Source organism: Streptomyces sp. NPDC085460, assembly GCF_044541975.1.
Lineage (GTDB): Bacteria > Actinomycetota > Actinomycetes > Streptomycetales > Streptomycetaceae > Streptomyces.
The window spans coordinates 794,021-849,799 of the sequence record NZ_JBITTO010000001.1 but is presented as its reverse complement, the minus strand read 5'-3'; the positions used below and the strand labels follow the sequence as shown (position 1 = coordinate 849,799).

At 74.4% G+C, this 55,779-nt stretch carries 50 protein-coding genes (2 of these 50 only partly in view); 22 read left to right on the top strand and 28 right to left on the bottom strand.

Annotation, left to right across the window (positions count from 1 at the left end; translation table 11 throughout):
• From ACIGHB_RS03635 to ACIGHB_RS03625, 3 genes are all read left to right on the top strand, one after another.
• Positions 1-81 carry the end of a tetratricopeptide repeat protein gene (locus ACIGHB_RS03635; protein WP_399909195.1) on the top strand. Its footprint begins 264 nt before the window's first position, so the window shows 81 of its 345 coding nt (coding positions 265-345); its start codon lies off the left edge, out of view; the stop codon is at positions 79-81.
• Between the two features lie 201 nt (positions 82-282).
• On the top strand, positions 283-756 hold the full coding sequence (locus tag ACIGHB_RS03630) for a DUF6153 family protein (RefSeq protein ID WP_399909193.1): 474 nt from the start codon (positions 283-285) through the stop codon (positions 754-756).
• Positions 757-848: 92 nt separating this feature from the next.
• Positions 849-1,490, top strand: coding sequence for a DUF305 domain-containing protein (locus ACIGHB_RS03625; RefSeq protein WP_399909191.1), 642 nt, complete (start codon positions 849-851; stop codon positions 1,488-1,490).
• 131 nt (positions 1,491-1,621) lie between these two features.
• Here the strand turns inward: ACIGHB_RS03625 and ACIGHB_RS03620 are convergent, their stop codons facing one another.
• Together ACIGHB_RS03620 and ACIGHB_RS03615 are read right to left on the bottom strand one after the other, a co-directional pair.
• A complete protein-coding gene (locus ACIGHB_RS03620) occupies positions 1,622-3,286 on the bottom strand; it encodes an amidohydrolase (protein ID WP_399909189.1) in 1,665 nt (554 codons plus the stop codon).
• 67 nt (positions 3,287-3,353) lie between these two features.
• Positions 3,354-4,757: a purine-cytosine permease family protein gene (locus tag ACIGHB_RS03615; RefSeq protein WP_399909187.1), complete on the bottom strand. Its 1,404-nt coding sequence runs from the start codon at positions 4,755-4,757 to the stop codon at positions 3,354-3,356.
• A 174-nt stretch (positions 4,758-4,931) separates the two neighbouring features.
• On the opposite strand from ACIGHB_RS03615, the gene ACIGHB_RS03610 reads away from it, so the two are divergent.
• Positions 4,932-5,537, top strand: a complete 606-nt coding sequence (locus tag ACIGHB_RS03610; RefSeq protein WP_399909185.1) for a TetR/AcrR family transcriptional regulator — start codon at positions 4,932-4,934, stop codon at positions 5,535-5,537.
• Positions 5,538-5,583: 46 nt separating this feature from the next.
• Here the strand turns inward: ACIGHB_RS03610 and ACIGHB_RS03605 are convergent, their stop codons facing one another.
• Positions 5,584-6,537, bottom strand: coding sequence for a hypothetical protein (locus ACIGHB_RS03605; protein ID WP_399909183.1), 954 nt, complete (start codon positions 6,535-6,537; stop codon positions 5,584-5,586).
• Positions 6,534-7,991 (bottom strand): dihydrolipoyl dehydrogenase family protein, encoded by a 1,458-nt coding sequence (locus ACIGHB_RS03600; RefSeq protein ID WP_399909181.1) that lies wholly within the window; start codon positions 7,989-7,991, stop codon positions 6,534-6,536. The genes ACIGHB_RS03605 and ACIGHB_RS03600 overlap by 4 nt, the downstream gene beginning before the upstream one ends.
• Positions 7,992-8,102: 111 nt before the next feature.
• Here ACIGHB_RS03600 and trxA point away from each other — a divergent pair, with 111 nt between their 5' ends.
• Positions 8,103-8,474 carry a thioredoxin gene (gene trxA, locus ACIGHB_RS03595; RefSeq protein ID WP_360316116.1) on the top strand — a complete coding sequence of 124 codons (372 nt, stop codon included), beginning with the start codon at positions 8,103-8,105 and terminating at the stop codon, positions 8,472-8,474.
• Between the two features lie 69 nt (positions 8,475-8,543).
• Here trxA and ACIGHB_RS03590 read toward each other — a convergent pair whose 3' ends face one another.
• From ACIGHB_RS03590 to ACIGHB_RS03580, 3 genes are all read right to left on the bottom strand, one after another.
• Complete coding sequence (locus ACIGHB_RS03590) at positions 8,544-9,731, bottom strand: thiolase family protein (RefSeq protein WP_399909179.1); 1,188 nt, start codon at positions 9,729-9,731, stop codon at positions 8,544-8,546.
• Between the two features lie 270 nt (positions 9,732-10,001).
• Positions 10,002-10,268 (bottom strand): hypothetical protein, encoded by a 267-nt coding sequence (locus tag ACIGHB_RS03585; RefSeq protein WP_360320820.1) that lies wholly within the window; start codon positions 10,266-10,268, stop codon positions 10,002-10,004.
• 52 nt (positions 10,269-10,320) lie between these two features.
• Positions 10,321-11,367 (bottom strand): LacI family DNA-binding transcriptional regulator, encoded by a 1,047-nt coding sequence (locus ACIGHB_RS03580; RefSeq protein WP_399909177.1) that lies wholly within the window; start codon positions 11,365-11,367, stop codon positions 10,321-10,323.
• 156 nt (positions 11,368-11,523) lie between these two features.
• Here ACIGHB_RS03580 and ACIGHB_RS03575 point away from each other — a divergent pair, with 156 nt between their 5' ends.
• The 3 genes from ACIGHB_RS03575 (at position 11,524) to ACIGHB_RS03565 (ending at position 14,616) form a co-directional block, all read left to right on the top strand.
• Positions 11,524-12,813, top strand: coding sequence for an MFS transporter (locus tag ACIGHB_RS03575; protein ID WP_399909175.1), 1,290 nt, complete (start codon positions 11,524-11,526; stop codon positions 12,811-12,813).
• Between the two features lie 80 nt (positions 12,814-12,893).
• Positions 12,894-13,097 (top strand): hypothetical protein, encoded by a 204-nt coding sequence (locus ACIGHB_RS03570; RefSeq protein ID WP_399909368.1) that lies wholly within the window; start codon positions 12,894-12,896, stop codon positions 13,095-13,097.
• A 94-nt stretch (positions 13,098-13,191) separates the two neighbouring features.
• The gene (locus ACIGHB_RS03565; RefSeq protein ID WP_360320832.1) at positions 13,192-14,616 is read left to right on the top strand and encodes an SPFH domain-containing protein; all 1,425 of its coding nucleotides are present in this window, start codon (positions 13,192-13,194) and stop codon (positions 14,614-14,616) included.
• Positions 14,617-14,762: 146 nt separating this feature from the next.
• On the opposite strand, the gene ACIGHB_RS03560 is transcribed toward ACIGHB_RS03565, so the two are convergent.
• Both ACIGHB_RS03560 and ACIGHB_RS03555 read right to left on the bottom strand, forming a co-directional pair.
• The gene (locus ACIGHB_RS03560) at positions 14,763-14,933 is read right to left on the bottom strand and encodes a hypothetical protein (RefSeq protein ID WP_360320835.1); all 171 of its coding nucleotides are present in this window, start codon (positions 14,931-14,933) and stop codon (positions 14,763-14,765) included.
• Between the two features lie 74 nt (positions 14,934-15,007).
• Entirely contained in the window at positions 15,008-15,850 is an 843-nt protein-coding gene (locus tag ACIGHB_RS03555; RefSeq protein WP_399909172.1) for a TIGR02452 family protein, read from the bottom strand.
• A 378-nt stretch (positions 15,851-16,228) separates the two neighbouring features.
• Between ACIGHB_RS03555 and egtA the strand changes: the two genes are divergently transcribed.
• From egtA to egtD, 4 genes are read left to right on the top strand one after another with little or no spacing between them, the layout of a single operon-like run.
• The gene (gene egtA, locus ACIGHB_RS03550; protein WP_360320841.1) at positions 16,229-17,488 is read left to right on the top strand and encodes an ergothioneine biosynthesis glutamate--cysteine ligase EgtA; all 1,260 of its coding nucleotides are present in this window, start codon (positions 16,229-16,231) and stop codon (positions 17,486-17,488) included.
• Positions 17,485-18,828 (top strand): ergothioneine biosynthesis protein EgtB, encoded by a 1,344-nt coding sequence (gene egtB, locus ACIGHB_RS03545; RefSeq protein ID WP_399909170.1) that lies wholly within the window; start codon positions 17,485-17,487, stop codon positions 18,826-18,828. The genes egtA and egtB overlap by 4 nt, the downstream gene beginning before the upstream one ends.
• Positions 18,828-19,580 (top strand): ergothioneine biosynthesis protein EgtC, encoded by a 753-nt coding sequence (egtC, locus tag ACIGHB_RS03540; protein ID WP_360320846.1) that lies wholly within the window; start codon positions 18,828-18,830, stop codon positions 19,578-19,580. Before egtB ends, egtC begins: the two co-directional genes overlap by 1 nt.
• A complete protein-coding gene (gene egtD / locus ACIGHB_RS03535) occupies positions 19,577-20,542 on the top strand; it encodes an L-histidine N(alpha)-methyltransferase (RefSeq protein WP_399909168.1) in 966 nt (321 codons plus the stop codon). The genes egtC and egtD overlap by 4 nt, the downstream gene beginning before the upstream one ends.
• On the opposite strand, the gene ACIGHB_RS03530 is transcribed toward egtD, so the two are convergent.
• From ACIGHB_RS03530 to ACIGHB_RS03520, 3 genes are all read right to left on the bottom strand, one after another.
• Positions 20,437-21,414: a lysophospholipid acyltransferase family protein gene (locus ACIGHB_RS03530; RefSeq protein WP_399909166.1), complete on the bottom strand. Its 978-nt coding sequence runs from the start codon at positions 21,412-21,414 to the stop codon at positions 20,437-20,439. The two genes, egtD and ACIGHB_RS03530, sit on opposite strands and share 106 nt — an antisense overlap.
• Positions 21,411-22,259, bottom strand: coding sequence for a GNAT family N-acetyltransferase (locus ACIGHB_RS03525; protein ID WP_399909164.1), 849 nt, complete (start codon positions 22,257-22,259; stop codon positions 21,411-21,413). The genes ACIGHB_RS03530 and ACIGHB_RS03525 overlap by 4 nt, the downstream gene beginning before the upstream one ends.
• Positions 22,260-22,433: 174 nt before the next feature.
• Positions 22,434-23,684: an extracellular solute-binding protein gene (locus ACIGHB_RS03520; RefSeq protein ID WP_360320857.1), complete on the bottom strand. Its 1,251-nt coding sequence runs from the start codon at positions 23,682-23,684 to the stop codon at positions 22,434-22,436.
• Positions 23,685-23,974: 290 nt separating this feature from the next.
• Here ACIGHB_RS03520 and ACIGHB_RS03515 point away from each other — a divergent pair, with 290 nt between their 5' ends.
• On the top strand, positions 23,975-24,190 hold the full coding sequence (locus ACIGHB_RS03515; protein WP_360320860.1) for a dodecin: 216 nt from the start codon (positions 23,975-23,977) through the stop codon (positions 24,188-24,190).
• Positions 24,191-24,229: 39 nt separating this feature from the next.
• Here the strand turns inward: ACIGHB_RS03515 and ACIGHB_RS03510 are convergent, their stop codons facing one another.
• Complete coding sequence (locus tag ACIGHB_RS03510) at positions 24,230-24,718, bottom strand: hypothetical protein (protein ID WP_399909161.1); 489 nt, start codon at positions 24,716-24,718, stop codon at positions 24,230-24,232.
• A gap of 344 nt (positions 24,719-25,062) precedes the next feature.
• Between ACIGHB_RS03510 and ACIGHB_RS03505 the strand changes: the two genes are divergently transcribed.
• Positions 25,063-27,057 (top strand): hypothetical protein, encoded by a 1,995-nt coding sequence (locus ACIGHB_RS03505; protein ID WP_399909160.1) that lies wholly within the window; start codon positions 25,063-25,065, stop codon positions 27,055-27,057.
• A gap of 145 nt (positions 27,058-27,202) precedes the next feature.
• On the opposite strand, the gene ACIGHB_RS03500 is transcribed toward ACIGHB_RS03505, so the two are convergent.
• Entirely contained in the window at positions 27,203-28,711 is a 1,509-nt protein-coding gene (locus tag ACIGHB_RS03500) for a SulP family inorganic anion transporter (protein WP_360319188.1), read from the bottom strand.
• A gap of 68 nt (positions 28,712-28,779) precedes the next feature.
• Positions 28,780-29,202: a hypothetical protein gene (locus tag ACIGHB_RS03495; RefSeq protein WP_399909159.1), complete on the bottom strand. Its 423-nt coding sequence runs from the start codon at positions 29,200-29,202 to the stop codon at positions 28,780-28,782.
• A gap of 326 nt (positions 29,203-29,528) precedes the next feature.
• On the opposite strand from ACIGHB_RS03495, the gene ACIGHB_RS03490 reads away from it, so the two are divergent.
• Positions 29,529-30,515 carry a MerR family transcriptional regulator gene (locus ACIGHB_RS03490; protein WP_360319184.1) on the top strand — a complete coding sequence of 329 codons (987 nt, stop codon included), beginning with the start codon at positions 29,529-29,531 and terminating at the stop codon, positions 30,513-30,515.
• 42 nt (positions 30,516-30,557) lie between these two features.
• Here the strand turns inward: ACIGHB_RS03490 and ACIGHB_RS03485 are convergent, their stop codons facing one another.
• The 5 genes from ACIGHB_RS03485 to ACIGHB_RS03465 all read right to left on the bottom strand — a co-directional run bounded on the left by ACIGHB_RS03485 (position 30,558) and on the right by ACIGHB_RS03465 (position 37,259).
• Positions 30,558-31,247, bottom strand: coding sequence for a sigma-70 family RNA polymerase sigma factor (locus ACIGHB_RS03485; protein WP_399909156.1), 690 nt, complete (start codon positions 31,245-31,247; stop codon positions 30,558-30,560).
• A gap of 191 nt (positions 31,248-31,438) precedes the next feature.
• Positions 31,439-32,812 (bottom strand): cryptochrome/photolyase family protein, encoded by a 1,374-nt coding sequence (locus ACIGHB_RS03480; protein WP_399909366.1) that lies wholly within the window; start codon positions 32,810-32,812, stop codon positions 31,439-31,441.
• A 167-nt stretch (positions 32,813-32,979) separates the two neighbouring features.
• Positions 32,980-35,058 carry an MMPL family transporter gene (locus tag ACIGHB_RS03475; protein ID WP_399909154.1) on the bottom strand — a complete coding sequence of 693 codons (2,079 nt, stop codon included), beginning with the start codon at positions 35,056-35,058 and terminating at the stop codon, positions 32,980-32,982.
• 37 nt (positions 35,059-35,095) lie between these two features.
• Entirely contained in the window at positions 35,096-36,613 is a 1,518-nt protein-coding gene (locus ACIGHB_RS03470; protein WP_360319178.1) for an SDR family oxidoreductase, read from the bottom strand.
• Between the two features lie 67 nt (positions 36,614-36,680).
• Entirely contained in the window at positions 36,681-37,259 is a 579-nt protein-coding gene (locus ACIGHB_RS03465; protein WP_360319176.1) for a fasciclin domain-containing protein, read from the bottom strand.
• A gap of 192 nt (positions 37,260-37,451) precedes the next feature.
• Between ACIGHB_RS03465 and ACIGHB_RS03460 the strand changes: the two genes are divergently transcribed.
• A complete protein-coding gene (locus ACIGHB_RS03460) occupies positions 37,452-39,824 on the top strand; it encodes an ATP-binding cassette domain-containing protein (protein ID WP_399909152.1) in 2,373 nt (790 codons plus the stop codon).
• Here the strand turns inward: ACIGHB_RS03460 and ACIGHB_RS03455 are convergent.
• From ACIGHB_RS03455 to ACIGHB_RS03440, 4 genes are all read right to left on the bottom strand, one after another.
• Complete coding sequence (locus tag ACIGHB_RS03455) at positions 39,821-40,501, bottom strand: DUF5701 family protein (RefSeq protein WP_399909150.1); 681 nt, start codon at positions 40,499-40,501, stop codon at positions 39,821-39,823. The two genes, ACIGHB_RS03460 and ACIGHB_RS03455, sit on opposite strands and share 4 nt — an antisense overlap.
• 201 nt (positions 40,502-40,702) lie before the next feature.
• Positions 40,703-41,446, bottom strand: coding sequence for a succinate dehydrogenase/fumarate reductase iron-sulfur subunit (locus tag ACIGHB_RS03450; protein WP_360319170.1), 744 nt, complete (start codon positions 41,444-41,446; stop codon positions 40,703-40,705).
• Entirely contained in the window at positions 41,443-43,383 is a 1,941-nt protein-coding gene (locus ACIGHB_RS03445) for a fumarate reductase/succinate dehydrogenase flavoprotein subunit (protein WP_360319168.1), read from the bottom strand. Before ACIGHB_RS03445 ends, ACIGHB_RS03450 begins: the two co-directional genes overlap by 4 nt.
• A gap of 2 nt (positions 43,384-43,385) precedes the next feature.
• Positions 43,386-44,114, bottom strand: coding sequence for a succinate dehydrogenase (locus tag ACIGHB_RS03440; protein ID WP_399909147.1), 729 nt, complete (start codon positions 44,112-44,114; stop codon positions 43,386-43,388).
• Between the two features lie 97 nt (positions 44,115-44,211).
• Between ACIGHB_RS03440 and ACIGHB_RS03435 the strand changes: the two genes are divergently transcribed.
• Entirely contained in the window at positions 44,212-45,117 is a 906-nt protein-coding gene (locus ACIGHB_RS03435; protein WP_360319164.1) for a LysR substrate-binding domain-containing protein, read from the top strand.
• Between the two features lie 6 nt (positions 45,118-45,123).
• On the opposite strand, the gene ACIGHB_RS03430 is transcribed toward ACIGHB_RS03435, so the two are convergent.
• Together ACIGHB_RS03430 and ACIGHB_RS03425 are read right to left on the bottom strand one after the other, a co-directional pair.
• Positions 45,124-45,792 (bottom strand): response regulator transcription factor, encoded by a 669-nt coding sequence (locus ACIGHB_RS03430; RefSeq protein ID WP_360319162.1) that lies wholly within the window; start codon positions 45,790-45,792, stop codon positions 45,124-45,126.
• Positions 45,789-46,940, bottom strand: coding sequence for a HAMP domain-containing sensor histidine kinase (locus tag ACIGHB_RS03425; protein ID WP_399909145.1), 1,152 nt, complete (start codon positions 46,938-46,940; stop codon positions 45,789-45,791). The genes ACIGHB_RS03430 and ACIGHB_RS03425 overlap by 4 nt, the downstream gene beginning before the upstream one ends.
• Positions 46,941-47,188: 248 nt before the next feature.
• On the opposite strand from ACIGHB_RS03425, the gene ACIGHB_RS03420 reads away from it, so the two are divergent.
• From ACIGHB_RS03420 to ACIGHB_RS03410, 3 genes are read left to right on the top strand one after another with little or no spacing between them, the layout of a single operon-like run.
• Positions 47,189-47,659 carry a TrkA C-terminal domain-containing protein gene (locus ACIGHB_RS03420; protein WP_391077272.1) on the top strand — a complete coding sequence of 157 codons (471 nt, stop codon included), beginning with the start codon at positions 47,189-47,191 and terminating at the stop codon, positions 47,657-47,659.
• 3 nt (positions 47,660-47,662) lie between these two features.
• Positions 47,663-48,901 (top strand): cation:proton antiporter, encoded by a 1,239-nt coding sequence (locus ACIGHB_RS03415; RefSeq protein WP_360319156.1) that lies wholly within the window; start codon positions 47,663-47,665, stop codon positions 48,899-48,901.
• A gap of 52 nt (positions 48,902-48,953) precedes the next feature.
• Entirely contained in the window at positions 48,954-51,131 is a 2,178-nt protein-coding gene (locus tag ACIGHB_RS03410; RefSeq protein ID WP_399909143.1) for a hypothetical protein, read from the top strand.
• Between the two features lie 151 nt (positions 51,132-51,282).
• Here ACIGHB_RS03410 and ACIGHB_RS03405 read toward each other — a convergent pair whose 3' ends face one another.
• Both ACIGHB_RS03405 and ACIGHB_RS03400 read right to left on the bottom strand, forming a co-directional pair.
• Entirely contained in the window at positions 51,283-53,496 is a 2,214-nt protein-coding gene (locus ACIGHB_RS03405) for a putative bifunctional diguanylate cyclase/phosphodiesterase (protein WP_399909141.1), read from the bottom strand.
• The gene (locus ACIGHB_RS03400) at positions 53,493-54,305 is read right to left on the bottom strand and encodes an SAM-dependent methyltransferase (RefSeq protein WP_399909139.1); all 813 of its coding nucleotides are present in this window, start codon (positions 54,303-54,305) and stop codon (positions 53,493-53,495) included. The genes ACIGHB_RS03405 and ACIGHB_RS03400 overlap by 4 nt, the downstream gene beginning before the upstream one ends.
• A gap of 520 nt (positions 54,306-54,825) precedes the next feature.
• Here ACIGHB_RS03400 and ACIGHB_RS03395 point away from each other — a divergent pair.
• Complete coding sequence (locus tag ACIGHB_RS03395; RefSeq protein WP_399909137.1) at positions 54,826-55,497, top strand: hypothetical protein; 672 nt, start codon at positions 54,826-54,828, stop codon at positions 55,495-55,497.
• Between the two features lie 70 nt (positions 55,498-55,567).
• Positions 55,568-55,779, top strand: partial view of a hypothetical protein gene (locus ACIGHB_RS03390; RefSeq protein ID WP_360321133.1) — the beginning only. It continues 553 nt past the right edge of the window; the window shows 212 of its 765 coding nt (coding positions 1-212); its start codon is at positions 55,568-55,570; the stop codon falls past the right edge of the window.

Below are 55,779 nucleotides of genomic sequence, written 5' to 3'. Positions count from 1 at the left end.
CTGGAGCGCCAGGGCCGCGCGGACGAGGCCGCTCCGCATCTGCGGCTGGCCGCGGCGATGAGCGGCGAGCTGCCGTCCTGACGACCGCCGGGGACGGCGGCCTGAGGGCCGCCCTGGCGGCCGACGCGATGACTGCCTGACGGCGGCCTGACGGCGGTCTGACGGCAATCCGACGGCGGCCTGACGGCGCGACCCGACAGCGGCCTGACGGCGGCCCGACGGCGGTCCTGACGCGGATCTGATACCCCCGCACGGTATGGTCGGGCCCGGAGGTCCTTGATCATGCCCACACCCCGGCCGCGCCTCGGCGAGCGAGCGGGAGGTGCCCTCGCGCACCTCCTGCTCGTCGTCGTGCTCGCGCTCGGGGTGGTCATGATGCACTCCACGGGGCACCCCGAGGGCCCGCCCTCGGGCACGACCGGTACCGCGAACGCCATGAGCGGTACGAGTGCGCCGAGCGACGCCGGCGCCACGAGCGCCGACGCGGCGCACGCGCCGGACGCCGGCGGGGCGCACCACTCCGGTCCGCCGGACGAGCCGCACGGGGAGCACGCGCCGGGTTCCGGGATGGACATGACCACGCTCTGCGTGGCCGTGCTCGCCGGCTGGCTGCTCGCCGGTCTCGTCCGGGCCGCGCTCGGGCGCCGGCCCGACTGGCTCGTCCTCCTCCTCGCGCGGCTCACGCCCGCGCTCGGGCCGCACGCCCCGCCGCGCCGCCCACCCGACCTCGCCCGGCTGTCCGTCCTGCGGATCTAGGCCGTACCCGTCCGCCGCGGGCCGCTCCGCGCCGCCCGCGCGCCTCACCGGTATGAGCCCATGACCGTACGTACAGCACACGAGGTATCACCATGCGTACTTTCCGGAACCGCACCGTCCGCGCCCTCGGTCTGACCGGCGCCGTCGCCGCGGCCGCCCTGCTCCTCGCCGCCTGCGGCGAGGACGGTTCGACGAGCGGGATGCACCACGGCGGCACGACCGCCACGGCATCCGCCTCCCCGTCCGCCTCCTCGGCCTCCTCCGCTCCCTCGGCCACCGGGAGCTTCAACGACGCGGACGTGATGTTCGCGCAGATGATGATCCCCCACCACGAGCAGGCCCTGGAGATGGCGAAGCTCGCCGACGGGCGCGCCTCCGACGCCGGCATCAAGGAGATCGTCGCCGCCGTCGAGAAGGCCCAGGATCCCGAGATCCAGAAGATGAAGGCGTGGCTGAAGGGCTGGGGCAGGCCCGAGTCCGCCGGGGCCGGCCACTCGATGGCCGGGATGATGTCCGAGCAGGACATGAGGCGGCTCGCCGGCGCCAAGGGCGAGGACTTCGACCGCGCCTTCGCCGAGCTGATGATCGCCCACCACGAGGGGGCGGTGACGATGGCGCGCGACGAGCAGAGGGACGGTGCCGACGCCGAGGCGAAGGCCCTGGCCGGTGAGGTCGTGCGGGCCCAGACCGCCGAGATCACCGAGCTGCGGAAGATCCTCGACCGGCTCCGCTAGCGGCGTCCGCCGCGCGACGGCCACGCGACCGCACGCGACGGCTACGTGACCGCCAGGCAGCGACGGCCCGCCCCGGGGGACCGGGGCGGGCCCCGGCCCCACCCGGGCCCCGGCCGCCGCACCGCCCCGGCTCAGGCCGCGGTCGTCTCCGCCACGATCTCGCCGCCGACGACGACCGTCTCCGCGACCGTGCCGGGGATCTCCTCGGGGGCGATCCGCAGGATGTCCCGCGAGAGGACCACGAAGTCGGCGAGCTTGCCGACGGTCAGCGAACCCCGTTCGTGCTCCAGGAAGTTGGCGTACGCGGAGCCCATCGTGTAGCCCTCGACGGCCTCGGCGGCGGTGAGGGTCTGCCCCTCCGTCCAGGGCTCGCCGCCGTCGAGGGGACGGCGGGTGACCGCGGCGTGGATGCCGACCATGGGGTCCATCTCGGCGACGTTCCAGTCGCTGGAGAGGGCGAGCACGGCGCCGGCCTCGCGCAGGTCGCGGAGCGGCCATGCCTTGTGCCAGCGCTCGGGGCCGATGTTCTCGGCCCAGTCCTGGCCGGGTCCGGCGATGTCGGGGGCCGCGTGCCGGGGCTGCATGCAGGCGACGACGCCGAGGGCGGCGAAGCGCGGGGTGTCGGCCGGGTCGAGGCACTCGACGTGGACGACCTGGTGGCGGGAGTCGCGCGGGCCGTTGACCGCGCGGGCGTGGGCGACGGCGTCGAGGACGGTACGGATGCCCCGGTCGCCGGTCGCGTGCACGAAGCACTGGAAGCCGCGCGCGTCGAGGCGGGCGAGCAGGCCGGCGAACTCCTCGGGCGGGTAGAAGGTGTCGCCCCGGTGGTGCCCGCAGCCGGCGTACGGCTCCAGGAGGGCGGCGGTGCGGGGCTCGACGACGTCGTCGATGTACAGCTTCAGGGGACCGACGCGGAACCGGTCGTCGGCGTGCTCCCCGGCGGCCGCCTCGAACGCGTCGAGGTCGGCGTCGGTGGTGCCGCGCGGGTGGAACAGGGCGGCGACGATCCGGGAGCGGAGCCGGCCCTCGGCACGCGCGCGCGTGAAGAGGGCGAGGTCGTCGAGGGAGTTCTGCGGTTCGACGACGGTGGTGATGCCGAAGCGGATGGCGTCGTCGAGGCTCTTGGCGAGCCGCCCGTACTGGCGGTCGGGCGAGGCCCACGGGACGCCGAGGGCGCGCAGCGCGCGGTGGCCGTCGCGGGACAGGCCCTTGATGGCGAAGTCCTTGACGAAGCCGGTGGGTTCGCCGGTGGCCGGGTCGGTGACGGCGGTACCGAAGGGGAGGTCGGTGTGGTCGCGGTCGACGCCGAGGGCGCGCAGGGCGGCGGTGTTGAGCCAGGCGGTGTGGACGTCGTAGCTGAGGACGAGGGCCGGGGTGGCGCCCGTGGCGGGGTCCAGGTCGGCGGCGGTGGGCATGCGTCCGCCGGGGATCGCGGAGTAGTCGAACGCCTCCGCCTCGATCCAGGCGGCGTCGGGGTGGGCGGTGTGCCAGGCCCGCACGCGCGCGTGGATCTCGTCGAGGGTGCGGGCGCCGGCGAGCTGGACGCAGGCGTCGTCGGAGCCGAGCCGGACGTGGTTGTGGGCGTCGATGAAGCCGGGGAGGACGAGCCGTCCGCCGGCGTCGAGGACGCGCGTGCCGGGGCCGGTCCAGGCGTCCGCGTCGGCGGCGGACCCGACCCAGACGATCCGCCCGTCCCGTACGGCCATCGCCTCCGCCTCCGGCAGCGCGGGGTCGACGGTGTGGATGCGGGCTCCGGTGAGGAGCAGGTCGGCGGGGGTGGGGGTGGTGCCGTTCATGCGGGGTGCGTTCCTTGTCGTACGGGAGGGGTGGCGGTGCGGTCGTGCCGGGGGCGGCGGTCGCGGGTCAGGCGGCCGGGTGCGGGGTCGCGGTGCGGCGGGCCAGGAGGACGTACACGAGGGCGGCGACGGGTGCGCCGAGCAGGGTGAGGTCGGCGCCGCCGAGCGGGGCGACGAGCGGGCCGGTCCAGAGGGCGGAGTCGCAGGTGAGGGCGGAGAAGAGGCCGCCCGCGAGGAGGGCGGCGGCACCGGCGGGGTGCCAGCCCGCCCGGTACCAGTAGGCGCCGCCCGGGTCGGTGCGGTGGAGCGCGTCGGAGTCGTACCGGCAGCGGCGCAGCACCATGTCGGCGAGGAAGACGCCGCCCCAGGGGGCGAAGACGATGATCAGGAGGGAGAGGAAGGAGAGGAGCGAGGTGGTGAAGTCGGTGAGGAAGAGCGCGCCGAGGGAGCCGGCGGCGGTGACGGCGGCGCTGACGGCGAGGGCGCGGGCGCGGTTCCAGGGGATGCCGAGGACCTGGAGGTTGAGTCCGGAGGAGTAGAGGGTGATGACGGAGTTGGTGACGGAGCCGCCGAGCACCAGGGCGAGGAAGACCGGCCGGAACCAGCCGGGCAGCAGGCTCTCGGCGCCGGCGACCGCGTCGGTCATGTCGGTCTGCGTGGCGGCGGCGACGCCCGCGACGCCGAGGGCGACCGAGGAGAGGAAGCCGCCGAGGGCACCGCTGACGGTGACGGCCCGCAGGCTGGTGGTGCGCGGCAGGTAGCGGGTGTAGTCGGCGGGCATCGGGAGGTACGAGAACGGGCCGGCGAGCATCACCACGAAGGCCAGGCTCCAGCCGGCGGCGCCGGGGCCGGTCGCGGAGGCGGAGGTGTCGGCGCCGGGCACCAGGAACACGACGAGGACGCCGAAGCCGGCGGCGAGGACGTACGCCATCCAGCGTTCGGCGAACTGGACGGTGGCGTGGCCCCAGAAGGAGATCGCGAAGGTCAGCGCGAGGGTCACGGCGAGGGCCAGGGCGCGGGGCAGTGGCCCGCCGGACCAGCCGAGGGAGGCGAGGAAGGCTTCCAGGGCGAGGGTGCCGACGACGGTGTTGACGACCGTGTAGCCGATGCTGACGACCCAGTTGAGGGCGCCGGCCGGGCGGTTGCCGCGGAGGCCGAAGGCGGCGCGGGAGAGGACGAGGGTGGCGGTGCCGGTGCGGACGCCGCCGAGGCCGGCGGCGCCGATCGCGAGGAAGGAGAGGCCGCCGATCACGACGACGGCGGTGGCCTGCCAGAAGGAGAGGCCGAAGGCGACGGCGAGGGAGCCGTTGATCACGTAGGTGAAGGTGAGGTTCGAGCCGAACCAGACCCAGAAGACGTCCTTGGCGCCGCCGTGACGCTCCGCGTCGGGGATGGGGTCGATGCCGTGTTCCTCGACCTGGAAGACCTCGTCCCGGCTGACGGTCGTGGCCGTCGTCTCGTGATCGAGCACCCCGCGCTCCTCTCATCGGTGATCTTGAATGACGTTCTAAGTTCTTGAATGGCATTCAAGATGAGTGACGGGTCGCGGTCGCGTCAAGACCCTGGGGAAGTCCGGTTAAGGTCGGAGGCGCACGCGGTGCCGCGCCAGGGCGGTGCCGGGCCGGACGAACGGGGCGGGACGACGGTGGCAGGGGCAGCACGGCGGCGCGACGGACACGTCACGCAGGAGCGGATGCTGGAGGAGGCCATGGCCGCGATCGCCGAGGACGGCCTCGCCTCCCTGACGATGTCGGCGCTGGCCGAACGGCTCGGCACCAGCGGCGGCCACATCCTGTACTACTTCGGCTCCAAGGACCGGCTGCTGCTCGCCGCGCTCCGCTGGAGCGAGGCGGCGCTCGCCGACGAGCGGCGGGCCCTGCTCGCCCGCCGGACCACCGCCGAGCGGAAGCTCGACGACTTCCTGCGCCTGTACCTCCCGCGCGGCCCGCGCGATCCGCGCTGGACGCTCTGGATCGAGCTCTGGGCCAGAACCCCCGGCAACCCCGAACTCCGCGAGGCCCAGCAGGAGCTGGACGCCGACTGGCAGCGCGACCTGGAGTCCCTGCTCGCCGCCGGCGCGACCCGCGGCCGCTTCGCCCCGCTCGACGCGCCGGCCCGCGCCTCCGAACTCCTCGCCCTTCTCGACGGGTTGAGCACCCGCGTCGTCCTCGGCCAGGGCTCCACCCCCGACCCGCGCCCCCCGCTGGACACCGCCCGCGCCGCGGCGGCCCTGCTCGTCCCTCGCGCCTGAGTCCCCTGACCCTTGCTCGCCGCCGCGCCCCGCGGGCCGCGGGCGCTCAGTCCGTCACCGGCTCCACCGGATCGAACGGCCAGGCCGGTGCGTCGGGGTGACGTTCCATCTGCTCCGCGTACCAGATCACCTGCTCGGCGTGGAGCATCGGCCGCGAGAGCCGCGCCACCGCCGGGTACGAGGCCGCGATCGCACCCGCCACCAGCAGCGCCGCCCCTGCGTCCGAGGCCGGGTCCCCCGGCCGTTCGAGCGGCACGCCGTACCACTCCGCGACGGCGGGCAGCGAACGGCCACCGGGCCGGTACCGGTCCGCGTGCCGGTCCAGGACCAGCGGATCGCAGACCGGGGCGACCACGCCGTCCGGGAGACGGTCGGCGAGCGGGGCCAGGCCGTGGCGGAGCAGTTCGGCGTGGAGCGTGGCCAGCACGTGGGGGGCGTACCAGACGACGAGGAGCTCGTGGTGCGCGAGGTGGTCGGTGAGGAGGGTGGCGAGCTCTTCGAGGGCTTGGGCGGGTGGGGCGGGCGAGGCGTGCTGGATCTTGGATCCAGTAGCGGGATCTTGGGGTGCGGACCCGAGGTCCGGATCTTGGACGGATCCAATATTCGGATCCGGGATATTGGATCCATCCTTCGGATCCGGGATGTCGGATCCAATCCTCGGATCCCGGATGTCGGATCCAACCTCCGGATCCAGGATGTCGGATCCAAGATCCAGTACCCACTCCCGGGCCGTCCCGTCGCTCCCCCGCACCGCCACCGCCGTGATCCGGTCCCGCGCCGGGTCGTTCCCCGTGGATCCGATGTCCAACGACAGCAGCCGCCGCCGGTGCCAGCCCGGATGGTCGCCGGGCGGTGGCGGGCCCGGTGCGGGGGCGTGCTCGCGGTGGTAGACGTCCCAGCCGCGGTGACCGTGCCGGAGCAGCCCGGCACCGGCCGGGACCGGTTCGCCGCAGTGGGCGCAGGTGGCGTCGTAGGCGTTGGCGCGCTCGTCGGGGCTCACGCCGGGTCGGCGCCGTCCCGGTACGCCTCCAGGAGCCGGAGCCAGACCTCGCTGAGCGTGGGGTACGAGGGGACGGCGTGCCAGAGGCGGGAGACGGGTACCTCGGCGGTGACGGCGACGGTGGCGGCGTGGAGGAGTTCGCCGACGGCCGGGCCGACGAAGGTGGCGCCGAGGAGGACCTCGCGTTCGAGATCCACGACGAGCCGGGCCCGGCCGCGGTAGCCCTGGGCGTAGAGGCCGGCGCCGGCGACCGAACTCATCTCGACGTCGACCGCGCGGACACGGCGGCCGGCGCGTTCGGCCTCGGCGAGGCTGAGGCCGACGGCCGCGGCCTCCGGGTCGCAGAAGACGACCTGGGGCACGGCCGCGTGGTCGGCGGTGGCCGCGTGCGAACCCCAGGGCGCGGGCTCCGGGAGCGGGGTGCCGGCCGCGCGGGCGGCGATGGCGGCGCCCGCGATGCGCGCCTGGTACTTGCCCTGGTGGGTGAGGAGTGCCCGGTGGTTGACGTCCCCGACCGCGTACAGCCAGTCGCTGCCGGTGACGCGGAGGCTGTCGTCGACGTCGAGCCACGAGCCGGGCTCAAGGCCGACGGTCTCCAGGCCGATGTCCTCGGTGCGCGGGGCGCGGCCGGTGGCGAACAGGACCTCGTCGCCGACCACCGTGTCGCCGCCCTCCATGACCACGGTGACGGGACCGCTGCCGCCGTCCCGTACGACCGCCTCGACGGAGACGCCGGTGAGCACGTCGGCGCCGCGGGCCCGCAGGGCCTCGGTGACGAGCTCGCCGGCGAAGGGCTCCATGCGCGGGAGCAGCCCGTCGCCGCGGACGAGCAGGGTGACGTGGGAGCCGAGGGCGTGCCAGGCGGTGGCCATCTCGACGCCGACGACGCCTCCGCCGACGACGATGAGGCGTCCCGGCACCCGGTCGGCGCTGGTCGCCTCGCGGCTGGTCCAGGGACGGGCCCCGGCGAGCCCGGGCAGCGGGGGCAGGACCGCGCGGCTGCCGGTGCAGACGGCGACCGCGTGCCGCGCGGTGAGGACGTGGCGCTCGCCCTCGGGGCCGTCGACGACCACCGTGCGGGGCCCCTGCACGCGCCCGTGGCCGCGGAACACGCGTACGTCGATCGAGGCCAGCCAGTCGACCTGGCCGTCGTCCTTCCAGTGCCCGACGGTCTCGTCCCGGTGCGCGAAGACCTCCAGGGCGTCGAGCGGGCCGTACACCGCCTCGCGAAGGCCGGGGACCTTGCGCGCGTCGGAGCGGGCGAGGACCGGGCGGAGCAGCGCCTTGCTGGGCATGCAGGCCCAGTAGGAGCATTCGCCGCCGAGCAGTTCGGCCTCCACGATCGCGGCGGTCAGTCCGGCCGCCCTGACCCGGTCGACGACGTTCTCGCCGACGGGGCCCGCCCCGAGGACCACCACGTCGTACTCGTGCTCGTTCTCCACCGTTCGCGTCATGGGGACCAGTCTGGTGGGTAGGGGCCGGAATAGCGCGGCTCGATAGGCCGTTGTGCGGGGCGAGTCCCCAGGGGACCGTGAGGACACCACCGGAGACGGAAAGGCGGAGGCATGAGCACCATCGAGCTCACCAAGGACAACTTCGACGAGGTCGTGAGCGAGAACGACTTCGTCCTGATCGACTTCTGGGCTTCCTGGTGCGGACCCTGCCGTCAGTTCGGCCCGGTGTACGAGGCCGCGTCGGAGCGCCACCAGGACCTGGTCTTCGCCAAGGTCGACACCGAGGCGCAGCAGGAGCTGGCCGCCGCCTTCGAGATCCGCTCGATCCCGACGCTGATGATCGTCCGGGACAAGGTGGCGATCTTCGCGCAGCCGGGCGCGCTGCCGGAGGCGGCGCTGGAGGACGTCATCGGGCAGGCGCGGAACCTCGACATGGACGAGGTACGGAAGTCGGTCGCGGCGCAGCAGGCCGGGGGCGAGTGACCCTGGCGGTCCACACGACGGTGCGAGCCCCCGCCGAGGCGGGGGCTCGCACCGTTGTGGGCCGGGAGGTCAGCGCTCCAGGACCAGGGCCAGGCCCTGTCCGACGCCGATGCAGAGGGCCGCGAGGCCCGTGCCGGAGCCGGCGGCGGCGAGCTGGTGGGCGACGGAGCCGGCGAGGCGGGCGCCTGAGGCGCCGAGCGGGTGGCCGAGGGCGATGGCCCCGCCGCGCGGGTTGACGATCGCGGGGTCGAGTTCCGGCCACTCGGCGAGGCAGCCGAGGGCCTGGGCGGCGAACGCCTCGTTGAGCTCGAACGTCGTCAGGTCGGTGAGGGAACGGTCGGCCTTGCCGAGGGCGCGGCGGACGGCTGCCACCGGGCCGAGGCCGAAGAGCTGGGGCTCGATGCCGGTGACGGCGGAGGCGCGGATGCGGGCGAGCGGTTCGCGGCCGGTCTCGCGCAGCCCGTCCTCGTCGACGAGGAGGAGGGCGGCGGCGCCGTCGTTGAGCGGGGAGGCGTTGCCGGCGGTGACGGTGCCGCCGTCGGGCCGGAAGGCCGGCTTGAGACGGCCGAGCGCCTCCAGGGAGGTGTTGTCGCGGACGCACTCGTCGCGGGCGAGCTCGGCGCCCGGGTACGGGACGACCTCCCCGTCGTACAGCCCCTTGGCCCACGCCTCGGCGGCCTTGCGGTGGCTGTCGAGGGCGAAGGCGTCCTGGCGGTCGCGGCCGATGGCGTGCTTGTCGGCGACGAGTTCGGCGCCTTCGCCGAGGGAGACGGTCCACTCGGCGGGCATCCGCGGATTGGTCATGCGCCAGCCGAGGGTGGTCGAGTGGAGCTGCTGGTGGCCGGCGGGGAAGGCGCGCTCGGGCTTCTGGAGGACCCAGGGGGCGCGGGACATGGACTCGACGCCGCCGGCGATCGCCACGGAGGCGTCACCGAGGGCGATCGCGCGGGCGGCCTGGATCACGGCCTCCAGGCCGGAGCCGCAGAGCCGGTTGACGGTGACGCCGGGGACGGTGACGGGCAGGCCGGCGAGCAGCACAGCCATGCGGGCCACGTCGCGGTTGTCCTCGCCGGCTCCGTTGGCGTCGCCGAAGCAGACGTCGTCGATGAGCGAGGGGTCGAGGTCGGGGGTGCGGTCGACGAGGGCCTTGACGACATGGGCGGCGAGGTCGTCCGGCCGTACGGAGGCGAGGCCGCCGCCGAACTTCCCGATCGGGGTGCGGACGGCGTCGACGATGTACACGTCGCGGATGCTCATCGGATCTCTCCCGGGTGACCGGCGGAACGACTCTGTTCGCCTGGTGAAAGAAGTTTCGCGCTGGTGCGCGCGCAGAGTCTGGGCCCCTCCGCCGCGCCTGTCAACGGCCCTGGGCGCACCCTTTCGCCGGTGCCGGGCGGCCTCGGGGCGGTGCGCCGTCCCGTCCGCCCGAGGCCGGCGCAAGGGAGCGCGGCGGTCTCTTCCCGCCCCGGCCGCCCGTCATCGGCGGGCCCGGCCCGCGCCCGCCCCGCCCCGCGCGGTCCCGTCCGGTCATCGCGACGCCTCCCGCACCAGCGCGACCAGGCCGTAGTCGAGTTCCCGGCCGTCCACGAGCAGGGCCTCGACGGTGAGCGTCTCGGGGTCGACGTCGGCGACGATGCCGTGTCCCTCGTAGATGGGGTACCCGGACTCGCCGTTCCGCCCGGTCCGCTCCACGACGGCCGTCCGGACGGCGCTGTCGGCGACGGCGGCTCCGCCCCGGTCCACGACGTGCGCCGGCACCAGCAGGATCTCGTAACGCTTCGGGTGAGTGCTCATGCACCGACGCTAAGCGCTGCGTCCGCCTCCCGCCGGGCGGCGGGGGCGGCGGTCAGCTGGACTCGCGGCGGATCACCCGCGAGTCGAGGAGGGAGCGGGTGCTCGGGCCCGGGGCGGTGCCGTTGACGGCGTCGTCGATCATGGCGGCCAGTTCGCGGCCGGGCATCAGGTCGATGCGTACGGTGCTCAGACGCGGCCGCAGCAGACGGCCGAGGAGGAGGTCGTCGGCGCCGACGACGGCGGTCTCCTCGGGCACGCGCGTGCCGGCGTCCTGGAGGGCGCGCATCAGGAGCATGGCGTACTCGTCGTTGTAGGCGAAGACGGCGTCGAGCGCGAGCCGGGGCCAGCGCGCGGCCAGCTCCCGCGCGGACTCCTCGGTGTACGCGAGGGGCAGGGGTACGACGGTGGCGCGGGCGACCTCGGCGGCGCGGCGGGCGCCCTCCAGACGGGGCCCGGAGAACATCCCGAGACCGGGCTCCTCGGGCACGACCACGCCGATCCTGCGGCGGCCGTTCGCGATCAGGTGCTCGACGGCGACCTCGCCGACCCGGGGCTGGTTCAGGACGAGGGAGTGGGTGTCGTCGGCCGCCCGGGTCCCGACGGTGATCACCGCCTTGACGCCGGAGCGCCTGAGGATCTCCACGGCCTCGGGCGTCACCTCCACCTCTCCCGTGGAGACGACCGCGGCGGGGCGCAGCTCCGCCCACGCGCGGGCGGCGTCCTCGGGGGCGAGGCCGACGCTGCCGTACTGGACGACGGTGTAGTCGAGGCCGCGCAGGGCCCACTGGAGGTCGTTGTAGAAGCGGCTGTAGAGCGGGCCGACGGGCACGTGGGCGGTGGGCAGGAGCACCATCCGGCTGTGGCCCGCCCGCAGGGCGCGCGCGGCGGCGTGGGGGACGTAGCCCAGCTCGCGGGCCGCCTCGCGGACCCGTTCTCGGGTCGGTTCGCTGATGCGGACGGCGGAAGTGTTGTTCAGGACGTAACTGACGGTGGCCCGGGAGACGCCCGCGAGGCGCGCCACGTCGGCGCTGGTCGGCACGGCGCGGGCGGGGGTGCGGCCCGGGGTGCCGTCGGCAGGCTGTTCGATCGACTGACTCATCGCTTCGGCATCTTTCCAGAACAATCCGGCGCAAGGTCTGGCGGATGGCCGGAAACGAGTGCTACACAATGCTGACACGCGTCACTGACACGTGTCACTACCCCGAAATCATCCGCTTCCCGCCCCCTCATCGGGCGTTCTCCTCTGGAGGGCAACGTGGCCCTTTCCTCCCCCGGGACCGGAGCCGGAGCCGGTACGGGCTCCGGTCCCGCCGCCGGCCCCGCCTCCCCCGCCGGCCCCGACTCCCCCGCCGCCCGGCCCACCCGCGGCCTGCTGCCGCTGCTGCTCCTCGGCAACACCTCGATGTACGCGCTCTACATCGGCGTGCCGGGACTGCTGCTCGCGCTCCAGATCGAGGCCATCGACCCGGCCGAGAAGGTGGCGAACTTCGGCCTCGTCTCCGGCATATCCGCGATCTTCGCGACGGTCTTCAACCCGGTCGCGGGGGCGCTCTCCGACCGCTCGGGACGCCGGAACCCGTGGATCCTGGCCGGCGGCCTGCTCGCCGTGCCGGTGATGCTGCTGCTCGGCAGCGTGCACACGATCCTGCTCGTCGCCATCGCCTGGTGTCTGGGCCAGGCGGTGATGAACGTGTACCAGGCGGCCATCACCTCCGTGGTGCCCGACCGGGTGCCGCTCGCCGCGCGCGGCAAGGCGTCGGCGGCGGTCGGCCTGGGCCTGCCGATCGGCTCCACGATCGGCGCCCTGGTCGGCGCCGCCTTCTCCGAGGACTACCGCACCGGCTACCTGGTCTTCGGCGCGATCGTCGCCGTCACCTCGGTCGTCTTCACCTCGCTCGCCCGCGAGGAGCGGATGCCGGCCAAGGCCCCCCTGCCGGTCAAGGCGCAGATCGCCGCCTTCGGCAGCGCACTCAAGGACCACGACTTCCGCTGGGCCTTCATCGGCCGCGCGCTGCTCGTCCTGGGCTACTTCGCGGTGGCCGGCTTCCAGCTGTACATCCTCAAGGACCACACCGACCTGCCGGCCGGGCTCTCCGCGGAGGAGGCGGTCGCCATCCTCATGCCGGTCAACTCCGTGGCCATGGTGGTCTCCACGGTCCTCGGCGGCTGGCTGTCCGACCGCTTCGACCGGCGCAAGCTCTTCGTCGGAGCCTCGGCCGCGCTGGCCGCCGTCGCGCTGCTCATCCCCGCCGTCTCCACCAGCTGGACGGCGATGCTCGCCTTCTCGATCGTCAACGGGCTCGGTTTCGGCTGCTACATGGCGGTGGACACCGCCCTGGTGACGATGGTGCTGCCGAAGGCCGAGGACGCGGCCCGGGACATGGGCGTGCTGAACGTCGCCAACGCCGGCCCGCAGATCGTGGCGCCCTTCGTCGCCTCCGCGGTGGTCTCCATCGGCGGCGGCTACACGCCCCTGTTCCTCGTCGCCGCCGTCCTGTCGGTCCTGGGCGCCCTCGCGGTCCGGCCGATCCGCTCGGTCCGCTGATCGCCGCCCGCGCGCAACCCACACCGGACGCACGGGTTCTGACGTACCGTTCGGGCATGGACGAGTCGATGGACAGCTCGATGGTGGGACTGCTCGGCCGGGTCACCGGGACCATCGGACCCGGGCTCGTCGGTGAGGTGATCCTCCGGATCCGCGGCGGGGCCGAGCACTTCCTCGCGTACGCCGCCTCGCCGAAGCAGCGGATCGAGATCGGCACGCTCGTCACCGTGATGGAACACCTCCCTCCGCGCACCGTCTATGTCACAGCCGTGTACGACGTCTGACACGGTGTCCGGCAGGACCGTTGAGCGGCGTCCGTCCCGGGCGCACACTCCCTTCACCGGATCCGCACGGCTCCGGTGAAGGGGGACCTAGCCCATGGGCATCGGCATTCTGGCGGGCGCCGCCGTCGGCGCGCTCGTCGTCCTGATCGTCCTGTTCAAGATGATGTGGCGCGTCGCCGAACCGAACGAGGCGCTGATCATCTCAGGTTCCAACCACAAGAACGAGGGCCTCGGCGAGGGCATGGGGTTCCGCATCGTCACCGGGCGCGGCACCCTCGTGGTGCCCGGCGTGCAGGCGGTGCGCAAGCTGTCGCTGGACCTCAACGAGACCCAGTTGTCCGTCGAGTGCGTCACCCACCAGGGCATTCCGCTCAAGGTCCGGGGTGTGGTGATCTTCAAGGTGGGCGACGACTTCGTGTCGATCGCCAACGCGGCCCGCCGCTTCCTCGACCAGCAGAAGCTGATGAGCGAGCGGGTGCACATCGTCTTCGCCGGCCATCTCCGCGCGATCGTGGGCGGGTTGACGGTGGAGGACATGATCCGCGACCGGGAGAAGCTGACCGGTCAGGCCCGTTCCGCCTGTGGCACCGAGATGGAGAAGCTCGGTCTGATCGTCGACTCGCTCCAGATCCACGAGATCGAGGACCCGACCGGCTACATCAAGAACCTCGCCGCCCCGCACGCGGCCGCCGTCCAGCGCGACGCGCGGATCGCCCAGGCGGAGGCCAACCGGCGGGCGACCGAGGCCGAGCAGCAGGCGGCGGCCCGGATGTCGGAGGCCACCCGCGACAGCGAGATCCTCCAGGCCGGCTACCAGGCCGAACGGGACCAGGCCAGCGCCCGGGCCCGCCAGGCGGGACCGCTCGCCGAGGCGGCCTCCCGCCAGGAGGTCGTCGTCCAGGAGACGCGCGTCGCGGAGCTGGAGGGGCACCGCAAGGAGCAGCAGCTCCAGGCGGAGGTCCGCAAGCCCGCCGACGCGATGGCGTACGAGACGCGGACCCTGGCCGAGGCCGAGCGCGACGCCCGGATCTCGGCCGCCCAGGCCACGGCGCGGGAGACCGAACTGGCCAGCGCGGCGACGGCGACGGCGACCCGGGTCACCGGTGAGGCCGAGGCCGCGGCGGCGCACGCCAAGGGTCTCGCGGTGGCCGAGGCCACCCGGGCCAAGGGTCTGGCCGAGGCGGAGGCGATCAAGGCGCGGGCCGCGGCCCTCGCCGAGAACCAGGAGGCCGTGGTCGCGCAGCAGCTGGCCGAGAGGTGGCCGGAGATCGTCGAGGCCGGCGCGTCCGCCTTCGGCAACGTGGACCAGATGGTCCTCCTGAACGGCGCCGACGGCATGGCGGAGATGTTCGCCAAGGCATTGACCATGGGCGGGACGGGGCTCGGACTGGCCCGTCAGCTGCTCGCCACGATGGGTCCGAACGGCGCCGACCGGCCGGCCGCCGCCGTGCCGGCCGCGCGGGGCGGTGACAAGGAGGAGGTGACGACGGTGGAGATCACCGTCGGCGACGAGAAGTGACCGCCCACCCGGGCGACCCGAAAGGCCGCTTCGAGCGAGCAGCACGGCCGCGCCGGTGAGCGGAAAGGCCGGGGCCCGGAGCCGTCACGGCGCCGGGCCCCGGCCCGTATCCCCGTACCCCGCGTCCCCGTGGCCTTCGGGCCCGCTCAGTTGTGGCCGAACTTCCGTTCCTTGCGGTGGGACGCCGTCTCGATGACCGACCGGGGCGCTTCGCTCGCGGCCGAGGTCCCGCCCTTCTCCTTGGCGGACACCGCCTCGCGGTGCTCGTGGCCACCGGTACGGGCACCCTTGTTCACCCGGGTCTGCTTCTTGCCCACGATGATGCCTCCCGTGCCGAATCCATGTCCCTTCAGGCTCGCACGGGAGTACGAAGTACGCATGGCGGGATGAATCAGGCGCTCGGACGGGCTACTGGATCCAATATCCGGCGGAAGGCGGCGAGGGTCGGGGTCCCGGAAGCCCGGTCCAGGACGGCGAACACGACCTCGTCGAAGTGGCCGGCGAACCGTCCGTCACCGGTCAACAGCGTCCTGAAGGCACCCGCCACCTCGGCCGGATCGTTCTGGAAGACGCCGCAGCCCCACGCGCCGAGGACGATCCGGCGGTACTCCTCGGCCACCGCGGTCTCCAGGACCCGCTCGGCACGGGAGGCGAGTGCGGCGGGCAGCCGGTGGGCGTGGCCGGGATTCCGGCGGCGGACGACGCCCGCGTTGGGCGCCGGCGAGGTCAGGAAGCCGACGGTGAAGGGGGCGTCGAGCAGAGCCCCCCGGTCGTCGCGGAAGACCGGCACCCGGGGCGAGTGGATCACCCGGTCGGTGTAGAAGGTGTCCCGGTCGGCCCGGTGGTGCTCGTAGTAGGCGGGGGCGCGCAGCAAGGTCGCGTGCAGGGCGGAGGAGCGGCACAGGGCCTCCTCCTGCGCCTGGGCGCCGTTGAGGTAGCCGCCGCCGGGATTGCGGGCCGAGGCGAAGTTCAGGACGGCGACGGGGGCGCCGGGGGCGGTCCCGGTCATCCGGCGGGCGGCGGCGAGGCTGCTCTCGCCGGTCACCTCGATCCGGCCGGCGCGGCCGGTGCCGGGGGTGACGGGGACGGGCTCGGGCCCGTACAGACGGGTTCCGGCCAGGGCGGCCGCGAGGTCCTCGTGGAGGGAGACGGTCCGCCCGTCGGGGGCGGTGTAGGAGCCCGCGGCGACGATCGCCTCGGTCTGCCGCGCGATCTCGCGCAGTCGTGCACTCATGACGGCAGGATGATCGTTTCGGCGCCACCGGGACAAACGATTTTCCTCCGCTCGCACCCACATCCCGCCCGTCTCCGGGCCTTCCCCCATCCCTCTCCCGGGCCCTCCCCCGGGCCCTTTCCCGCCCCCTCTCCCGGGCCCTCTCCCACCCTCCCGCGGCCCTCTCCCAGCCCTCACCGGCCCCCTCCCGCCTCCCTCCCGCCTCCCTCACGCCTCCTCACGCCCCCGCTCCCGAGCGAGCGGCGAATTACGGACGCCCGGGGGCACAAGGGGCGCGCGCGGGGGTGCCGAGGCGCTCTTGCACGCCGCCCGGTGGTGCCTTTAGGTGGAAGCAGCGGCTCCCGAACGGTTCCGCGACCAGCACCTGGAGGTGCACGGATGGCGCCCAGCGGCACCCCGCGCGGCGGCCCGCCCCTCACCGAGGAGGCGGCGGAGGACCTGCTGCGCTGTATCTGTTTCAAGACCGGCCCGCCCCGCACCGTGGGGGCCGAGCTGGAGTGGCTCGTCCACGATCTGCGCGACCCTCGCGAGCCGGTGCGGCCGCACCGGCTGGCCGCCGCGCTCGACGCCGTACGGTCCCTGCCGCTGGTGTCGGCGCTCACCTTCGAGCCCGGAGGGCAGCTGGAGCTCAGCTCGCGCCCGGCCGGTTCCCTCATGGAGTGCCTGGACTCCCTCGCCTCCGACCTGGTGGCGGTGCGGTCGGCGCTCGAACCGTTCGGCCTGACGCTCAGCGGGTACGGGGTCGACCCCTGGCACGCGCCGCGCGAGCGGGTGCTCCGCGAGCCGCGCTACGACGCCATGGAGACGGCGCTCGCCCGGACGGGCCCGGCGGGCCGGGCCATGATGTGCGAGTCGGCCTCGGTCCAGGTCTGCCTGGACGCCGGACACGAGGAGCCGGGCCCGCTCGGGTATCTGCGCCGCTGGGAACTGGCGCACCTGTTCGGCGCGGTGCTGGTGGCGGTCTTCGCCAACTCGCCGCAGCACGGCGGGCGCCGCACCGGCTGGCGCTCCACCCGGCAGTCGCTCTGGGCGGATCTCGACCCGCTGCGAACGCTGGCGCCGTCGACCGACGGCGACCCGCGCGCGGAGTGGACCGCGCACGTCCTGGACACGCCGGTGCTGTGCGTGCGCGAGGAGGACGGCCCCTGGCTCGTGCCGGAGGGACTGACCTTCCGGGAGTGGCTGCGGTCGGGGCTGCCCCGGCCGGCCGACGCCGACGACCTGCGCTATCACGTGACGACGCTCTTCCCGCCGGTCCGGCCGCGCGGCCATCTGGAGCTGCGGATGATCGACGCGCAGCCGGGCGCGGACGGCTGGATGGTGCCGGTGGCCCTGACGACCGCGGTCTTCGAGGACGCGGAGGCCGCCGAGACGGTGTACCGGGCGGTACGGCCGCTGGCGGACATCGCGGGGCCGGAACCGGCGCCCCGCAACCCGCTGTGGCTGCGGGCCGCCCGCGACGGACTCGCCGATCCGGTCCTGCACGCGGCGGCCCTCGACGTCTTCGCGGCGGCCCGGCCCGCGCTGCGGCGGGTCGGCGCGAGCGAGCGGGTGCGGCGGGCCGTGGGCGCCTTCCAGGAACGGTACGTGGATCCCGGGGGCTGCCCGGCCGACGAACTCCAGGTGATGACGTCATGACCGGAACGACCGGCGCCGGGGCGACGGCGGGCGCCAAGGACGCCGAGGCGCTGCGGAGCCGCGCGCTGGAGGCGCTGACCACCGCCCGGGCCCGCACCGCCCTCCTCACCGACAGTGTCGAGGACGACGAACTCAGCGCCCAGCACTCTCCGTTGATGTCCCCGCTGGTCTGGGACCTGGCGCACATCGGGAACCAGGAGGAGCAGTGGCTGTGGCGGGAGGTCGCGGGCCGGGAGGCGCTGCGCCCCGAGATCGACCCGCTGTACGACGCGTTCGCGCACCCGCGATCCGAGCGTCCCTCGCTGCCGCTGCTCTCGCCCGGCGAGGCGCGGGCGTACACCGCCGACGTACGGACCCGGGTGCTCGACGTGCTGGCCGGGGCGCGCATGGAGGGGCGTCCGCTGCTGGACGCCGGTTTCGCCTTCGGGATGATCGCCCAGCACGAACAGCAACATGACGAGACGATGCTGATCACCCATCAGCTGCGGATGGGGCCGGCCGTGCTGGCCGCTCCCCCGCCGCCGGTCCACCCCTCGGGCCCGCTCCCGGAGGAAGTCCTCGTGCCCGGCGGCACGTTCACGATGGGCACCTCGGACGAACCGTGGGCCCTCGACAACGAACGCCCCGCGCACATCCGCGCGGTGGCCGCTTTCCACATCGACACCGTCCCGGTCACCAACGGCTCCTATCTGGCGTTCATGGCGGACGGCGGGTACACGGACCGGCGGTGGTGGCATCCGGACGGCTGGGCGCAGATCCGCGAACACGGCGTCACGGCACCGCTGTTCTGGCGGCAGGAGGCCGGGCAGTGGCTGCGCCGCCGGTTCGGGGTGACCGAGCCGGTGCCGGAGGAGGAGCCGGTGGTCCACGTCAGCTGGTACGAGGCGGACGCCTACGCGCGCTGGGCCGGCCGGCGGCTGCCGACGGAGGCGGAGTGGGAGAAGGCGGCCCGGCACGACCCGGTGAGCGGCCGCTCGCGCCGCTATCCGTGGGGTGACGCCGACCCCGGTCCCGACCACGCGAACCTGGGCCAGCGACACCTGGGGCCGGCACGGGCGGGGAGCTATCCGGCGGGCGCCTCGCCGCTCGGGGTGCGGCAGCTGATCGGCGACGTGTGGGAGTGGACGGCGAGCGACTTCCTGCCCTACCCGGGCTTCCGCCCCTTCCCGTACAAGGAGTACTCGGAGGTGTTCTTCGGACCCGAGTACAAGGTGCTGCGCGGCGGTTCGTTCGCGGTGGACGCGGTGGCCTGCCGGGGCACCTTCCGCAACTGGGACTATCCGGTGCGGCGCCAGATCTTCGCCGGCTTCCGCACGGCCCGCTCCGCGGAGCTCGACTGATGTGCCGTCATATCGCCTATCTCGGCGATCCGGTGGCGCTCGGCGAGCTGCTCGTCCGGCCGCCGTACGCGCTGCTGCGCCAGGCGTGGGCGCCGCGTACGCAGAGCAGCGGGGTGGTGAACGCGGACGGTTTCGGCGTCGGCTGGTACGCGGACGGGGACCCGGTCCCGGCCCGGTACCGGAAGACCGGCCCGATCTGGGGCGACCTCTCCTTCGCGGATCTGGCCCGGGTGGTACGCAGCGGGGCGCTGCTCGGCGCGGTGCGGGGGGCGACGCTGCCGGGCGCGGACGGGGAGGCGGCGGCCGCGCCGTTCGGTTCGGGGCCGTGGCTCTTCAGTCACAACGGCGCCGTGCCGGGCTGGCCGGGCTCGCTGACGCCGCTGGCCGCGGCCCTGCCGGCGGCGGAGCTGCTCGATCTGGAGGCGCGGACCGATTCGGCGCTGTTGTGGGCGCTGGTGCTGCACCGGCTGCGGTCCGGCCAGGGGCCCGGGGACGCGCTGGCCGGGACGGTCATGGCGGCGGCCGAGGCCGCTCCGGAGGCGCGGCTCAACCTGCTGCTCACCGACGGCGACCAGATCGCGGCGACGGTGTGGGGGAACAGTCTGTGGTGTCTGTCGGGTCCCGGCCGGGTGGCCGTGGCCTCCGAACCGTACGACGACGATCCGCGCTGGCGGGAGGTGCCCGAGCGGACGCTCGTCACCGCCACCCGGGCGGAGGTCGTCCTCACCCCGCTCAAGGAGTCGTCCGCGTGAGCACGTTCCAGCTGACCCGCACCCTCGCCCCGGACGCCGCCGCCGCCGATCTGCGCGCCGACGTGCTGCACGGGCTGACCCGCTCGCCGAAGGAGCTGCCGCCGAAGTGGTTCTACGACGCGCGGGGCAGCGAGCTGTTCGACGAGATCACCCGGCTGCCGGAGTACTACCCGACGCGGGCCGAGCGGGAGATCCTGGTCGCGCGGGCGCCGGAGATCGCGGCGGCGACCGGGGCGCGGACGCTCGTGGAGCTGGGGTCGGGGTCGTCGGAGAAGACCCGGTTCCTGATCGACGCGCTGATGCCGGGGCTGGCCGCCTACGTGCCGGTGGACGTGAGCGAGTCGGCGCTGACGGGGGCGGCGGAGGCGCTGCTCGCGGACCGGCCGGAGCTGCGGGTGCACGCGCTGGTCGCCGACTTCACGCGGGGGATCGCGCTGCCGGACACGCCCGGGCCGCGGCTCGTCGCCTTCCTGGGCGGGACGGTCGGGAACCTGCTGCCGGAGGAGCGGCGGTCGTTCCTGCGCTCGGTGCGGTCCATGACGGCGCCGGGTGACGCGTTCCTGCTCGGCACCGACCTGGTGAAGGACGAGTCGACCCTGGTGGCCGCGTACGACGACGCGGCCGGGGTGACGGCCGCGTTCAACAAGAACGTGCTGGCCGTGATCGACCGGGAGCTGGGCGCGGACGCCGATCCGGCCGACTTCGACCACGTGGCCCGGTGGGACCGGGAGCGGGAGTGGATCGAGATGCGGCTGCGGGCCCGGCACGCGCTGACCGTGAAGATCCCCGACCTCGATCTGGTGGTGCCGTTCGAGGCGGGCGAGGAGCTGCGGACGGAGGTGTCGGCGAAGTTCCGTCAGGAGGGCGTGCGGGCGGAGCTGGCCGAGGCCGATTTCGAGGCGGAGCGCTGGTGGACGGACGAGAAGGGCCGGTTCGCGCTGTCGCTGGCGACGGCGCGGTAGGCGTTCGGGACGGCCTGCCGGGGGACGGGGGTGGGGTGGACGGCCTGCTGGGCCGCCGCGGCGAGGAGCCTGCGGTTCGGATACTGGATGACGGATATCGGATCCAGTATCCGGACCTCGGCGGTCAGCCGCGGAGTCCGCACGACCCGCCACAGCGACGCCCCCAGCGCGTCCTCCCCCACGTACCCCGCCGCCCCGTGCGGCCGGTAGTCGATCCGTACCGGCTGGACATCGGATCCGGTATCCACCGCCGCCTGGAAGAGGGCCGGGCGGAACCGCCCGCCGGCCCGTCCGCACCACGTGGACCCTTCGGGGAAGGCGGTCACCCGGCCGCCCGCCGCCAGCGCGGCGGCGACCTCGCGCACGGCGCCGGGCAGCCGGCGGAGCCCGTCGCGGTCGATGAAGAGGGTGCCGCCGAGGGCGGCGAGCGCGCCGAGCACCGGCCAGCCGCGTACCTCCCGCTTGGCGATCATCCGGCCGGGCAGGACCGCGGCGACGAGGGGGATGTCGAGCCAGGAGACGTGGTTGGCGACGACGAGCTCCGGCCGTCGGGCGGGCGGCCGGGCTCCGGTGACCACGAACCGGACCCCGAAGGCGCGGACGACCGCCCGCGCCCAGAGCCGTACCAGGGCGAGCCTCCCGGCTGCGGGCAGGGGGCCCGCCGCCGGGAGGAGGACCACCCCGAGGAGGACGGTCGCGAGCCCGGCCGCCAGGCGGGCGCAGGCCAGCGGGGCGGGCGCGGGCCGGAAGGCGGCGCGGGCGGACCCGGGGTCCGCGGCGGCGCCGGGGTGGGCCGCGCAGCGGCGGCCCGGGGTGCACGGCGCCGTGGGGAGCCACGGCGAGAGGGGCGGGAGCGGGACCGCGCGGTTCACGAGGCCGGGACGAGCGAGAGGAAGTGGCGCAGGTAGCGCGGGTTGGTCCGGCGGAGCGAGAGCAGCACGTAGAGGTCGACGACGCCGAAGTCGGGGTCGTGGGCGGGGGCTCCGCAGACCCAGGCGCCGAGCCGGATGTAGCCGCGGAGCAGGGCCGGGAGTTCGGTGCGGCCCTCGGGGCGGGCGACGCCGTCGGCGTTCCACAGCTTGTGCGGGGTGACCCAGTACTCCTCCGGGGCGAGGTGCTTCGCCTTGACGGTGTCCCAGGTGGCGGCGGCGAGCGCGCCGCCGTCGGTGAGCGGGATCGAGCAGCAGCCGGCCAGCCACTCGTGGCCGGTGCGGGTCATGTAGCGGGCGAGGCCGGCCCAGACGAGGGCGATCACGGCGCCGTTGCGGTGGGCGGGGTGGACGCAGGAGCGGCCGACCTCGACGAGGTCGTGGCGGATGGGGGCGAGGCGGGTGAGGTCGAACTCGGTCTCGGAGTAGAGCCGGCCGGCGACGGCGGCCCGCTCCGGCGGCAGGATCCGGTAGGTGCCGACGACCTCGCCCGTGGTCTCCTCGCGGACCAGGAGGTGGTCGCAGTAGGCGTCGAAGGCGTCGGTGTCGAGGCCCGGCTCCGGCCCGTCGAGGCGGGCGCCCAGCTCTCCGGCGAAGACCAGGTGCCGCAGGCGCTGGGCGGCCCGGACGTCGTCCTGGGTGCGGGCCAGGCCGACGACGTAGCGGGGGGCGGGCTGCGCTCCGCCGGCCGGGCCGGGCTGCGCGGGGAGCGCCAGGGGCTGGATGCCGGCCGGCACGGGGACGGCAGGGGCGGTGGAGTCGGCGAGCGCGGTCGAGAGTGCGGGCATGGCGGTCTCCTCCGGCGTACGGAAGGTGAAGGGTCGGCGCCGGTCCGCGAGCGGTGCGGCCCGGCCCCTCGTTTCTTCCGCCGTCGGCTGGATTCGACATGACCGGCCGGGGGATCGCGGGTGTGGGAAGGCTGAATGCTCCGCGGCGCCCCCCGACGGGGGCGCCGCGGCGGTCTACTCGGCCAGGGTGTCGGTGATGGCCTCGGAGGCGGTGCGGGCCGCCTTCTTGGGGTCCTCGCCCTGGAGGACGGCCGTCATGAAGGGCTTGATGGGGTTGTCGCCCTCGACGTCGGCCCACTGGGGCGAGTTGGGGGTGGCGCGGCCGTTGGCGGCGCCGGCGGCCATGGCGGCGGTGGCCTCCTGGCCGGAGACGACGGCGGCGAGGCTCTTCTTGTTGGGCACGTAGCCCATGCTCCTGGCCAGATCCGTCTGCCACTTCTCGCCCGCCAGCGCCTTGACGACGTCGAGGGCGGCGGAGCGGTCGGGGGCGTTCTCCGGAATGATCAGGTCCGAGCCGCCGGTGAAGACCGCGCCCGGGCTGCCGGCCTTCTTGCCCGGGATGGGGAAGTAGCCGAGCTTGTCCTTGAGGGCGGGGTTGGCCTTGAGGATGGCGGAGACGGCGCTGGGCACGGCGACCATCTGGGCGACGTCGCCGCGGGCGAAGACCTCGGCCTGCGGCGGGGTCTGCTCGTCGGCGTTCTTCGGTCCCGAGCCGAGGGACTGGAGCGACTTGTAGAAGTCCATGCCGCGCAGGGCGGCGGCGCTGTCGAGGGTGCCGGTCCACTCGCCGCCGTCGTCGACGGCGAGCTCGCCGCCCTCGTCCCAGATGAAGCCGGCGAGGGTGTACCAGTCCTGGCCCGCCAGGTAGATGCCCTGGGAGCCCTGCCGGTTGAGCTTCTCGGTGATGTCGAGCCACTCCGCGCGCGTGGCGGGCGGTTCGGTGACGCCGGCCGCGCTGAAGAGGTCCTTGTTGTAGATCACGATGCGGTTGGCGGCGTACCAGGGGATGCCGTACTGCGAGCCGCCGATGCTGCCGGGCTCGGCGAGACCGGGCAGCCAGTCCTCGCTGCCGAGGTCGCGGACGGACTCCAGGGTGAGGTCGAAGAGCCGGTCGGTGTCGGCGTACTGGGCGACCTGGGTGTTGCCGACCTCGATGAGGTCCGGCCCCCCGCCGCCCTTGATGGCCTCGGTGACCTTCTTGCCGATGCCGGTCCAGTCCTGGATGGTGACGTTGAGCTCGACGTCGTCGTGCTCGTCCTCGTACGCCTCCGTGAACCGCTTCAGGAAGTCCTCGCTGACGCTGTCCCGCATGAGCCATATGTCGACCGTGCGGGTCTCGCCCCCGGCCCCGGGCAACAGCCCGCAGCCCGCGAGGGCGAGTGCGGTGGCGGCAGCCAGCGGGCATGCGAGCAAGCGGTTCTTCACGGAGGTCACCTTCGGTTCAGCACACGGCGGTGCGGCAGGGGGAGCTGACCCGACGTGGGGGGACCGAACGGGGTGTTCGCGCGGGTATGTGGCCTGGATTCTGGTCTGGACCAACCGAGTGGTCAAGTCCTGGACCATCCCGTTCCCGGAGCGGGCGGGACAAACGGCACTGTTACCCACGGGTACGGGCGAAGGGTGCCGGACCGCCCCCGCCGTGTCGCGCGGTGCCCCGCCCTGGGGCACGGTGGAGGAATCCCCTTCACCGGGGGCACCGAGAGGAGTCCCGCTCCATGTCGAACCACACCTACCGCGTCACCGAGATCGTCGGCACCTCCCCCGACGGCGTCGACCAGGCCATCCGCAACGGCATCACACGCGCCTCGCAGACGCTGCGCGGCCTCGACTGGTTCGAGGTCACACAGGTGCGCGGCCACCTGGTCGACGGACGGATCGAGCACTACCAGGTCGGCCTCAAGGTCGGCTTCCGGCTGGACGACGGCGCCTGACCCCGCGTCGGCCCGCCGGTACGCGCGTACGCCGGCGGCTCAGGTCCTGCCCTCGCGCTCCTGGGCCTCCCGCAGCGCCTCCGACGGGGTCGCCCAGCCGGCGCGGACCACCGGGAAGCCCGCGGCTTCGGCGGCGTCGCAGACGAGTGCGTCGTCGTCGACCAGCATCCGCACCTCGCGGTCCGCGCCGAGCCGCCGCAGGATCTCCACCTTGGTGATCCGCGCGGGCCGGAAGTCGCGGTGCCGGCGCATGTGGACCGGGCCCTCGGGAAGCCCCTGGGCCGCCAGCCAGTCCAGCGTGTCGCGCCGGCAGCGCTCCGGACGTCCGGTCAGGTACACCACCTGGCACTCCTCGGCCGCCGAGCGGCAGAGCGCCACGCCCTCCGCGAGCGGCGGGTCGTCGGGCGCCGCCGCGAAGAAGCCGTCCCAGTCCTTCGGCCTGCGCTCCAGGTGGTGCTGCCGGTGGGCGGTGCCGGCAAGGGTGTTGTCGAGGTCGAAGACGGCCAGCGGCCGGGAGTCACCAGTCACACGACCAGCCTAGGAGCCCCCACCGACATCGCCGGCCGGCCCAACCGGGGCCGCCGGAATCACCAGGACCACCGGGCCCGCCGCGACCACCGCGCGCGCGTCGCGCTGTCGGTGACACCGCGCCCCGCCGTGACGACGTCACCACCGCCACCACCGTGACCCCCGCCACCGCCGTGACCCCCGCGACCGCTGTGGCCCGCGCGACCACCGCGACCGGCGCGACCACCGCGACCACCGCGCCCTCGGTGACCCCCGCGACGCCCGTTGTCCGCGCGCATCCAGAGGGGCACCCCCTGCGCACGCGTCCGAGGTGACCGATGCGCGCACCCCTCGTTGGCACAGTCATGCAGTCGCACGACATCCTGCCCGGCACCGGCATACCCTCCGCCGCGCCCCCTCGCCCCGGCCTGAGCGACGCCGAGGCGGCGCTCGTCGAGCACTATCCCCGGCTCGTCAGGCTCGCGCACCTGATCCTCCCGCCCGCCCTCGGCCGGCACCGCCGCGTGCTCGCCGCGCACGCGCTCGTCCAGAGGTCCCTCGCGGCGGCGGGCCCGGCGCGCGCCCGCCCGCGCGTGCCCGCCCCTCGCGGCGCGCGGGAACCGGTCCTCGCCTGGCTGCGGCAGCGCGTCGTGTCCGCCGCGCTGCGCGCGGCCGGCCGCCCCCGATGGTCCCTCCGGCGGACCCCGCTCCCCGCCGTGTTCGGGCTGAGGGTCTTCCCCCGGGCCGGCGGCGACGACGAGACGGCCCTTGAAGCCGCCCTGGCGGCGGTGACCCCCGAGGTACGGGCCGCGTTCGCCCTCCGCGTCCTCGAAGGGCTCGCCGACCACGCCGCCGCCGCTCTCCTCGCCGGCGCGGGCGCGCCCCGGCCGGACGAGGCCCTCCGCGCCGCCGAACGCCTCCGCGCCACCGTCGGCGCCCATGCCGAATCGCTCCTGCACGGCGTCGAGTTCGACCCCTGCACCGTGCAGGCGCGCCCGACGGACCTGCTGCGCCGCCGGCGCCGCGCGCGTGTCGCCGCCCTCGCCGCCACCGTGCTGCTCACCGCGACCACGGCCGCCGTGCTCACCCCTCGGCCCGCGCCACGCGCTCCCGTGCCGCCGGTCGGCGCCGTCACCGCCGCGTCCGCCCGCGCGGCCGACCCCGCGCTCCTGCTCCGTACCCCCGCCGAACGGTGGGCCGACACCGCGCGTGTCGATCTCTCCGCGTGGCCCGCCCGCGGGTCCAGGACCGGCGACACGGCGCTGCTGTCCCGCGCCCTCGGCGCGTGGGCGCGGGGAACCGACGAGCGTACGGAGGTGCCGGTCACCGTCGCCCCGGGCACGCCGGCGTCCCCGCCCGTCGCGCCGGCCCGGCTGCTCTTCGCCGGCCCGGTCGACGGCTCCGCCGTCGTCCTGCTGCACGACGGCGGCCGACTCGTCCGGTACGCCGAGCCGCTGACCGGCGGGGGCGGGGCGGAGCTCCACCTGGCCCGCGCGGACGACGCGGACGTGACCGCCGGAGCGGCCGTGGCGGTGAGCAGGACGCCGCTCGGAGCACGGTTCCTGCTCGCCCCCTGGATCGACGAGAGCGCCGTGCGCGACCTGCTCAGGCCCGGCGTGCCCGCCCGGCGGCTGAACGTCTCGGCGGACGGCGTCACCGACCCCGTGCCGTCCGCGGAGGGCGAGTGCCGCAGCGCTCCCGCGCTCCAGGTGCGTTCCTCGACCAGGATCGTCGAGGACCACTCGTTCCTCCTCGCGGACCTCGGCGAGCTCGCGCCCGCGCACCTGACGTGGACCCCCGCGCCGGGCACCGGAGCACCCGCGCGGCAGCCGCGCGAGGCGACGTCGGCGGAGGGCCTCGCCGCCTGGGCCCGTTCGGCGTGCGCGCTGCCGGGGCTGCGGGGAACCGGCGTACGCGCCGTGAACCGGTGGGAGTTCGCCCGGCAGGCCCTGCCGGAGGGGGCGGGACTCGCCACCTGGACCTGCACGCGCGCGGAGCGCTGGGACGGACGCGCGCGCGTGGAGGTGGCGTGGGAGCGACCGGACGCGCGGAGCCGGCCGACGCCGGTACGGGCTCCGGGCCCGCCGCCCCCGGACACCGCGGCGTGCAGCCGCTTCGGGCAGCACCTGCTGGCGGGGACGTACTGGACGGCGCCGTCCGGGGCGCGCTACTACCTCGCGGCCGGCAGCCGCGCCCTGACCGCGATCACCGCCCGTGGTCCCGTCTCCGCCACCGTACGAGGACGGGTGCTGGCCGTCCGCACGCACGCGGACGGCCGGGTGCGGCTGACCGGCGCGGTGCCCGGTTCGGGCGAACTGCGGGGCTGGGGCGAGCCGGAGCGGGCGCCCGGAGGACCCTGACGGGGGCGGAGCGAACGGGCCTCGTCCTGGCCGACGCCGACCCCGCGCCCTCCTGGGTCGGTCCGGACACGGGACGCCGGCCGTGTGCTCGGCGGCGGCCAGGACGCGGGGGACGACGATCCCGTCGCCGTCGTCCCCCGTGGGTTCACCGGCCCGAGTCGGCGGCCGTGCCGTCGTGGCGGTCCGAGGCCGCGCCGGCGGGGACGGCCTCGGCGCCGCCGTGCCGCTCCGCCCACGTCTCCAGGGCCGCGCGGCACGCGTGGTCGAGGTGGTGGATCCCGGAGAGGTCGAGCACCACCCGGCGGTCGCTGGGCAGGGCTTCGAGGCTGTCGAGTATCTGGGGCAGCCGCAGGAAGGTGACCGTCCCCTGGAGGCGTACGCGGACCGCGTCGCGGCCGTCGTCACTGTGCTCGATCCGCAGGTGGGACGCCTCCCAGGCGGCCTTGGCCACCGACAGGACGAGACCGATCAGGACGCCCTCGAACATGCCGACCGCGACGATCGCCGTCGCCGTCGCCACGAGGACGAGGGCCTCGCCCCGGTGCCGGCGCCAGAGGGTCACGATCCCCTTGAACGGGATGAGCTTCCAGCCGGCGTGCACGAGGATCCCGGCCAGCGCCGCCAGGGGGACGTACGCGAGGACGGCGGGGAGCAGGGCGACGAAGAGCAGCAGCCAGACGCCGTGGAGGACGCGGGAGGCCCTCGTCCGTGCACCCGCCTCGACGTTGGCCGAACTGCGCACGATGACCGCGGTGAGCGGCAGCGCGCCGAGCAGGCCGCACAGGGCGTTGCCGGAGCCCTGCGCGACGAGTTCCTTGTCGTAGTCCGTGCGCGGTCCCGTGTGGAGCCGGTCGACCGCCGCCGCGCTGAACAGGGACTCGGCGGAGGCGATCAGGGCGAACGCGAGGACAGTGCCGAGGAGGGCCGGGTCGGCGAGGGAGGAGAGGGCTTCGGCCCCCGGCAGGTGGACGGCCTCCAGCACGCCGCTCACCCGCACGGTCTCCACCGGGAGGCCGAGCACGGCGGTCGCCAGGGTGGCGAGGAGGACCGCCACCAGGGCGCCGGGCACCGCCCGGGCCCGGCGCGGCATCCGCCGCCAGCCGACGACGACGAGGACGGTGCCGGCCCCGAGGGCGAGCGACACGAGGGCCGTACGGCTGCCCAGGGCGTCGGCCAGCGCGCCCGGGAGGCCGATGAGCTTGCCGAGACCGGAGACCGGGGCGGTCAGGCCCGCCGCGGCGTAGAGCTGTCCGGCGATGATCACCAGGCCGATGCCCGCGAGCATGCCCTCGACGACGGAGAGGGAGATCGCGCGGAACCAACGCCCCCACCGGAGCAGCCCCATGACGATCTGGAGGACGCCGGCCGCGAGCACGATGACGCCCAGCGCGGGGAGACCGAAGGCGCGGACCGTCTCCAGGACGAGCACGGTGAGGCCGGCGGCCGGGCCGGAGACCTGGAGGGTGCTCCCCCGCATGAGTCCGGTGACAACGCCGCCGACGATGCCGGTGATGAGGCCGAGTTCGGCGGGGACGCCCGAGGCGACGGCGACGCCGATGCAGAGCGGGAGGGCGACGAGGAAGACGACGAGGGAGGCGGCGAAGTCCTGCCGCGGGAAGGAGAGGGGGAAGGGGAAGGAGCGGTCGGGCTGCATGAAGGTTTCCTCCTGGCGCGCGTGGGGGCGCGTCGGGGCTGACAGGTCGGCGCGGGGGGCGGCGCCGGTCAGCAGCGGAAGACCTGGAGGGCGGAGGAGTCGTGGGCGGCGAGCGGTCTCGGCCGGGAGTCCGGGCCGCCGGTGCGGCCCGACGCCGGATCCGTGAACGGACCGGCGGCGCGGGTGACGAGCGGCTGGGGGCCCGGGGCGCCGGCGGGCGAGGGCACGGCCCGCCGGCGGTCGCCGTGGAGGACGGAGCCCCGGGGCGCGTCGGCCTCGCCGCCTCCGGTGTGCGCGGACTCGTACGCCGCGGCCGGCGCGGACTGCTGGACCCGGGGCTGCTGGAGCTGGGGCGCGGAGCCCGGGGAGGCGGGTCCTGAGGGGACGGCGAGGCCGCAGGCGCCGCAGACCAGGGCGAGGAGGAGCAGGAGGGTCGTGCGCAGGGCCCGGGGCGTACGGACGACGGTCAGGGGCCTACGGACGGACGGCATCGTGGACGCTCTCCTCCCTGATCCTCCGGTCGCACCCTCGTCGGAATTCACCAAAGCAAGCCCAAGGGCGGGTCAACGAAGAGTAATGCGCCCATGTGAACCGCACCCCGCAACACCCCTGCCGTACGAGGGTTTTCGAATGGAATCAGCCTCATGTTGACGCGAACGGGCGTGGTCGGCTCCCGCGGCAGCGCCGTCCGGGCGACCGGCCCGCCCCCGCGATCGGCGCGAGCGCCCGTGCTCGCGCCGCCCACGCGTCGCCTCGCGTCGCCCCTTGCGCGCCCTCGCATTGTTCGCGCATCGTTCTGGCGCCGTATGGTGGCGGTATGTCCGACGATGCGCACGAGATGACCACCGGTGCCCTGGCACGGCGCCTCGGGGTCTCCCCGACGACCGTGCGCTCCTGGGACCGGCGGTACGGGATCGGTCCCGCCGTGCGGGCGGACGGGCGGCACCGGCGGTGGGGGGCCGGTGACGTCGCGATGCTGGAGGAGATGTGCCGTCTCACCGCCTCGGGCGTCCCGCCGGCCGAGGCCGCGCGGGCCGCGCTCCGGGCACGCACCTCGGGTGCGCCGGCCTGGGACGACGTCCCGGCCTCGGGGCGGACGGCGCCGAGCGGGCTCCCGCTGGGCGACGTACGGCAGGAGTGCCGCGGACTCGCCCGCGCCGCGGTGCGCCTCGACGGCCCGGCCGTGGAGGGACTGCTCCAGGACGCCCTCGGGCGGTACGGCCTCGTCACCGGCTGGGAGGAGGTCCTGGTGCCGACGCTGCACGCGGTGGGACGGAAGTGGGAGTCGTCGGACGACCGGTACGTCGAGGTGGAGCACCTGCTGTCCTGGCACATCTCCACCGCGCTGCGGCGGGCCACCGTCACCGGCCCCGCCGGCGCCTCCTCCGGCCCCCCGGTGGTCCTCGCCTGCGTCCCGTCCGAACAGCACACCCTGCCGCTGGAGGCCCTGGCCGCCGGTCTCTGCGAACGGGGCCTGCCGATCCGGATGTTCGGCGCGGCCGTACCGGCGGAGGCCCTCGACGCCGCCGTCCGGCGGTCCGGTCCGGCCGCCGTCGCGCTCTGGTCACAGGCGCGGTCCACCGCCGACCACGCCCTGGCCCGGCACATCGCGGGGACGGCGTTCGGAGTGCGGGGGGCGCGTAGGACCCCGTTGGTGGTGCTGGCGGGCCCCGGCTGGCTGGGCCGGACCCCCGGTCCCGGCATGGTGCGGCCGTCCGGCCTGCGGGAGGCGCTCGGCGTCGTCTCCCGGCTGTACGCGGACGCGGCGGGGGCGGCGGGCGCGGCGGGGAGCGCCGGCGTCTGACGCGGCCCCTTCGCGCGGCCGTTTATGCGACCGGGACGGCGGTCAGCGGCCGGTGCCGGCGCCCGCGAGTTCGAGGCTGTGCCGCATGCGCTGGAGGCCGCGCCGGGCGTGGCTCTTGACCGTGCCGAGGGGCATGCCGGTGCGGTCGGCGATCTGGGTCTGGGTCAGATCGGCGAAGTAGGCGAGTTCCAGGACGTCGCGCTGGACGCGGGGCAGCCTGGACAGTTCCGCGGTGACGAGCATCCGGTCGAGGACCCTCTCGGGCTCCTCGTCCGCCCGGTCCTCGTGCTCCAGGGAGGCGCCGAGGGTCGCCGTGAGTTCGGTGCGGCGGGTGCGGGCGGTCAGGGCGTCGGCGATCTTGCGCCGGGTGATGCCGGTCAGCCAGGCCGGCAGGGTGCCCCGCTCGGGGCGGTAGTTGGCGCGGCCCCGCCAGGCGGCGACGAACACCTGCTGGGTGACGTCCTCCGCTTCGCGGGGGTCGCCCAGCGCTCGGGCCGCCAGGGTGTGGACCAGGCGCCCCCAGCGCCGGTAGGCGGCGGCCAGGCACTGCTCGTCGCCGGCGGCCAGGCCGCGGACCAGCCAGTCGTCGTCGGCCGGGACGGCGGAGACGACGGGAGGGTCAGGGGGGCCGGGGACGGCGGGGGCGGCGGGGGTGGCGGGGGCGGGGATGACGGAGACGGTGGGGGCGGGGACGGTGGGGGCGGGGTCCGTGGTCGTCCCGTGTGCGGTCATGACGCTTCCTCCTCCGCGTGGTGGCGCGCGTGTCCACCGGGTGTGGGGCCGCCGCCGCGGGGGCGGCGGCGCCGGGACCTGGGCGACCCCGTTCCCCTTCACCGTCCGGCCGACGCACCCCTCGCCACAACTCGCATCGTTTCCGCATCGATAAGGAAGCGCAGCATCGATAGGGAAGCCCAGGGGGCGGATCAGGCGGGTCCCCTCAGCCGCAGGAAGCGCTCCCGCGCCTCGGCGAGCTCGATCAGCGGGTCCGGGTAGTCGTAGGCGGCCCGGTCCAGCCCGGTGAGCCGCCAGGGCTCGTGGACGGCCGCCCCTTCCAGGCCCGCGAGTTCGGGGACCCAGCGGCGGACGTACGCGCCCTCGGGGTCGTACCGCTTGGCCTGCGCCACGGGGTTGAGGACGCGGTTCGGGCGGGTGTCCGTGCCCGTTCCCGCCACCCACTGCCAGTTGAGCTGGTTGTTCGCGACGTCCCCGTCCACCAGCAGGCCGAGGAAGTGACGCGCCCCCGCGCGCCAGTCGACGCAGAGCGTCTTCGACAGGAACGAGGCCGTGATCAGCCTGCCCCGGTTGTGCATCCACCCCTCGTGGGCGAGCTGGCGCATGGCGGCGTCGACGACGGGGTAGCCCGTGCGCCCCTCCCGCCAGGCGGCGAGGTCCGCCTCTGCGTCGGCGCCCTCCCGCCAGCGCCCCGGGCGGGAGCGGTAGTCGGCCCCGGCCGCCTCGGGTCGCGCGGCCAGGACCTGGTGGTGGAAGTCGCGCCAGCAGAGCTGCCGTACGAACGCGTCGGCGCCGGGCCCGCCCCGCTTGGCCGCCCGGTGCACGGCCTCGGTGGCGGAGACGGCACCGAAGTGGAGGTAGGGCGAGAGCCGGGAGGTGACGTCGCCGGCCAGGTCGTCGTGGCGTTCCTCGTACGTGTCGAGGTGGCCCGACAGCCACGCGCCGAGCCGCCTGCGTCCCTCGCTCTCCCCGCCCGGGGGGAGGGCCGGCGACACGTCCGCGACGTCGGAGCGCCGCGGAACGCGCTCGGAGGGCACGTCCGACGGGACGCTCAGCTTCCTGGGGGCGGCGAAGGGGGCGCGGAGCGGCTGGGCCGCCCAGCGCCGGTGGTAGGGCGTGAAGACGGCGAAGTGGTCCGATCCCTGCGGCAGGACGTCGCCGGGCGGGACGACGGTGACCACGCCGTCGTGCACGTACAGGCGCCGGCCGTCCTCCTCCAGCGCCTCGCGCAGCCGGGCCTCCCGCCGCCGGGCGAAGGCCGTCACCCCGGCGGCCATGTGGACCTCGTCGGCCTCCGTCCGCCGCACCAGGTCGCGTACTTCGGCCACCGTGTCGCCGTCGCGGACCACGAGCCGGCCACCGCGCTCCCTGAGCGCGTGGTCGAGGTCCCGCAGGCAGTCCGCGAGGAAGGCCAGCCGGTTCGGCGCGGCGAACCCGGCGCGGTCGACGGCCGGGTCGCGGACGAAGAGCGGGACCACCTCCTCCGCCGCCTGGGCGGCGGCCCTGAGCGGCGGATGGTCGTGGACCCTGAGGTCGGAGGTGTACAGAACGACGGCGACGGTCATCGCGCTCTCTCCCTGCTCGGCCCCGGTCACGTACGCGCGGGCGCCGTTCCGGGGCACCCGGACGGTACTCCTGCAACGGCGGTTCCCCGTTCTCCGGCGCGCCGGATGCGCGACCGTCCGGCGGACTCCCGGGGGCGGCCGGTCACCCGGCCGGCCGCCCCGTGGTGTCAGGGCCGGTGACGGAGCGCGCCCGGCCACCAGACCCGGGCGCCGATGTCCCGGACGAGCGCGGGGACCAGCAGCGAGCGGACGACGAGGGTGTCGAGCAGGACGCCGAAGGCGACGATGAAGGCGATCTGGACGAGGAACGCCAGCGGGATCACGCCGAGCGCCGCGAAGGTGGCGGCGAGGACGACACCGGCCGAGGTGATGACGCCCCCGGTGGCGACCAGTCCGCGGCGCAGGCCCTCGCGGGTGCCGTGCAGTTCCGTCTCCTCCCGCACCCGCGACATCAGGAAGATGTTGTAGTCGACGCCGAGGGCGACCAGGAAGACGAAGCCGTACAGGGGCACGGCGGCGTCGGTGCCGGTGAAGCCGAAGACGTGCTCGAAGACCAGGGCGGAGACGCCCAGCGTGGCGAGGAAGTTGAGGGCCACGGTGGCCACCAGGAGGACGGGCAGCAGCAGCGAGCGCAGCAGGCCGACCAGGATGACCAGGATGATCACCAGCACGACGGGCACGATGAGCTTCCGGTCCCGCTCGGCGGTGACCTGGGTGTCGTACTGCTGGGCGGTGGAGCCTCCGACGAGGGCGTCGGCGCCGGGGACGGCGTGCAGGGTGGTGCGCAGGGCGGCGACGGTCTCCTTGGCGGCGTCGGAGTCCGCGGCGTCCGTCAGGGTGACGTCGATCCGGACGCGCCCGTCGGCGACGAGCGGCCGCGCGGTGCCGGGGGTGGCGAAGAGGGTCGCCGAGTCGACGCCGTCGGCGTCCTCGGCGGCCGTGCGCACCCGCTCCGCCGCGTCCGCGTCGGCGATGACGACGGCCGGGTTGCCCGCGCCGCCGGGGAAGTGCTCGCTCAGCCGCTCCTGGGCGGCGACGGAGGGGGCGTCCTTGACGAAGATCTCGTCGAAGGGGACGCCCTTGGAGTCGAGCGTGAGGGAGAAGGCGGCGCAGGCCAGCAGGGCGGCGAGGGAGCCGGCCCAGACCTTGCGCGGGGCGCGGTCGACGAGGGCGGCGATCTTCCGCCAGACCGGGTGGGCCGCCTCGCCGTCCGGCGTGGCCTTCGGACGGGCGGGCCAGTACGCGGCGCGGCCGAGCAGCACCAGGACGGCGGGGAGGAACGTCACCGCGCTCAGGACGGCGCAGACGATGCCGATGGCTCCGACGGGGCCGAGCGCGCGGTTGTTGGTGAGGTCGCTGAAGAGCAGGGCGAGCAGGCCGAGCGCGACCGTGGCGGCGCTGGCCACGATCGGGCCGAAGGACTGCTTGAGGGCGGCGCGCATGGCCGGCACCTTCGCGCCCTCGCGCGCGGCCAGCTCCTCCCGGTAGCGGGCGGCCAGCAGCAGGGCGTAGTCGGTGGCCGCGCCGATGACCAGGATCGACAGGATGCCCTGGACCTGGCCGTCGACGCGGACGACGTCGTGGTCGGCGAGGACGTAGACGACGGCGCAGGCCAGGCCGAGGGCGAAGACGGCGCCGAGGATGATCAGCAGCGGCAGCAGGACGCTCCGGTAGACCAGGAGCAGGATCACCAGGACCGTGACCAGGGCGACCATCAGGAGCAGGCCGTCGATGCCCGCGAACGCGTCGCCGAGGTCGGCCTGGGTCGCGGCGGGGCCCGCCAGCCACGTCTCCGTGCCGGGCACGGCGGAGGCGGCGGACTCGATCCGCTCCAGCGTCGCGGGCAGTTCGTCGCCGAGGTCGGGGCGGAGCTGGACGACGCCGCGCAGGGCCTCGCCGTCCTCGGAGGGGAGGGCGGGCGACGGTACGCCGACGACTCCCTCGGCGCCCCGGAGGGAGGCGAGGGCCTGGGTGGCGGCCGACCGGGCGGCGGGGTCGACGGGGCCGCCGCCGTCGGCGGTCCAGACGACCAGGGCCGGCAGGGTCTCCTCCTGGCGGAACGCCTCCTGGGCCTGGAGGACCCGGGTGGACTCGGCGCTGCGCGGCAGGAAGGCGGCCTGGTCGTTGGTGGCCACCTCGCCGAGCTTCCCCGCGTAGGGGCCGAGCCCGCCTCCGACGGCGAGCCAGACGACGAGCACCAGCAGGGGCAACAGCCTGGTCACCCAGCGCGCGGGTGTGGACGACATGGAGGACTCCCCAGATTTATCTCAGTCATCAACTATCTCAATGATCGAGAGACATTGAACCACGAGCCGTCTCGGCGGTCCGCGCGATGTTCCTGGCCATGCCGCCGAAGACGACGGAGTGGAAGGGCGCCACGCCCCACCAGTACGCCTGCCCGGCGAGGCCCCTGGGGTGGAAGAGGGCCCGCTGGCGGTACGAGGTCCGGCCCCGCTCGTCCTTCTCGACGGCCATCTCCAGCCAGGCGAGCCCCGGCAGGCGCATCTCGGCGCGGAGCCTCAGCAGGCGCCCGCGGTCGATCGCCTCGACGCGCCAGAAGTCCAGCGCGTCGCCGACCCGGAGGCGCTGCGCGTCCCTGCGGCCGCGGCGCAGGCCCACTCCCCCGGCGAGCCGGTCCGCCCACCCGCGGACGGCCCAGGCCAGCGGGAAGGAGTACCAGCCGTTCTCGCCGCCGACGCCCTCGATGACCCGCCACAGCGCCTCGGGGCTCGCTTCGACGGTGCGGGAGCGCTCGTCCGCGTAGAGGCTGCCGCCCGCCCAGTCCGGGTCGGTCGGCAGCGGGTCGCTCGGCGCGCCGGGCGGCGAGGCGGTGGACCAGCGGGTGTCGACCCGGGCCTCGCGCACGCGGCGGAGGGCGAGGCGCAGCGCCTCGTCGAAGGCGATCGGCCGGCCGGGGACGTCGGGGACGTACGCGGTGATGTCGCGCTCGGCGCAGACCACCTCGTGGCGGAGCGATTCGGTGAGGGGTCGGGCCAGCGAGGCGGGCACGGGGGTGACGAGGCCGATCCACTGGCTGGACAGCCGCGGGGTGAGGACCGGTACGGGGACGATGAGGCGCTTGCGGAGCCCCCCGATCCGCGCGTACCGCATCATCATCTCGCGGTACGTGAGGACGTCGGGGCCGCCGACGTCGAAGGCCCGGTTCACGTCGGCGGGCATGCCGGCGCTTCCCACCAGGTAGCGGAGCACGTCGCGGACGGCGATGGGCTGGACCCGGGTGCCGACCCAGCTGGGGGTGACCATGACGGGGAGCCGCTCGGTGAGGTAGCGGAGCATCTCGAAGGAGGCCGAGCCGGAGCCGATGACGACGGCGGCCCGCAGGACGGTGGTGGGGACGCCGGAGTCGAGGAGGATGCGGCCCACCTCGGTGCGGGAGCGCAGGTGGGGCGAGAGCTCGTCCTCCGGCACTCCGCGCGGGGTCAGGCCGCCCAGGTAGACGAGGCGTCTCACGGCCGCCGAGGCCGCCTCGGCGGCGACGTTGCGGGCGGCGCGCCGGTCGGCGTCCTCGAAGCGGGCCGTCGAGCCCATCGAGTGGACGAGGTAGTACGCGACGTCGGCGCCGGCGAACGCGTCGCGCAGGCTCTCGGCGACGGTGACGTCGCCGCGTACGGTCTCCACCCGGTCCGCCCAGGGGAAGTCGCGGAGCTTCTCCGGGTGCCGGGCGAGACAGCGCACGCGGTACCCGGCGTCGAGCAGTTCCGGGACGAGGCGGCCCCCGATGTAGCCGCTCGCGCCGGTGACGAGGCAGAGCGGGGCCGCGGACGACGCGGAGGTGGTCATGTGGTGTTCCCTTTCGCGGATGCGGCTCAGGGACCCGGCCGCGGCCGGGTCCCTGTCCAGGCGTCCCTCACTTCGGCATGAGCACGGTGTCGATGACGTGCACAGTGGCATTGGACGTCTCCACGTCGCCGCAGACGATGGAGGCGGTGTCGTTCACCTTGTACGTGTCGCCCGACCCGGCGGTGGTCAGCGTGCCGCCCTGGAGGGTCTCGAACGAGCCGTCGGCGAGGTCCGCCTTCTCCACCGGTTCGTCCACCACGTGGTAGGTGAGGATCTTGGTGAGCGTCGCCTTGTCGGCGAGGACCTTGTCCAGATCGGCCTTCGGGATCTTGGCGAAGGCGTCGTTCGTCGGTGCGAAGACCGTGATGTCCTCGGCGTCGTTCAGGGTGTCGACCAGACCGGCCTTCTGTACGGCGGCGGCCAGCGTCGACAGTTCGGGGTTGTTCGAGGCGGCGGTCGCCACCGGGTCGTCGGCCATGCCCGCGACCGAGCCCTCGCCCTCCTTCGGTACCGAGGCGCAGCCCGGACCGAAGGGGGCTTCGACGACGTCGGCGGACGCCGGCGGGGCGAGGGCCCCGAGCGAGACCGCGAGGGCCGCGGCGGCCAGGGCGGCGGGGACACGGCGCCGGTTGCGCGTGGTGTTCATGAGCTCTCCTCCCACCGGCCGGATGCCGAGGCCCCTCGGCCGTGGATCGGTTGACCTCTCACCACGACATTCCGCCGGGAGGGGCCGTTCGGATGGGATCGACGCCACTTTTTTCTTCGGGGCCGCGTCCCGCCCGGGGCGGGGAGCGCGCCCCGGACCGGCAGAGAACCGGATATTGGATAAAATCTCCGAATGCTGGATCCCGTCTCCGACCCCGACCGCTTCGTCCGTGTCCGCGGCGCCCGCGAGCACAACCTGAAGGGCGTGGACGTCGACATCCCCCGCGACACGCTCACCGTCTTCACCGGCGTCTCCGGCTCCGGGAAGTCCTCGCTCGCCTTCGGGACGGTCTACGCGGAGGCCCAGCGCCGCTACTTCGAGTCCGTCGCGCCCTACGCCCGCCGGCTCATCCACCAGATCGGCGCGCCGAAGGTCGGGGAGATCACCGGACTGCCCCCGGCGGTCTCCCTCGAACAGCGCCGCGCCGCCCCGAGCGCCCGCTCCTCCGTCGGCACGGTCACCACCCTGTCGAACTCGCTGCGCATGCTCTACTCCCGCGCCGGCGACCACCCCGCCGGGGCGCCCCGCCTCGACTCCGACGCCTTCTCCCCCAACACGGCGGCCGGCGCCTGCCCGTCCTGCCACGGTCTCGGCCGGATCCACGAGACCAGCGAGGAGCTGCTCGTCCCCGACCCCGGCCTGTCGATCCGCGAGGGCGCCGTCGCCTCCTGGCCGGGCGCCTGGCAGGGCAAGAACCTCAGGGACGTCCTCGACGCCCTCGGCTACGACGTGGACCGGCCCTGGCGCGAGCTGGACCCGAAGGACCGGGAGTGGATCCTCTTCACCGACGAACAGCCGGTCGTCACCGTCCACCCGGTCCGGGAGGCCGGCCGCATCCAGCGCCCGTACCAGGGCACGTACACCGGCGCCCGACGGCTCGTCCTGCGCACCTACTCCGACTCCAGGAGCACCGCGCTGCGGGCGAAGGCGGAACGCTTCCTCACCAGCGCCCCCTGCCCGGTCTGCGGCGGCACACGGCTGCGCCCGGAGGCGCTGGCCGTCACCTTCGCCGGCCGGACCATCGCCGAACTGGCGGCGCTGCCGCTGACCGAACTGGCCGAGGTGCTGGCCCCGGCCGCCGCTCCCGGCTCCCCGGAGACCGCCCGCGTCCTCGCCGAGGACCTGCTCGCCCGGATCGCCACCGTCACCGAACTCGGACTCGGTTACCTCGGCCTGGACCGCGCCACCCCCACCCTGTCCACCGGCGAGCTCCAGCGGCTGCGGCTCGCCACCCAGCTGCGGTCCGGCCTCTTCGGCGTCGTGTACGTGCTCGACGAACCGTCCGCCGGCCTGCACCCGGCCGACACCGAGGCCCTGCTCGTGGTCCTCGACCGGCTGAAGGCGGCCGGCAACACGGTCTTCGTCGTCGAGCACCACCTCGACGTGGTCCGGCACGCCGACTGGCTCGTGGACGTCGGCCCGCGCGCCGGCGAGCACGGCGGCCGGGTCCTGCACAGCGGACCGCCCGAACTCCTCGCGCGCGTCGAGGAGTCGGCCACCCGCCGGTTCCTCTTCGACCCCGCCCCGGTGCCCGAACGGCCGCCCCTCGCACCCGAGGCGTGGCTGCGGACGGGACCCGTCACCCGGCACAACCTGCGCGGCGTGGACGCGGCCTTCCCCCGGGGCGCCCTCACCGCCGTCACCGGCGTCTCGGGCTCCGGCAAGTCCACACTCGTCGGCGCGCTGACCGGCGAAACGGAAGGCGTGGGACGGCTGGTGACGGTGGACCAGAAGCCCATCGGCCGCACCCCGCGCTCCAACCTGGCCACCTACACCGGCCTCTTCGACGTGGTGCGCAAGCTCTTCGCGGGGACCGAGGAGGCCAGGGCCCGGGGCCACAAGGCCGGGCGCTTCTCCTTCAACGTGCCCGGCGGCCGGTGCGAGACCTGCCAGGGCGAGGGGTTCGTCTCGGTGGAACTGCTGTTCCTGCCGAGCACGTACGCGCCCTGCCCGGACTGCCACGGCGCCCGCTACAACCCGGAGACCCTCCAGGTACGGCTGCGCGGGCTGAACATCTCCGAAGTCCTGGACCTGACCGTGGAGTCGGCGGCGGAGTTCTTCGCGGACGTGCCGGCGGCGGCCCGCAGCCTCACCACCCTCCTCGACGTCGGACTCGGCTATCTGCGGCTCGGCCAGCCCGCCACCGAGCTGTCCGGCGGCGAGGCCCAGCGCATCAAGCTCGCCTCCGAGCTCCAGCGCCCGCGCCGCGCGCACACCCTGTACGTCCTCGACGAGCCGACCACGGGGCTGCACCCGGCCGACGCCGAGGTGCTGGTACGCCAGTTGCGCGGTCTGGTGGACGGCGGCCACACGGTGGTCGTGGTGGAGCACGACATGGACGTCGCGGCCGGCGCGGACTGGGTGATCGACCTCGGCCCGGGCGGCGGAGGGGCCGGCGGCCGGATCGTCGCCGCGGGCCCCCCGGGCCGGGTGGCGCGGACGGCGGAGAGCCGCACCGCGCCCTACCTGGCCCGGGCCCTGGGCCTCGGAGGCGCGACCGCCTAGCCGTCGCGGCCGGTGGTCGAGCCGAAGCCGAGCCAGGTGTGGCGGTTGTTCCACCAGCACCAGCCGACCTTGGGGGCGCCCTTGCGCTCCTTGCCGTCCCGGCCGGTGCCGTTGCTGATCCAGATCGCCGGAGTGCGGGCGTCGAAGGCGCCGTTGGACTTCCGCAGGCGCGAACCGATCGTCATGAAGCACTTGTTGCGCTCCAGGACCTCGGGCCGCTGGAGCAGCCAGTGGATGCCCTCGGTGAGGACGAGCGGCGTCCGGCCGACCGCGGTGAGCGCCGGCAGGGCCTCCTCGGGGCTCCAGTTGCCCATGTGGTCGCCCCGGTCCAGGCCGTGGACGAGGTAGAACGGTCCGCCGGGAAGCTCCACGCCCTGCGGGGTGAAGGCGTCCACGTCCTCCATGTCGACCACGAGGAACCCGGGCTTGTCCGCGAGGCGGAGCAGCGGCGCGAGGGCCGAGGCGGGCGCGGCGTCCGGGTGGACGGCCAGCAGGGAGCCGGCGGGGGCGCCGACGGCGGCCTTCTCGGCGAAGGCCCGGAGCTCACCGGCGTCGATGCCGGTGAGGGCGGGCACCCCGAGGTCGATCAGCCGCTCGGCCTGGTCGGCGAGGGACGGCAGCGGGAACGCGCTGGTGTAGGCGTCGGCGGACGGGAGGGTGGGCTGTGCGTCGGGCAAGGCTCTCCTCTGGGGGGATGATCTCGGCCCGGGGAGAACGGCCCGGGCCGGGCCTTTGTTCCCGCCCCTCACGGAACGCCTCCTCTCACTTGTCGGACCCGCGCACGCGCCCCCCTCCCGGCGGGCCCGGGCACACTCCCGCCTCTCCGCGGGCCCGCGCACGCTCCACTTCCCTGCGGGCCCGCGCACGCGCCCCGGCGCTCACCTCACCTTGCGCCGTGCCCGCAGCCACTCCTTGTTCATCGCGGAGATCGACGGCAGCGGGATGCCCTTCGGGCAGGCGGTGGCGCACTCGCCGGTGAGTGTGCAGCCTCCGAAGCCCTCGGCGTCCATCTGGGCGACCATGTCGAGGACACGGGTCTCGCGCTCCGGGGCGCCCTGCGGCAGCACGTTCAGGTGGTTGACCTTGGCCGAGGTGAAGAGCATCGCGGAGCCGTTGGGGCAGGCGGCGACGCAGGCACCGCAGCCGATGCACTCGGCGTGCTCGAAGGCGAAGTCGGCGTCCGCCTTCGGCACCGGGGTCGCGTGGGCCTCGGGCGCGGAACCCGTGGGAGCCGTCACGTACCCGCCGGCCTGGATGATCCGGTCGAAGGCCGTGCGGTCCACCACCAGGTCCTTGACGACCGGGAAGGCGGAGGCCCGCCAGGGTTCGACGTCGATCGTGTCGCCGTCACGGAAGGACCGCATGTGGAGCTGACAGGTGGTGGTCCGCTCGGGACCGTGGGCGTCGCCGTTGATGACGAGGCTGCACGCGCCGCAGATGCCCTCGCGGCAGTCGTGGTCGAAGGCGACCGGGTCCTCGCCCCGCAGGATGAGGTCCTCGTTGAGGGTGTCGAGCATCTCCAGGAAGGACATGTCGGGGGAGATCCCGTCCACCTCGTAGGTGGCCATGGTGCCCTCGGCGCCGGTGTTCTTCTGGCGCCAGACGCGCAGGTTGAGCTTCATGCGTAGCTCCGCTGAGTGGGGTGGACGTACTCGAAGTCGAGGAGTTCCTTGTGGAGGACGGGGGCCTCCGGGGTGAACTCCCAGGCGGCCGCGTACGAGAACTCCTCGTCGCGGCGGGCGGCCTCGCCGTCCGGGGTCTGGGACTCCTCGCGGAAGTGGCCGCCGCAGGACTCCTCGCGGTTCAGGGCGTCGAGGCACATCAGCTCGGCGAGTTCGAGATAGTCGACGATCCGGTTGGCCTTCTCCAGCGACTGGTTGAACTCCTCGCCGGTGCCGGGGACCTTGATGCGGCGCCAGAACTCCTCGCGGATCTCCGGGATGCGGCGCAGCGCCGTGCGCAGCCCCTCCTCGGTGCGGGCCATGCCGCAGAACTCCCACATGACCTCGCCGAGTTCGCGGTGGAAGGAGTCGGGGGTGCGGTCGCCGTCGACGGCGAGCAGGAGGTTCAGCCGGTCCTCGGTCTCGGCCAGCACCTCGCGTACGGCCGGGTGGTCGTCGGTGACGGTCTCGGACCGCGGGTGGCGGGCGAGGTAGTCGTTGATGGTGGCGGGGAGGACGAAGTAGCCGTCGGCGAGGCCCTGCATGAGGGCGGAGGCGCCGAGGCGGTTGGCGCCGTGGTCGGAGAAGTTGGCCTCGCCGATGGCGAAGAGGCCGGGCACGGTGGTCTGGAGGTCGTAGTCGACCCAGAGGCCGCCCATCGTGTAGTGGACGGCGGGGTAGATCCGCATGGGGACCTCGTACGGGTTCTCCGCCGTGATCCGCTCGTACATGTCGAAGAGGTTGCCGTACTTGGCCTCGACGGCGGCGCGCCCCATCCGGGCGATGGCGTCGGCGAAGTCCAGGTAGACGCCCTGGCCCCCGGGGCCGACCCCACGCCCCTCGTCACAGACGTTCTTGGCGGCGCGGGAGGCGATGTCGCGGGGGACGAGGTTGCCGAAGGAGGGGTAGATCCGCTCCAGGTAGTAGTCGCGCTCGTCCTCGGGGATCTCGGCGGCGGGGCGGGTGTCGCCCTTGGCCTTGGGGACCCAGATGCGGCCGTCGTTGCGGAGCGACTCGCTCATCAGCGTGAGCTTGGACTGGTGGTCGCCGGTGCGCGGGATGCAGGTGGGGTGGATCTGGGTGAAGCAGGGGTTGGCGAAGTAGGCGCCGCGCCGGTGGGCCCGCCAGACGGCGGTGGCGTTGGAGTTCATCGCGTTGGTGGAGAGGTAGAAGACGTTGCCGTAGCCGCCGCTGGCGAGGACGACGGCGTCCGCGTAGTGGGTGGAGATCGCGCCGGTGATCAGGTCGCGGGCGACGATGCCCCGGGCGCGGCCGTCGACCACGATCAGGTCGAGCATCTCGGTGCGGGCGTGCATCTCGACGTTGCCGGCGGCGATCTGCCGGGAGAGCGCCTGGTAGGCGCCGAGGAGGAGCTGCTGGCCGGTCTGGCCGCGGGCGTAGAAGGTGCGGGAGACCTGGACGCCGCCGAAGGAACGGGTGTCGAGGAGTCCGCCGTACTCACGGGCGAAGGGGACGCCCTGGGCGACGCACTGGTCGATGATCTCGACGGAGATCTGGGCGAGCCGGTGGACGTTGGACTCGCGGGCGCGGAAGTCGCCGCCCTTGACGGTGTCGTAGAAGAGGCGGTGGATGGAGTCGCCGTCGTTGCGGTAGTTCTTCGCGGCGTTGATGCCGCCCTGGGCGGCGATGGAGTGGGCCCGGCGCGGCGAGTCCTGGAAGCAGAACTGGACGACGTGGTAGCCCTGTTCGGCGAGGGTGGCGCCGGCGGAGCCGCCGGCGAGGCCGGTGCCGACGACGATGATCCGGTGCTTGCGCCGGTTGGCGGGGTTGACCAGCTTCGCCTCGAAGCGGCGGGTGTCCCACCGTTCGGCGATGGGTCCGGCCGGGGCCTTGGTGTCGGCGATCGGTTCGCCGGTGCGGAAGTCGAGGTAGCTCATGGTCAGTTCACCACTCCGGTGATCACGCCGACGGGGACGGCGATGAAGCCCGCGGTCAGGACGAGCGCGAGGGCGTTCGCGAGGAGGCGCAGGGCGCGTTCGCGCCGGGCGTCGCCGACGCCGAGGGTCTGGGCGGCGCTCCAGAAGCCGTGCCGGACGTGCAGGCCGACGGCGAGCATGGCGACGATGTAGATGACGTTGCCGTACCAGGTCGAGAAGGTGTCGATGACGTTCTGGTACGGCTTGCCCTCCTCGAAGCCGCCGGGGTGGACGGTCCCGGTGGTGAGGTCGAGGACGTGCCAGACGATGAAGAGGCCGAGGATGATCCCGCCCCAGCGCATGGTCCGGGTGGCGTAGGAGGAGCCCTTGCGCTTGTGGGCGTACCGGGTCGGGCGGGCCTTGATGTCGCGCCGGCTGAGCTGGTACGCGGAGATCGCGTGCGCGAACACGGCGGCGAGGAGCACGATCCGGGCGATCCACAGTCCCCACCCGTAGTGGAGGACGGGGGCGCCCATCACGCGCAGCCAGTGCCCGTAGCCGTTGAACTCCTCGGGGCCGAAGAAGACCTTGAGGTTGCCGGCCACGTGCGCGACCAGGTAGGCGAGCATGATCAGGCCGCTCACGGCCATCACGGTCTTCTTGCCGATGGTCGACGACCAGAAGCCGCGGGAAGGGGTGCGGGACGGCGGGCGGGCGGGTGCCGCCGTGTCCTTGCTGGATGCCAGAGCCATGCCTCCGACGCTAGGGCCGAAGGGCCCGAGAGGTCCAAGACATGGTCCAGCTGATCTCCATAGGCTGAAGCTATGGCTTTGCCCTAGGCTGGGTTCCATGCAGTTCCAGCAGCTCCTCTACTTCGTGGCCGTGGCCGAGACCCGCCACTTCACCCGGGCCGCCGAACGCGTCCACGTCTCGCAGCCCTCGCTCTCCCAGCAGATCAAGGCGCTGGAGCAGGAGCTGGGCGTGGAGCTGTTCAGCCGGGCCCGGGGCAACATCGCGCTCACCGACGCCGGCGAGGCGCTGCTGCCGCTGGCCCGCCGGATCCTCGCCGACACCGAGACGGCCCGCCGCGAGGTGCAGGAGCTGGCCCAGCTCAAGCGCGGCCGGGTGCGGCTCGGCGCGACCCCCAGCCTCTGCACCGGCCTCCTCCCCGACGTCCTGCGCGCCTTCCACGACCTGCACCCCGGCATCGAGCTGCTGATCGAGGAGGGCGGCTCGCACGACCTCGTACGGGAGCTGGCCCGCGGCGCGCTGGACCTGGCGCTCGTCGTGCTCCCGCTGCCGACCCCGTCCCCGGCCCTGACCACGGTGGAGCTGCTCCGCGAGGACCTGGTCGTCGTCTCGGCCGCCTCGGCGCCGCCACCGCGCCGCCCGGTGCGGATCACCGACCTCCGCGACCAGCCCCTGGTGATGTTCCGGCACGGCTACGACCTGCGGGAACTGACCGTCGGCGCCTGCCGGGCGGCCGGCTTCGAGCCGACCTTCACGGTCGAGGGCGGCGAGCTGGACGCGGTCCTCGGCTTCGTCCGGGCCGGGCTCGGCCTCGCCGTCGTCCCCGCCATGGTCGCCGCCCGCGCCGGCCGCGACCTGCGGGTGACCGCCCTCGCCCGGCCGGGCCTGCGCCGCACCATCGCCCTCGCGCACCGCAGCGACGTCGCCCCGCCCCGGGCCGCGCGCGAGCTCCAGCGGCTGCTGATGGCCTCGCGGCGCGGAAAGCCGGCACCGGACGCGCCGTAGCCGGGTTCAGGGCTCGATGAGCCCCACGCGGATCGCGTACCGCGTCAGCTCCAGTCGGTCGCGCAGCCCGAGCTTCTGGAGGATGTTGGCGCGGTGCCGCTCCACCGTCTTCGGGCTGATGAAGAGCAGATCGCCGATCTCCCGGGAGGTGTGCCCCTCCGCGACCAGCTTCAGTATCTCCTCCTCCCGCTCCGTCACCGGCCGCTCGGGCAGCCCCGCGCCGGACCGCGCGCGGTCGAGGTAGCTGCGGATCAGCGCGGTCTCGGCGCCCGGGTAGATGAACGGTTCGTCACGCAGCGCGGACCGGCACGCCTCGACCAGGTCCCGGTCGGCGACGGACTTCGGCACGTACCCGTTGGCTCCGGCCCGCAGCGCCTCGAAGAAGTACTCCTCGTTGTCGTACATGGTCAGCATCAGGATCCGCAGCCCTGGCCGGAGCCGGGCGAGCTCCCGCGCCGCCTGGAGCCCCGTCATCCGGGGCATCGCGATGTCCAGGACGGCCAGGTCGAGCCCCGCGTCCCCGCGCGCCGCGGCGACGGCCTCGGCACCGTCCCCCGCCTCGGCGACCACCGCGAGGTCCGGCTCGGCGTCGAGGATCAGCCGCACCCCGCGCCGGACGAGCGCGTGGTCGTCGACGAGGAGGATCCGGGCGGGCGGGCGTAGGGGGGAGGTCATCGCTCGTGTCCAGGAGTCGGTTGCGGTACGGGAGGGAGGACGGGTGCGGGACCGGGGGCGGGTACGGGACCGGCATCGGGTACGGGCGGGGGTACGGGACCGGGGGCGCGTACGGGATCGAGGACGGGTACGGGACCGAGACCGGGCACGGCCGGGGGTACGGCCCCGGTCACCTCGGCCGCGGTCGCCCCGGGCGCCGGGACCGCGGCCCCTCGCGGCGGCAGGTCGAGGCACACCTCCGTACCCCCCGACTCCCCCGCCCCCACCCGCAGTTCGGCACCGACCAGCAGGGCGCGCTCCCGCATGCCGCCGATGCCGGCGCCCTCGGCGGCACCGGCCGTGCCGCGTCCGTCGTCACGGACCAGGAGGCGGGTGCCGCCGTCCGGCGCGGGGCCCAGGCGGAGTTCGACGCGGCCGGCGCCGGAGTGCCGGGCCGCGTTGGTCAGGCCCTCCTGGGCGACCCGGTAGACGACGAGCTCCGTCGCGGGGTCGAGCGGTCCGGCGCCGGACGCGAGGTGCGTCGTCACCCGCAGGCCCGGCGTAAACAGCTCCCCGGCGAGGGAGCGCAGCGCGCTGTGCAGGCCCAGCTCCTCCAGGACCCCGGGGCGCAGCCGGCGGGCGATCCGGCGGATCTCCTCCAGGCTGGCCCGGGTGGTCTCCTGGGCCTGCCGCAGGTCCTCGCGCAGTTCCCGGGGTGCGTGGTCGGCGGTGTGCTTGAGCTGGAGGAGCACGGCGGTGAGGGTCTGCCCCACCTCGTCGTGGAGCTCGCGGGCGATCCGCTGCCGCTCTGCCTCCTGCGCGGTGAGGACCCGGCCGCTGCTGGTGGCCCGCTCGGTCTCCAGACGGTCGAGCATGGCGTTGAAGGCGCCGGTCAGGTCGGCGATCTCGCCGCGGCCGGTGACCTCGGGGCGGGCGCCCGGCTTGAGCAGGTCGGCGGTCGCCATCGCGCGCCGGAGCCGTCCGAGCGGGGCGAGGCCCACCCTCAGCAGCGCCGCGTTGAGGACGAGCATCAGGACGAGTCCGCAGACCACGACGATCGCCTCGCCGAGGAGGACGGGCGTGGAGACGGTGACGGGGCCGAGGAGGAGCCCCGCGGCGAGGACCAGCACGGCCGCGTTGAGCAGGAAGATCCGTCCGTACAGTGACACCGCGCCGCTCTCCCCGACTCCGCTCACACCCATCTGACCTGCGCAGAAGCCTATTCGCCGCTTCATCCTGCGGGCCGGCCGGGGCCCCTGTCCATCCGTGCCGGCACCCATGTGCGAAGGCCCTCCGGGATGGCAGCATGGACCGGCCGCGGCCCCGGCCCGCCCGCCCGTGCGGAGGGGCACCGGCCTCCTCGCCGCGCGACCGAGCAGAGACGACACGAGGAGTCCGGGCCGTGCCCACTTCACGGATGAGCTCGACGCCGTTGCCCGGCGTCGGCGTCCAGTACGACCTCACCACCCGGGAACACCGGCACCTGTCGGTGATCGCCCACCGCGACGGCACGCGCAGCGTCAACGTCTACCGCTCCGACGACCCCGACGCCTGCCTGCAGTCCCTGCACCTGACGGCCGGCGAGTCCGCCGCGCTCATCGACGCCCTGATGCCGTCCCACCACAGCCCCAACCTGCTCCACACCACGGAGCTGGGTCTGGTGGCCGAACGGATCGAGCTGTCCTCCGCCTCGCACTGGAACGGCCGGACCCTCGGCGAGACCCGCATGCGCACGGAGACGGGCGTCTCCATCGTCGCCGTCCTCCGCCGCGCCGACGCCGTCCCCTCTCCCGGCCCCGGCTTCCGCCTCGCCGGCGGGGACACCCTCATCGTCATCGGTACCCACGAAGGCGTCGACGCCGCCGCCGCGATCCTTGGAAGGGAGTGATCGGTGCATTCGTCCGCCGTCTTCCTCATCGAGTTCGGAGCGATCATCCTCGGTCTCGGGCTGCTCGGCCGGATGGCCGGGCGGCTGAAGTTCTCGCCCATACCCCTGTATCTGCTGGCCGGGCTCGCGTTCGGGGAAGGGGGGCTGCTGCCGCTGGGGGCGAGTGAGGAGTTCGTCGCCATCGGGGCCGAGATCGGGGTCATCCTGCTGCTCCTGATGCTCGGTCTGGAGTACACGGCGACCGATCTGGTCACCAATCTGAAGACGCAGTATCCGGCCGGTCTGGTCGACGGGGCGCTGAACGCGCTGCCCGGGGCGGCGATGGCGCTGATGCTCGGGTGGGGGCCGGTGGCGGCGGTGGTACTGGCCGGGGTCACCTGGATCTCGTCGTCCGGGGTCATCGCCAAGGTGCTCGGGGACCTGGGGCGGCTCGGCAACCGGGAGACGCCGGTGGTGCTGAGCATCCTGGTCCTGGAGGACCTGGCGATGGCGGTGTACCTGCCGATCGTGACCGCGCTGCTCGCCGGCGCCGGGCTCGCCGCCGGCAGTGCCACGCTCGCGATCGCGCTCGGCGTCGCCGGGCTCGTGCTGTTCGTCGCCGTGCGGTACGGGCGGGTGATCTCGCGCTTCGTCTCGAGCGACGACCCGGAGAAGCTGCTCCTCGTGGTGCTGGGTCTCACGCTGCTCGTGGCGGGCATCGCGCAGCAGCTCCAGGTTTCGGCGGCGGTCGGCGCGTTCCTCGTCGGGATCGCGCTGTCCGGGGAGGTCGCGGAGGGCGCGCACCATCTGCTGAGCCCGCTGCGGGACCTGTTCGCCGCCGTGTTCTTCGTCTTCTTCGGGCTGCACACCGACCCGGCGAGCATCCCGCCGGTGCTGCTGCCCGCGCTCGCGCTGGCCGTCGTCACCGCCGGTACGAAGATCGCCACCGGTTACTGGGCGGCGCGGCGCAACGGGATCTCCCCGAAGGGCGCCTGGCGGGCCGGCGGAACGCTGGTCGCCCGCGGCGAGTTCTCCATCGTCATCGCGGGCCTGGCCGTCTCCGCCGGGATCGAGCCCTCTCTGGGCCCGCTGGCCACCGCGTACGTCCTCCTCCTGGTCGTCGTCGGCCCGCTCACCGCCCGCTACACCGAGCCCGTCGCGACCTGGGTGACGGCCCGGCGCGGCCGCCGGGGCGCGGAGCCGGACCCGGGGCCCGCGGCGGAGCGGCTGCCGCTGGCCGAGCCCGTGCGGCACGACGGCTGAGGCGCCCGAAATCCGCGTGCGGACGGGTCGGGCGGGCTGCGAGCATCACGGGATGGACCACGCTCTCGAACGTCTGCTCGTCCGGCACACCCTCCGTCTCCCCTTCCCCGCCGGCCCCGCCGGGGAAGGATCCGCCGCCGCCCTGCGGTTCGACGCCGTGCTGCGGACGGCGGGGTTCGCCCTCGCCGGCCCGCTGCTGAGGGAGCTGTCCGGGCGGTCCGCGGAGACCGTCGACGAGCTCGCCCGGTGGGCGCTGGAGGCGGTCCGCGAGCGGGTCGGCGACCATGTGCGGCACAACGCGTACTTCATCGACTTCCCCCACAACGTCCCCGAGACCCGTGAGTTCTGGCTGTCGTGCGTCCTGAAGGCGCTGGAGGACCCCGAGGCCCGGGAGGAGGTCGAGGCGCAGCTGAGCGCCGGGGTCCTGAACCTGCTGACGCTGCCCGCGTACGGCCGGTACCAGCATTCGTACGAGGAACTGCTCGCGGCGCACGCCGAGTTGACGCCCGCGAGCTCCGACCGGCTGACCGTCCTGCACCTCGGCGGGCCCTTCGAGGAGGAGATCGGCGCCCTGTACCGGTCCCTGGCGGGGTCCGTGACGCCGCTGGGCGACGAGCACCTGGCCGATCTGGCCGTGCTCGCCGCGCACTGCGCGGACGGGCCGCAGCCCGCGGAGATCCCGGTCCGGGAGATCCGGGCCGTGGTCAACAGGGCCCGGCTGCGGGCGGGCGCGACGCCGCTGCTCGACACCGTGACGGATGTGCTGCGGCTCGCCTGCGCGCTGTCGGACGGCGATGTGACGCTGCGCGAGCGGACCCGCTTCCGCGCGCTGTCCCGGCCGCTGCGGCGGGCGCTGCTCGCGGGCCTGGACGCGGTGGTGGCGGCGGCTCCCGCGAAGCTGGCCGACGTCGGGCCGCACCGGGAGGCGTGGAAGCGGCTCGGGGAGCGGCTGCATCCGCACGAGTACCCGGCGTGGCCGCACGCGGCCGAGGTGTTCGCGGTCGCCCGGGGCGAGCTGCGGGCGCCGTCGCTGGACTCCCGGGTGGAGGCGCTGCTCGCCGGTGACGACGTACCGGGCGCGGCGGAACTGCTGGCGTCGGCCGCGCCCGGGCGGCTGTTCCGGGCGCTCGACCGGCTGCTGCGCACGGCGGCGGACGAGACGGCGCGGGAGGCGGTGCTGGCGGCGGCGGAGCGGTCCGCGTCGCGGGTGGCGGGCCGGGTGGTGCTGTCGGTGCGGGAACACCTGCTGAACCGGCACGACCGGTCGGGCGCGCCCCGGCGGCTGTTCGTGAACCGGGACGGCAGCGCGTGGGTGACGGCGGACACCCGCCGGGACCTGCCGAGGGAGGCGCAGCGGCGGCTGCTCGCGCTGCTCGACGGGGAGACCCGGCGGCGGCTTCCCGCGGCCGGCCGCGTGCTGGTCGACCCGGCGATCCTGGACGTGGCGCTGCCGCTGAGCGGGCGGGCGTCGTCGGGAGGGTTCGGGGTGCTGCCGCGCGGTTCGGTCTCGGCGGTCGAGGGGGAGCTGCTGCGGTTCTTCATGTACTGGAAGGAGGCGCGGCGCACGACCGACCTGGACCTGTCGGCGCTGATCCTCGACGAGCGGTACGCGACGGTCTCCTGGCTGTCGTACACGGAGCTGACCACGGTGGAGGGCCGGCACTCCGGGGACGTGACCGCGGCCCCGGACGGTGCTTCGGAGTTCATCGAGCTGCGGCTCGGCGCGGTGCGCGGCACGTTCGTGGTGCCGCACGTGCACGTGTACGCGGGCGAGAACTTCGAGGAGGTCGCCGAGTCCTTCTTCGGGTACATGCTGCGCGAGGGCGAGCAGGGCGGGCGTCCGTTCGAGCCGCGGACGGTGCGGATGAAGTCCGAGCTGCGCGGGCCGGGGCGGGTGGCGCTGCCGGTGGCGTTCCGGCGGGACGAGGAGGGGCGCTGGCACGCGCACTGGCTCCACCTGTGTCTGCGGGGCACGCCGTCGGCCAACCGGGTCGAGGAGCACCGGGTGTCGATGGCGGTGCTGTTGCGCGGTGCGGTCGAGCGCACGCCGGTGACGGTTCGTCATGTCGTGGAGCTGCTGCGGGAGTCGGGGGCCGAGGTGACGGAGTGGTCCGGCGGCGCGGTGCCGGAGGAGCCGGTGACGTACCTCGGTCTCGCCCGGCCCGAGGGGCTGGCTCCGGGTTCCCGGGTGGTGACGCCGGAAAATCTGCGCGACCTGGTCCCCGCCTGAGTGCTACGGTCGTTCCGGGGCGAGGCCATGAAGGGGCTTCCTTCTCATACTCCTGATGACATAGTCCCTTCGCTTTCCTCGCCCCCTCGCGCTTCACCCGTGTGGGCCCGGTCCTCAGGAGGACCGGGCCCACACGCGTGTCCGCTCGGGCTCACACGGCGTCGGCCAGGACCAGCGAGTGGATGCGGTCCGGGGCGCCGGGGCGGGCGTAGTACCAGCCCTGGGCGGTGTCGCAGCCGAGCTCGCGGAGGCGTTCGGCCTGGGCCGCGGTCTCGACTCCTTCGACGGTGACGGCGAGTTCGAGGCTGTGGGCCAGCGAGACGATGCCCTCGACGATCTTCAGGTCGACCGGGTCCACGGGGTGCTGCTGCATGCCCCGGGTGAAGGAGCGGTCGAGCTTGAGGACGCTGACCGGGAGGCGGCGCAGGTTGGCCAGGTTGGAGTAGCCGGTGCCGAAGTCGTCGAGGGCGATGTCGACGCCCATCTCCGCGAGTTGGCGCAGCGGCTTGAGGAGGTCCTCGTCGGCGCCGATCAGGGCGGATTCGGTGACCTCCAGGCAGAGCGCGCCGGGCGCGAGGCCGGCGCGTTCGAGGACGTCGACGGTGTCGGCGACCAGCCGGGGGTGGTGGAGCTGGGTCGGGGACAGGTTGACGTTGACGCGGAGCGGGGTGCCGGTGCCGGGGTTGTCGAGCTGCCAGGAGCGGGCCTGCCGGACGGCCTCCTGGAGCACCCAGCGGCCGAGCGGCACGATCAGCCCGGTGTCCTCGGCGAGCGGGATGAAGCGGTCGGGCCCGAGGACGCCGTGCTGGGGGTGGCTCCAGCGGACGAGGGCCTCGGCGCCGTGGACGCTGCCGTCGTCGAGGTGGACGAGCGGCTGGTACTCGATGAAGAACTCGCCGCGCTCCAGGGCGGTCGGCAGGGCGGTGGTGAGGCCGTGCCGGGTGATGGCGCGGGCGTCGGCCTCGGGGTCGGCGAGCTCGAAGCGGTTGCCGCCCGCGGACTTGGCCCGGTACATGGTGATGTCGGCGCTGCGCAGCACCTCGGCGGCGGTCCGTTCGCCGGCCGGGCCCTCGACGACGCCGAGGCTGCCGCGGACGGTGAGTTCGCGTCCGTCGACGCCGACGGGGGTGGCGAGGGCGGCGAGGATGCGGTCGGCGAGCGCGGTGGCGTCCCGTTCGCCACCGGTGCCGGTGGTGAGGGCGACGAACTCGTCGCCGCCGAGCCGGGCGACCATCTCGCCGGGGCCGGTGGCGCACGCCTGGAGCCGGTCGGCGACCTCGACGAGGAGGCGGTCGCCGACGGAGTGGCCGAGGCTGTCGTTGATGGCCTTGAAGCCGTCGAGGTCCAGGTAGCAGAGACCGAAACGGGAGTTCTCCCCCGAAGCACCGGAAGCACCGGAAGCACCGGCGGCGCCCGACGCACCGGGCGCGAGGGCCTTCTCCAGGCGCTCGAAGAACAGCGTCCGGTTGGGCAGCCCGGTGAGGGCGTCGTGGGTGGCCTCGTACCGCAGCCGCAGGTGGAGCAGGCGCCGTTCGGTGATGTCCTCCATGAGCGCCAGCTGGTACTGGGGCCGGCCCTCGGCGTCGCGGAGCAGCGAGACGGTGAGGTTGGTCCACAGGACCGTGCCGTCGCCCCGGTAGTACGGCTTCTCCACCCGGTACTGCTCGCGTTCGCCGCGCACCAGCTCCTCGTAGAGCCGCCAGACGTGCGGCCCGTCCTCGGGGTGGACCCACTCGCTGACGTTGCGGCTGCGGACGTGGGCCTCGACGCCGCCGAACATGCGGGTCATGGTGTCGTTGATCTCGACGATGTGCCCGTCGAGGTCGGCGATGCCGATGCCGATGGCGGCGCCGTCGAAGACGGCCCGGAAGCGGCTCTCCGTGGCGTGCAGGGCGATCTCGGCGGCGCTGCGGGCGGAGAGCGCGGAGCGGGCGATGGCCTCCTGCTCGGCGCGGGTCCGCTCGCGCAGGGCCTGGGCGTAGCCGGTGGCCATGGCGTGCTGGAGGCGCGCGCAGCGGGCGCGCAGTTCCTCGGCGGTGAGCTCGGGGTCCGTACCGCAGTAGAGGACGAGGTAGGCGTCGACGACGCCGAGGCTGCGGCCGAGCGCGTCCGGGTCGGTGCAGTGCGCGTCGACCAGGCCGGCGCCGGCCCGCTGGCCGGGGCCGGTGTCGAAGGGCCGGGCGAGCAGCGCGTCGCACAGCAGGCGGGCGAGCGGGAGGAGGTGGCCCTCGAACTCGGTGCGGGTGAGGGAGGTGGCGGTCACCGGGAAGATGGCCCGGCCCCAGATGGTGACGAACCGCCTGAGTCTGTCCTCCGGGCCGTCGGCTTCCGCGACGTTCCCGGACGGCTGCGACGGCACCTTCACGCCTTGCGCCCCACACCCGCGAAGCCGGAGAACGCGTACGGGTCCTCCTCCTCGGCCGGGTTGTCCGGCCGCCACAGCGGCATGGAGACGACGCCCGGCTCGACGAGGGCGGTGCCGTCGAAGAAGCGGGCGATCTCCTCCCGGGAGCGCATCACCAGGGGGTTGCGGGTGGAGCGGTACACCTCGACGGTGCCGCCGGCCCGCTCCTGGTCGACGGGGATGCCCTCGTACGAGGCGTGGGTGACGACCAGGAGGCTGCCGGGGGCGAGCGCGTCGAGGAGTTCGGTGACGGCCTCGTGCGGGCGGTCGGCGTCCTCCAGGAAGTGCAGGACGGCGACGAGGAGCAGGGCGACCGGGCGGTCGAGGTCGAGCAGGCCGGTGACCTCGGGGCTGCGCAGGATGTCGGCCGGCTTGCGGAGGTCGGCGGGGACGACGGCGGCTCCGTCGACGCCTTCCAGGACGGCCCGGCTGTGGGCGACGGCGACGGGGTCGTGGTCGACGTAGACGATCCGGGCGGCGGGGTCGGCGGCCTGGGCGACCTCGTGCACGTTGCCGAAGGTCGGTATGCCGGAGCCGATGTCGAGGAACTGGGTGACGTCGTTGTCGACGGCGAAGCGGACGGCGCGGCGCATGAAGGCCCGGTTCGCCTGCATGATCTTGGGGAGGCCCGGCAGGAACTCCATGGCCTTGCGGGCCGCTTCCCGGTCGACTTCGAAGTTGTGCGAGCCGCCCAGATAGAAGTCGTACATACGGGACACGCTGGGTACCGAGATGTCGATACCCGGCGGAGCCCAGGCGGGACGCTCCATCAATGTCTCCAACAAGTCGCCATGGGGGATGCGGCCCGGTGTTCGCGGCCGTGTTCGAGGTGAGGCTACTGATCGCCCGCCGAGAGAGCGAGTGGAAACGGAAATTCGCGATCCGTTCTTGGTCACACGCCTTTGGCACGTGCGGTCCGAACGGAGACTTCACGCCTTCAGGCCGTGCACCTTCACGTGCATATGAGCGTGCGTCGGCTCTCCGGCCCCGCTTGTCACGGGGGCCACGCGCCCGCCGTACCCGCCCGCACCTCGGCGGTCGGCCCGTGCGGTGCCGCGCGCGGCACCGGGCCGCACCGGAGGGATTGGGCATCGGCGGGGCGACAACCGGACAGTTCTTCCGAACGGGCCCCGGAGTGACGCCCGTCGGCCTATTCCGCCCCGTTCCACCACGGTGATTCGGGGCCGCCGGCGGAGAAACGTCAAACCGCGCGACACAAGATCCCCACCATCCGGCGAATCCCACGGCATTCGGGCCCCGGTTCGGCGTCCACGTGTTCAAGTCGTCGGCGTGTCTCTGTACGGATCACCCCTCGCGCGGTCACTGGCCGCCGCCGCGCTGGTGTGGCTGCTCGCCTCACCCGCGCCGGCGGCCGCCGACTCCTGCGCCTACGCCACGTCCGCGCCGGACGGCTCGCACACCTCGGTGGCGGTCATCGGCCCGGACGCGTGCAAGCCCAAACCCGGGCCGAAACCCGGGCCGAAGCCCGAACCGAAGCCCGCCCCGCCCCCGTTCGAACCGCCCCGTCCCTCGCTGCCCCCGCTGCCGCCGCCGCCCCAGGAGCCGCCGGCCGTGCCGACGCTGCCGGAGCGCCCGTCCCCGCCGGCCCGCCCCGCGCCGCCCCAGCTGCCCGCCCCCGCCCCCGTCGTGCCCGTTCCGGTTCCCGTACCGCCGCCGCCCGCCGCCACCCCGGCACCGCGCCCGGCCCCGGCCCCGCCGTCCCCCGCGCCCGTGACCCCGGCGCCCGGGGACCCGCCGGCCCCCGCTCCCCCGGCCCCGCCGCCCGCACCGACGGCGGCGGCGCCGCGTCCCGCGCCCGCGGCGGCCCCGGTCGCGCTCCCGCACTACCAGCGGACCTCCCGGCCCCAGCCGAAGAGCAACCGGTCACCCGTCACCACGATGCTCCTGCTCGTCGCGCCCGCCGTGCTCGCCACCGCCGTGCTGCGTCCGCGCTCCCGCTGACCCGGCCCCGCGCCACTCGAACCCCGAGCTCTCCCCGAGCTCCCCACTCCGTGAGGAAGTCCGAACCACCATGTCCGAATGGCTCGTCCTGACCCTGGCGATGGCCGCCGCCTGCGGCGTCGTCCTGGCCATCGTCGTCATCAACCAGCGCCGGATCCCCGAGGACGACGACCCGAACGAGACCCCCGACGTCATCGAGTACATGACGATGATGATCGGCGTGATCTACGCCATCGTCCTCGGCCTCGCCATCGCCGGCGTCTGGGAGGCGCGCGGCGCCGC

Excerpts from the sequence above, each read along its gene's own strand:
- ACIGHB_RS03630 (WP_399909193.1), top strand. The coding sequence starts at position 283 with ATGCCCACACCCCGGCCGCGCCTCGGCGAGCGAGCGGGAGGTGCCCTC.
- ACIGHB_RS03625 (WP_399909191.1), top strand. The coding sequence starts at position 849 with ATGCGTACTTTCCGGAACCGCACCGTCCGCGCCCTCGGTCTGACCGGC.
- ACIGHB_RS03620 (WP_399909189.1), bottom strand. The coding sequence starts at position 3,286 with ATGAACGGCACCACCCCCACCCCCGCCGACCTGCTCCTCACCGGAGCC.
- ACIGHB_RS03600 (WP_399909181.1), bottom strand. The coding sequence starts at position 7,991 with ATGACGCGAACGGTGGAGAACGAGCACGAGTACGACGTGGTGGTCCTC.
- trxA (WP_360316116.1), top strand. The coding sequence starts at position 8,103 with ATGAGCACCATCGAGCTCACCAAGGACAACTTCGACGAGGTCGTGAGC.
- ACIGHB_RS03590 (WP_399909179.1), bottom strand. The coding sequence starts at position 9,731 with ATGAGCATCCGCGACGTGTACATCGTCGACGCCGTCCGCACCCCGATC.
- ACIGHB_RS03585 (WP_360320820.1), bottom strand. The coding sequence starts at position 10,268 with ATGAGCACTCACCCGAAGCGTTACGAGATCCTGCTGGTGCCGGCGCAC.
- ACIGHB_RS03580 (WP_399909177.1), bottom strand. The coding sequence starts at position 11,367 with ATGAGTCAGTCGATCGAACAGCCTGCCGACGGCACCCCGGGCCGCACC.
- ACIGHB_RS03570 (WP_399909368.1), top strand. The coding sequence starts at position 12,894 with ATGGTGGGACTGCTCGGCCGGGTCACCGGGACCATCGGACCCGGGCTC.
- ACIGHB_RS03565 (WP_360320832.1), top strand. The coding sequence starts at position 13,192 with ATGGGCATCGGCATTCTGGCGGGCGCCGCCGTCGGCGCGCTCGTCGTC.
- ACIGHB_RS03555 (WP_399909172.1), bottom strand. The coding sequence starts at position 15,850 with ATGAGTGCACGACTGCGCGAGATCGCGCGGCAGACCGAGGCGATCGTC.
- egtA (WP_360320841.1), top strand. The coding sequence starts at position 16,229 with ATGGCGCCCAGCGGCACCCCGCGCGGCGGCCCGCCCCTCACCGAGGAG.
- egtB (WP_399909170.1), top strand. The coding sequence starts at position 17,485 with ATGACCGGAACGACCGGCGCCGGGGCGACGGCGGGCGCCAAGGACGCC.
- egtC (WP_360320846.1), top strand. The coding sequence starts at position 18,828 with ATGTGCCGTCATATCGCCTATCTCGGCGATCCGGTGGCGCTCGGCGAG.
- ACIGHB_RS03525 (WP_399909164.1), bottom strand. The coding sequence starts at position 22,259 with ATGCCCGCACTCTCGACCGCGCTCGCCGACTCCACCGCCCCTGCCGTC.
- ACIGHB_RS03515 (WP_360320860.1), top strand. The coding sequence starts at position 23,975 with ATGTCGAACCACACCTACCGCGTCACCGAGATCGTCGGCACCTCCCCC.
- ACIGHB_RS03505 (WP_399909160.1), top strand. The coding sequence starts at position 25,063 with ATGCAGTCGCACGACATCCTGCCCGGCACCGGCATACCCTCCGCCGCG.
- ACIGHB_RS03500 (WP_360319188.1), bottom strand. The coding sequence starts at position 28,711 with ATGCAGCCCGACCGCTCCTTCCCCTTCCCCCTCTCCTTCCCGCGGCAG.
- ACIGHB_RS03495 (WP_399909159.1), bottom strand. The coding sequence starts at position 29,202 with ATGCCGTCCGTCCGTAGGCCCCTGACCGTCGTCCGTACGCCCCGGGCC.
- ACIGHB_RS03490 (WP_360319184.1), top strand. The coding sequence starts at position 29,529 with ATGTCCGACGATGCGCACGAGATGACCACCGGTGCCCTGGCACGGCGC.
- ACIGHB_RS03485 (WP_399909156.1), bottom strand. The coding sequence starts at position 31,247 with ATGACCGCACACGGGACGACCACGGACCCCGCCCCCACCGTCCCCGCC.
- ACIGHB_RS03480 (WP_399909366.1), bottom strand. The coding sequence starts at position 32,812 with ATGACCGTCGCCGTCGTTCTGTACACCTCCGACCTCAGGGTCCACGAC.
- ACIGHB_RS03475 (WP_399909154.1), bottom strand. The coding sequence starts at position 35,058 with ATGTCGTCCACACCCGCGCGCTGGGTGACCAGGCTGTTGCCCCTGCTG.
- ACIGHB_RS03470 (WP_360319178.1), bottom strand. The coding sequence starts at position 36,613 with ATGACCACCTCCGCGTCGTCCGCGGCCCCGCTCTGCCTCGTCACCGGC.
- ACIGHB_RS03465 (WP_360319176.1), bottom strand. The coding sequence starts at position 37,259 with ATGAACACCACGCGCAACCGGCGCCGTGTCCCCGCCGCCCTGGCCGCC.
- ACIGHB_RS03460 (WP_399909152.1), top strand. The coding sequence starts at position 37,452 with ATGCTGGATCCCGTCTCCGACCCCGACCGCTTCGTCCGTGTCCGCGGC.
- ACIGHB_RS03450 (WP_360319170.1), bottom strand. The coding sequence starts at position 41,446 with ATGAAGCTCAACCTGCGCGTCTGGCGCCAGAAGAACACCGGCGCCGAG.
- ACIGHB_RS03445 (WP_360319168.1), bottom strand. The coding sequence starts at position 43,383 with ATGAGCTACCTCGACTTCCGCACCGGCGAACCGATCGCCGACACCAAG.
- ACIGHB_RS03440 (WP_399909147.1), bottom strand. The coding sequence starts at position 44,114 with ATGGCTCTGGCATCCAGCAAGGACACGGCGGCACCCGCCCGCCCGCCG.
- ACIGHB_RS03435 (WP_360319164.1), top strand. The coding sequence starts at position 44,212 with ATGCAGTTCCAGCAGCTCCTCTACTTCGTGGCCGTGGCCGAGACCCGC.
- ACIGHB_RS03430 (WP_360319162.1), bottom strand. The coding sequence starts at position 45,792 with ATGACCTCCCCCCTACGCCCGCCCGCCCGGATCCTCCTCGTCGACGAC.
- ACIGHB_RS03420 (WP_391077272.1), top strand. The coding sequence starts at position 47,189 with ATGAGCTCGACGCCGTTGCCCGGCGTCGGCGTCCAGTACGACCTCACC.
- ACIGHB_RS03410 (WP_399909143.1), top strand. The coding sequence starts at position 48,954 with ATGGACCACGCTCTCGAACGTCTGCTCGTCCGGCACACCCTCCGTCTC.
- ACIGHB_RS03400 (WP_399909139.1), bottom strand. The coding sequence starts at position 54,305 with ATGGAGCGTCCCGCCTGGGCTCCGCCGGGTATCGACATCTCGGTACCC.